This window comes from Terriglobia bacterium, assembly GCA_020072645.1.
In the GTDB taxonomy this organism is placed as follows: Bacteria; Acidobacteriota; Terriglobia; order Terriglobales; family Acidobacteriaceae; genus Angelobacter.
In genome coordinates this window covers 57,672-102,799 of the sequence record JAIQGK010000018.1, presented here as the reverse complement: position 1 = coordinate 102,799, position 45,128 = coordinate 57,672, and the positions used below count along the sequence as shown (strand labels likewise).

Sequence of the window (45,128 nt, the reverse complement as noted above, 5' to 3'; positions counted from 1 at the left end):
CGAGTGTGGCGGACCAGCGGTTCTCCTTCATTGTTGGCTCCCGTCATACGAAAATCGGTGGACTCGGGTGGACCGAATTATAACTGGTTCAATCCGACTCAACAGTACTACCGTTTTCAAACCATTGCAGATGATTCACTGGCCAGCGTGGTGCTGGGCACGGGAAAAATGCTCAGCGACTTTAAACTCTTGAGGAAAATTTCTATCGAGTAACAACATGAGGGCGCGCCCCGGTGGCGCGTCCTCTTCTGGCCCTCCTTAGCGCAGCATCATGGAAAATTTCTTTACTCGGTACAAGAACCCGCTGGCACTGATGGCGGTTCTTTTCATTCAAGTGGTCGCTCTGGCCACCCAGGTGAAGCGTCCGGAAGGCGCAAAGCCAGGAAGTACCGGAAGCGGGACGCGGCTGATCCGCGTGTGGACTGTGACCGCATTTACTCCAGTGGAAAAGATGTTCGTTTCAACCGGACATTTCTTCCGCCACGGCTGGCACAACTATGCCGACCTTCGCGGCGCTCGCCAGCAGAACAAGGAACTGCAGGATGAAGTCGCGCGCTTGCAGATGGAGCAGGTGCGGCTCAAACAGGATGCGGACCAGGCCCGCCGATTGCAGGTCCTGCTGGACTTCAAGGAAAAGTTCATTTCAAAAACAGTGGCAGCCCAGGTAATCGGTTTCAGCGGAACGGAGCAGTCGCGGTTGATCACCATTGATAAAGGCTCACGCGACGGCCTTAGGCCTGACATGCCGGTGATTACCCCGGATGGGATTGTGGGCAAGGTGAAAGACGTTTTCAAACTGAGCTCGCAGGTGCTGCTGATCAACGATCATGACAGCGGAGCCGGCGTGATTCTGGAAAATTCCCGCCTGCAAGGAATCGTTAAAGGCACGCCTCTTGGCGAACTCCAGATCAATGACATCATGTCCGATGAGAAGGTAGAACCCGGCGAGCACTTGATTACCAGCGGCGGTGACCGCATTTATCCCAAAGGGTTTTCCGTTGGCACTGTGATTGCATCCACGCCGGACCATGACAACGATCCCTTTCTTGTCATCAAGATCAAGCCTGCGGCAGACCTCAATCGGCTGGAAGAAGTGCTGGTCATCACTGAGATGGCAGACAATTCGCATTCCGCTTCCGCAGGCCCGGAGCCCATGCGCGCCGCGGACATTCTGTCGCAACGGCTGCCCAGCGTTCCCAAAGTTGATCCAAACGCGCCGAAGACTCCCGGCGGTACACACACAGGAGTCCCACAGACCGGTGTTCCAGCGCCAAAAGCTTCTCCCACCGGAGGTGTTCAAGCAGGTGTTCCAGCGCCAAAAGCTTCTCCAACGCCCGCTATAACCAACAAACCGGCAACCGCAGGCGCTGAGCAGAAGCCGGGGAACGACGTCCACTGGAAACTACCGCCAACAGCGCCCGGAGCCACGCCCCCAGGTTCAACCACAAACAAAGCAGGCGCAGACGCGAAAACGCAGCCGGGCTCGGCCCAGAAGACTGCAACTCCATCTGGTGCAGCGGGAGCCGCCGCAACGGCCACGCCGCCCAAGCCGAAAGCTACTCCGACGAAACCCAAAGTTCCGACAGCCGCTCCCGATTCAAATGAACCAGGTGCTCCTTCCCCAACCCCGGCAAGCACGCCCGAGCCGACGCCGGCAGCACACCAACCAGCAACGCAGCAGAGGTCGCCGCGATGAACTCCAGCGTATCGCTAACCTCTCGCGAGGAAATAGAGGTACATCGGTTTAGCTGGCCGGTTTCCATCGGTATTCCGCTGCTGGCCATCTTTCTCCAGGTCTTTCTGAACCAAAGCCTGATGAAGGTGCTGGATCTGCCGCTGCTGGTGACAATCTTTTTTGCCGTCGCCCGCCGCCGGCCCATTCCCGGCATGATTACCGGGGCGTTGATCGGCACGCTGCAAGATGCCTGGACAGGACATCCGATTGGTCTTTTTGGGATTGCCAAGACCATCATTGGCTATCTGGGATCGTCTCTGGGCGTGAAAGTTGACGTTGATAACCCCGGCTCGCGCTTCCTGATGACGTTTGCTTTTGTCCTGATTCACCGCTTTGTTTATATGGCGATCAGCCTGCAACTGGTTGGCGGAAGTGAAGCCTGGATCTGGAGCCACACGCTGCTTTCAGCCCTGGTCAACGGGCTTGCGGCGGTCGTCCTGTTTGCTGCGCTGGATAAGTTCAAGCTTAGGAATTAACCCTGTCGCCTGGCTCACAAAAAAGGATCGATGAGCTGCGAATTGTGCGCTGAATGAATAGACGATAAACTGGCCGCCCTATGAGGATCGCGCTTCAATTCTTTTTGGCGATGGGACTGGCGATGAACGCGGCGGCAGCAACCACATCCTGCTCTCCCGTACCTGGAGCCGATCATATCTGGTCTAAGCCTGCGGTGCATTGGGTGTTCATCGGCGAGTTGCACGGTTCGAATGAAACTCCCGCTGCTTTTCGCGATCTCGTCTGCAATGCCATGGCGCAGGGAAAGCACGTTACCGTTGCCTTAGAGCGTCCAACGAGCGAGCAGGCCGCTCTGGATGACATTGTCACGGGCAAGGACCTTTCCGCAGCCAGGGAATCGCTGCTCCAACTACACGGCTGGAAAGAGGTTCTGGACGGCCGTGGAAGCGAAGCGATGCTGCGGCTGCTGGTCTCTTTGCGAGAGCTTCGCAGCCTCCATCCCGACTTAAAGGTTGTTGCATTCGATGCGCCCTACTCAGGATCGCCTGCCGGTGGGTCACGCGACGAAGCGCTGGGGCACGCTCTGCTTTCGTTACATCCAACAAAACCCAATGATCTGGTGCTCATCCTCACCGGGAATATTCACGCAATGCAAGCCTCGAAACGCGGCTACGACGTGGCGGCTATGTATCTTCCGCCCAAAGAAATTCTGAGCCTGGAAGTAACAGACTGGGGCGGAGAAACATGGTCCGACGACACACAAGGCGGCTGCGGTCCGTGGAAGGGCGGAGTTGGGGATAAGGGCGCAAAAAAGCCTTACGGGATATTTCTTGACCCAAGCTTGGCGCCTTTTGGAAAGGTCGATGGCGTTCTCTCCCTGGGGGTTCAACTGACAGCTTCCGCGCCTGCGGCCGGCATACCTTCTCCTGCTCCAGCTTGCCGCGTAAAGTTTCTCTCTGAGCACCAGGCCGTACCAAAGGACCAGTGACACTCGCCATCCGACCGGAGTTCCGGTCTAGGCATCGATGGTTATTTGCACAAGTTCTAAGAATCGTGAAGAGAGCCGGAGTTGTCCTTCCGGCAGGCCATGTAATCCTTCCGTAACCGCATCAGGTCTTCGTCTTACAGCATGCGTGGCCGATTTGCGGTACTCTAATTAGGGAACCCAAACAAAGGAAAATGGATCCTGGTTTGTTGCCGGAAAGCGACAAATCGCAACACGTATGCCGGGTCGCGACGAAAAAATTCCGCAGACAAAATTCTCCGTCGTCCAGTACCTCATTCTGGCAGTGTTCATCTTTCTTGCTTATGGGCTGTGGACGCTTCAGGTGCGCAAGAGTGATGAATACGTCACGCGCTCAGAGCAGAACCGGATTCGCCAGGTTCCGATCCTTGCGCCCCGCGGAAAAATTTACGACCGTGATGGGCAGTTGATCGTCGATAACTATCCGTCATTCTCTGCGCTGCTGCTGCGCGACCAGATGCGAGATCTCAACGCCGACGCGCAGAAGATCGCCGACGGTCTTCACCTTCCCGCGCAAGACATCATCGATAAAGTTCGGCGCTATCAACTGGCACGCAAGCCTGCCTTTGAGCCAATCATCATCAAGGACGACATCACACCAGACGAACGCGCGTTCATTGAGGCACATCGCGACGAATTTCCCGAACTGGAAACATTGATGATACATCGACGCCTGTATCCGAAAGATGGATTCATGGCGCACCTGATTGGCTACGTGGGTGAAGTAAGCGAAGACATGCTCAACTCGCCCAAGTTTGAACTGTATGAACGCGGCGATATCGTGGGCCAGTCCGGTGTGGAGCTGCAATACAACGATCTTCTGATGGGCAAAGACGGTTCGCGCCGCGTGCTGGTCAACAGCAAGGGCAAAGAAGTGGGGCGGCCGCCGAATGCGAACATCCCAGCGGTCAACGGGCAAAAGTTAAAACTGACGATAGATCTTGATATCCAGAAGGCAGCCGAGCAGGCGATGGAAGGCAAGAACGGGGCGGTTGTCGCCATGGACCCGCGCAACGGCGAGATTCTTGCCATGGTGAGCCGTCCGGCATTCGATCCCAATGACTTTGCCGTGCGCATCTCGCGCGAAGAATGGCTCAGGCTGGTGGAAGACCCGAATCACCCGCTGTTTAACAAGGCGATTCAGGCACAGTTGGCGCCGGGATCGGTTTTCAAGATCATCATGTCAGTCGCGGGGCTGCAGGAACGCGTGGCGCAAAATCTGCACGTGAACTGCGCCGGCGGCGGAGTATTTTTTGGCCGATACTTCAATTGCTGGGTCAAGGGCGAGCATCGCGTTCACGGTCCGGTGAACATCAGCAAAGGCATATATCAATCCTGCGACGTTTTCTTTTACACGCTGGCGGAGCGTCTGGGCATTGAGAAGATTGCCAAGTGGGCCACAGCCATGGGGCTGAGCAAAAAGACCGGGATCGACCTGCCCAATGAAGTCAGCGGCATCATGCCGTCAGAAGAGTGGAAGATGAAGACCTTCCGGCAGAAGTGGTATGCGGGCGAGGTCATCTCCGTGGGCATCGGCCAGGGCGCGGTCGCGGTGAGCCCGATTCAACTGGCGCGGACGATTGGCGGAATCACTATGGGCGGAACTTTCTATCGTCCACACGTGGTTGATCCTGAGCAGTTGCCGGCGCAATTTAAAAACACAAACGCCTCAACCATGCCGGATGTGGTGCACGTCCCTATCGATCCCCAGAACTGGATCACGATCACCGATGCCATGGCCGGCGTGGTGAATCCTCCTTCCCCGGGCATGCCGGAAGGAGGAACGGCCCCTAGCGCGCACATTCAGGGTGTGGATTTTGCCGGCAAGACGGGCAGCGCCCAGGTGGTTTCCAACGCGTTCCGCAAGAGCAAGGGCGGAGCAGGTAAACAATTCAATGACAACAGCTGGTTCGTGGGCGTAACGCCGCGCAGGAATCCTGAGATCGTCGTCGCCGTGCTATTTGAAGGCGGTGAGCATGGCAAGCTGGCTGCAAGATTGACTGCTCAAGTCGTAAGGGCCTACGTGGAGAAGCAGCGCCGGCTTCGCAATGATCCCATGCTGTTCAGTGACAAAGCTGATCCCGGCTCAGTGCCGATTGCCGGTGTGTGGAACCAGCCCGATTCGATTGGCCACGCCAAGCCTCACGCAGCGGATGAGCACGCCGATGCAGGCCAGGATGCGGCGAATGACAGCGAACTCCATGGCGGCACCGTGCTAATGAAGGTTGGTAAAACGCAAAAAGCCGGGCTTCGGAAGCTGGCGCAGCCTGTATCGATTGGAATAGCGGGGTCGGATTAATGCGGCGGCTGATCTCGTTTCGCGACTTTGACTGGCTCTTGCTTACGTTTGTATTGATCATCTGCTCGCTCGGCGTGCTGGAAATTTACAGCACCACTTACGGAACAAAGTTCGCCGGCGCACATATCCGCCAGGTTTACTGGATCATGGGCGGGCTGTTGGTGATGCTGGCCGTGAGCCTCATCAACTATCAAGTCCTTCTGGAAAATGCCAACTGGTTTTATGTTGCATCGGTGGTCTCGCTGTTGGCCGTCGCCCTGTTTGGCAAAAAATATCTGGGCGCACGCCGCTGGATACAGCTTCCCGGCGGACAACATTTCCAACCGTCAGAATGGGTAAAGATCGTATTGATCTTAATGCTGGCCAAACACTTCAGCGGACAGGGTGGTCAGGGTGAGCGTGAAGATGCGTCACTTTCTGAAATTGTGAAAGCCGGCTTAATTGCCGGAATTCCCATGCTGCTGGTCCTGAAGCAGCCCGATCTGGGGACCGCCCTGACGTATGTTCCTGTGGCGTTGATGGGACTGTTTCTGGGCGGAATCCAATTTCGCCACGCGGCGGCGATTCTGCTGATTGCCGGTGTGCTCATGCCGACGCTTTGGATTTACGGTCCCCGGATGCACCTGATCAAGCAATACCAGAAAGACCGTTTGACCAGTTTTCTGCATCCTGAGGCCGATTCACAGAAGACGGGGTATCAACTTGAGCAATCCAAGATAGCCGTGGGGTCAGGCGGGATTTGGGGCAAAGGTGTGCGAAAAGGCTCGCAAACACAGGGTTCATTCCTTCCTGAACCGCACACGGACTTTATTTTTGCCGCCTGGTCAGAAGAGCACGGCTTTGTGGGCGCAGTGGCCTTACTACTGCTATACTTCATGGTATTAATGCGTTTGATCCATAACGCTCAGACCGCGCCAGATAGCGCGGGCGGCTTTGTGGTGATGGGTGTGGTGGCGGTTTTGCTGTTCCACATCCTGGTAAACGCGGGAATGGTGGTCGGGTTTATGCCCGTCACCGGTATTCCTTTACCGCTGATGAGCTATGGCGGTTCGTCAGTTTTGTTCATGTTTCTGGCGCTGGGTATTGTGATGAATATTCGGATGCGCCGTTTCGTGAACTAAGCAAAGGATTTAGAAACCGCGCCAAGAGGCGCGATCAGTAACAGGATTTTTTCAAGATTGAACGTTACGCCCTGACGTTAAAAGAAAGGGCGCCGGCCGATTGAAGGGAAGCCGGAGAGTATCAGAAAGCATTGCCGGGCAGGGAACGGCCCCGCGGAAAGTACCCAGACAGACGCAAAACTATGGCGCTTGTTCGGGCACCGCAGTGTGGCCACAAACCCGGAGTGCAAAGGTGCACAGATTTTTCAAAAAAGTCATAGGCAGAGTGCAGATGTTGGCCGGCGAGCTTTACTCACCGCAGCCGAATTGTATTTCCTGCATAAGATCAGATTGAATTTCCGGGCACTCAAAGCCAGTCAACCCGCGCGCATGACGCCGGGCTCCTGACCTTTTTTCTGGACCTCCTGCACCCTCTTTCCCGCCGGTATACACCGGAGAAGTTACATGGCGAAAGAACTTTATGTCTCTTCCACCCCGCATGAAACCAAGGTAGCGGTGGTTGAAGAAGACCAACTTTCAGAAATATATTTTGAGCGAGAAAACGAATACACGCTGGCCGGCTCCATCTATAAAGGGCGCGTCACGCGCGTCCTGCCGGGCATGCAGTCCGCCTTTGTAAACATTGGCCTTGAGCGCGATGCGTTCCTCTACGTTTCCGATTTCCTGATGGAAGAAGACGAGGACAGCGACGCCATTGGCGAGGCCGTGGCCAGCTCCCGCAACTCACCGATCATTGAGGTGCGCAGCAGTCAGGGACAAGACGGGCCGATTGAGGCGCAGGAAATCATGCCGCCGATTACGGTCGGTGACGAAGAAGACGCAGACACAGAACAGGAATCTGCCGAGGGCGCGTCCTCTGAAAAAGGCGCTCCGCAAGAGCAGGAGCGTGAAGGCGCGCGCAAATGGCGCGGACGCCGCCGCCGCGGAAGAGGCGGACGCGACCGTTTTGCCGATCGCGGCGCTAACGATCAGGCAGCGGGCGATCGTGGCGAGCAGGATAAGCCGGTAGAAACCGCAACGGAAGAGCATAACGAAGCGCAACCGGAGAGCCGTCCAGAAGTCAGGCACGAGAGGCATGAAAATCGGCCAGAAGGACGGTCTGAGGGACGCCATGAAGGTCGCTCGGACTATCGCCGCGAAAATCGGCGCGACCGTTACGAAAGCAGACCCGAACAAAGCTTCGAGCACGCTGAACCAATCGTGCTGCCCGGGGAGTCGATTTCAAAATATCAGCCGCACGGCTCACAGTCTTCCACGGCAGCAACGCAAGCTCCGATTAAGACGGAGTCAGTGCCACGGCCCCGGCCTTCGACAGAATATTCCATCGATCCTTCGGCTTTTGCCGCGGGCTCCATGGTCCTGCCGGGCGAGACGTTGGCCAAGTACGGAAAAGATAAACAGCAGTCGCGCGGAAGGTCCGAACCGCCCACAGAACATCAGGCCGCAGAACGCGCGCCAGAGCACCAGGAGCGTGGTTTTCTTCAGGACGCTGAGTCCGCCGGTCCAATTCCCGCGAAGTTTGAGCAGGAAGACAGAACCGAAGCGCGCGTGGAAGCGCCCAGAGTTTTTCACCGCAGAGAGTCCGCGCCCGTTATTGAGGAACCTGAAGCCGATGAAACGACTTCAAGGTTTGAAGAGCCTCAGAAACCCGCGACAGAGCCGGAAGAAGAACGGTTTGAAAGGATGAACGTCGCCAGCGTTTTTGGCGGGGGCGCTGCCGAAGTGGAAGAAACCGCGGAGATCGACGAGGAAGAACAAGCCGAGGAAGCCACGCATCTTGACTCATCTCTGGAAGCACCTGAGCAAGAGCAGCAAGTGTGGACTCCAGCCGCCGGTTCTGGCGAAGTTTCTGAGCAGAATCGTGGAATGCAGGCGCGCGGCGTGATTGAGGAAGAAGAAATTGAGGAAGAAGAGAGTGACCTTCCGCGCTTTGAAGAAGATCTCGACATGGGAGAGTTCGAAGAACTGGAGGAAGAAGTTCTGGGCCAGTCCGGCGAGCAGATGGTCCCCATGGGCAAGGAATTGATGGAAGCCGTCCGGGACGCGCACGTGAACGAGCAGGCCACGGGGAAATATGAAGCCGAGGGGCTCGATCCGGACGAACTGGAAGAAGTGGAAGAAGCTTTTGGCCACGGCGAAGAAGACGCCGAGAGCGGTGACGTTGAAATCGAAGAAGCGACGCAGGAGGACCTGGAAGACGGCAGCGCGGAACATGGCGCTCCAGCAGCTTCAGGGTACCAGCAGCGTACTGAGCGCAGACCACAAGACCGTCGCGGCGGGCGCCGCAGGGGGCAAGGAGGCAGACCGATGCGTGGCCGGCCACGGCATCAGTCAGCGCGCCAGATGCCTGCCATCAGTGACCTGCTCAAGGAAGGCCAGGAAATTCTGGTCCAGATTGCCAAAGAGCCCATTGCGAAAAAAGGCGCGCGCATTACCAGCCACATCGCGCTGCCCGGACGCTATCTGGTCTACATGCCGACCGTGCACCACACGGGCGTTTCGCGCAAGATCGCTTCAGAAGAAGAGCGGCATCGCCTGAAGCGGATTGCGCTAAGCGAACGCGGCGAAGCGCAGGGGGGATTCATTGTCCGCACAGCGGCGGCGGGCGCGGAAGAACAAGACCTGCGCAACGATATTCGCTTCCTGATCAATTTATGGAATGAGATCAAGGGCCGCGCAGAAAGCTCGAAAGCACCGGCATTGATCTATCATGATTTGAACCTGGTGGAGCGTATTCTGCGCGATCAGGTGAGCGGCAGCTTTTCCGCCATATGGGCTGATACCGAGCAGGAATACGAGCGGATTCTGCGTTTCGTCAGCCGCTTCCAGCCGTCGCTGGTGAAGCGCGTAAAACTTTACAGCAAAGACACGCCGCTGTTTGAGCAGTTCAACATCACTGAAGAAATCAACAAGGCGCTTAAATCAAAAGTCTGGCTTCGGAGCGGCGGTTACATCGTCATCAACCAGACGGAAGCGCTGGTGGCCATCGACATCAACACGGGCAAATACGTGGGCAAGACCGCGCGTCTGGAAGATACCATCGTCAAGACCAATATTGACGCTATCAAAGAAATTGTTCGGCAGATACGGCTGCGCGATCTCGGCGGCATTATCGTGATCGACTTTATTGACATGGACGAGCGCCGCAATCGCGCCAAGGTAATGCAGGCGCTGGAAGAGGCTTTAAAGGCCGATCGCGCGCCTTCCAAGGTCCTGCAGTTCAACGATTTTGGCTTGGTCGCTATCACACGCAAGCGGGTAAAGCAGTCCCTGGAGCGCACGCTGGGACAGCCTTGCCCCACGTGCTCAGCCACGGGAATGATCAAGTCCGTTACGACCGTGTGCAATGAGATTTACGTGGAGATGCGCAAAATGTCGCGGCACTTTGAGCGCGACGTGATGGTCCGCGTGAATCCGGAAGTGGCCAAGGCGCTCAAGGGCAACAATGGGCGCTGGCTGCAGGAGATGGAAGAACTGGTGAAGCGGACGGTGCTGGTGAAGTCTGACCCGCTGCTGCACCCGGAGCAGTTCGATATTCAGTAAGAATCAGCTCACCGCAAAGGGCGCGAAGGTCGCAAACGAATAAGAGTTGGGCCTTTCGCGCCTTTTGATTCTTTTTCACCGCAGAGTGCGTTTAGAAGTGTAGAAAAAGAGACGTGTGGTTTCTTGTGATTTCCCAGTTTCTCCTTCTGCGCTCTTTGCGTCCTCTGCGGTTAATTCCCTTTGCGTTCTTAGAGCCCTTTGCGGTAAATTTTCCCCTCGACCAGGGTAATATCTTCAATCTCAAGAGACATGCCTAAGAAATTCAAAGGAACACCGACGCAGGAACGCGCTCTCAGTGCTTATGTGAAGCTGGAGCGCGCTGCCGGCGCTGCGTTCGCCTATGCGCGCGTCGGGCTGGAGGAAGAAGGGCTCACGCTTAGCCAGTTTGCCGTACTAGAGGCGCTGTATCACGTGGGCCCGCAGTGCCTGGGTGACCTGGCGCGGCGCATCCTTACCAGCAGCGGAAATCTTACGTTGGTGATCGATAACCTGCAGAAACGCGGTTTGGTGAAAAGAGAGCAGCAGGGCAAAGACAAGCGCTTTGTCCTGGCCTGCATCACGCCCGCCGGCGAAAAACTTATAGCCAAGATTTTTCCTGAGCACGCACGCCGGATCACCGAGGTCATGGGCCGGCTCAAGGCCGACGAGCAGGAGCAATTGGGGCAGCTCTGCCGGAAACTGGGCAAAGGCGAATAAAAGAGATTTGGAAATGAGTAATTTGGTAATTGGGTAATTGAAAAAGTGCCGCTCCTGAGTGCTGCTTAAATTACCAAATTACGGTACTGTCCTATTTCTGGTTGATTTGGGACAGTACCCAAATTACTAAATTACCCAATTACCAATCCCGTCTGTTATCTTTTTCGCTCATGCGTCCACGCGCCATTCTCTATGTTTCTGCCATCTTTTTAAGCAGCAGCCTTCTTTTCCTGGTGGAACCCATGGCAGGCAAGCGCCTGCTGCCACTGTTGGGAGGCTCCTCGGCGGTATGGATTACCTGCCTGGTGTTTTTCCAGACTGCGCTGCTGCTGGGCTATCTTTGCGCACACGCCATCGCCATGCGGTTATCGCGCCGGGCACAGTTGGTGGCATATGGATTCTTGCTTGCGCTAAGCCTGGTACAAGTGTTTGCGAATTTGAATCCGCATCCACATGCTTCTACCGTTCGTCCGGTTTTTAGTGTGTTGTGGGTTCTGGCGATGCTGATTGGGCTGCCGTTCCTCGCCTTATCGGCGACGAACCCGCTGTTGCAGTCCTGGTACGCTCATGGCCGGCCCGACCATGATGCTGCGCCACCTTACCGGCTGTTTGCTCTTTCCAATTTCGGATCATTACTGGCGTTGCTGGCTTATCCGGTTCTGATTGAACCGAATTTCAGCCTGCGAACGCAGACGCTGGCATGGTCGTTGGGATTTCTGGCGTTCGTGGTGGTCTGCGGAGTCATTATCGCCAGCAGAAGAACAGTGCCCGAGATCGGAGAGCCGGAGATACATCCATCGCCTGCCGTGAGCGTATCTGCGTCCGCTGCGCCCCAGGCAGCCGCCGCGGCAGCACCATCACTTTTGCCTGATGTAGTTCCCAGTCCAGGTGAAAGAACGCTGTGGCTGCTCATGGCAGCGTGCGGATCGCTGCTGCTTTCAGCCGTAACCAGCCACTTGAGCCAGAACATTGCCGCCATCCCGCTGCTGTGGATCCTTCCGCTCACGATTTATCTGCTTACGTTTGTGCTGGCCTTCAACGGTGGAAGAATTTATTCGCGAAAGCTAATGATGGGATTGCTTCCATCGGCGCTGGGGGGCGTGGGTTATCTGATCGTGGATACCACGATGGACGTTCCGATCATGATTTCCATACCGCTCTTCTGCCTGACTTTATTTATCGGAGCGTTTTTTTGCCACGGAGAGCTCTACCTGCGACGTCCTTCAGCGCGCTATCTTACGCAGTACTACTTGCTCATTGCGGCGGGCGGCGCGCTAGGATCCATGTTTGTGGGCGTGCTGGCGCCGGTGGTCTTTAGCGGAAGTTATGAGATGGCTTGGAGTTTGGTGTATACGGCTGCACTGGCGGCGGCGCTTATATGGCGACAGTACTGGGCGTGGCGGATCTTTTGGCCTGCGGCCGCAATCGGCCTGCTGGCAGTTGTTGTCTTGCAGGAGCGCGCCGACCGAGAAAACGCAATCGTGCAAGTAAGGAGTTTTTACGGGACTCTGCGGGTAACCGATGAAGAGACAGAAGACGCGGGAAGGTATCGCACGCTCATTCACGGGACCATCCAGCATGGAACGCAGTTCATGGCCAGTGACGAGTTGCGGCGGCTGCCAACTACTTATTACTCGCGGGATTCGGGAGTCGGGCTGGCGCTGGACAATTGTTGCAAAGGCAGGCCGCGCCGGGTGGCCGACATCGGCTTGGGGACGGGGACGCTGGCGGCTTATGGAGAGCCGGGAGACGTTTTTCGTTTTTATGAGATTGACCCGCGCGTGGAGGTCATCGCCAAGAATGTCTTTACTTACCTGCGGGAGTCGCGGGCAAAGATAGAGATCGTGCATGGTGACGCCCGGCTTTCCATGGAGGCGGAGCCGCCCGAGAATTATGACGTGATTGCCGTAGATGCCTTTTCCGGCGACGCAATCCCCGTCCATCTCCTCACTGCCGAGGCGATCAAGCTTTATGAGCGGCACCTGGCTCCGGGTGGGATTATTGCATTCCACATCTCCAACACTTATCTGAGTCTGGCCCCTGTGGTGCAGGAACAAGCTGACCATGCCGGCCTGCATGCTGTGCTGGTATCGACCGAGGACAACGATGACACCGGCGCTTTTAGTTCAGACTGGGTGCTGGTAACGGCCAATGAGAAATTTCTGGCCCTGCCGGAGATTGCCGATGCCAGCGCAAAGATCGATCTGAAACCCGGCCTGCGTCTCTGGACTGACGACTACAGCAGTCTTTTGCCGATCATGAACTTCCGCGCGGCACCCAAGAAGGACCCAACCGAACCAGACAAATGAGGGCCCAGCCACGGCCCTCCGGCAATCCTGAATCTGCTATTATCCCCTTTTGAAACTATTTTGATGTCAAAGCATCTAATGGCAGAAATCAAGTCCTGGATATTCCAGCTAAGGGAGACCGGAGCAGGAGCATAATCCAGAAATTGCGGGGACAATATGATTCAGGTAAGAAAAGCCAAAGACCGCGGCCATGCCGACCATGGCTGGCTGAACACGTACCACACATTTTCATTCAGTGATTATTACGATCCAAAGCACATGGGGTTCCGCAGCCTGCGCGTGATCAATGAAGACTGGGTGCAGCCGGGCTACGGTTTTCCCACGCATCCGCATCGCGATATGGAGATCATTACCGTGGTGCTGGAAGGGTCGCTGGAACACAAGGACAGCATGGGAACGGGCTCAGTGATCCGTCCGGGAGAAGTGCAGAAGATGAGCGCCGGGACCGGAGTTCGCCATAGCGAATTCAACCATTCAAAGACCGAACCCGTCCATCTTTACCAGATATGGATTCTGCCGGAGAAAGAAGGCATTAAGCCGAATTACGAGCAGAAGGGGATTCCTGCGGAAGAGAAGCAGGGCAAGCTCAGGCTGGTGGCATCACCAAGCGGCGGCAATGGAAGCAACGCAGTAAAGCTGTATCAGGATGCCGAGCTGTATACCGTTGCGTTGGGCAAATCGGAATCAGTGAAGCATGAGCTCAGGGAAGGTCGCTATGCATGGATACAGGTGGCACGCGGCGCGGTGACCGTGAATGGACAGGAATTGAAGGCCGGCGATGGAGCGGCGGTGTCGAAAGAAATGAAGCTGGAAATCAACGGGACTGCGGACGGCAGTGAAGTGCTGTTGTTTGATCTGGCGTAACCAGAGCTGCCGGCTACTAGCTGCTGGTGTGGTGTCTCACAAATACCTTTACAAAGAGTTGGCCCGATACTTGCTTTGCCGAAAAGATTATTCCGCGCAGCCGAAGGCGCTGCGGTCCACAATGATTTGTTTATTGCATGCATTGTCGAGTTATTTCAGAGACACCACACTAATTTAGCTGCTGACCAAAGCAAATCAGCCGCGAATTTCTCGAATGACCACGAATCGAGGATGATTCGGATTACTTCGCCTTGTTTCGCGACTAATTTTTCCATGTCGATTTTAGAGTCTGTTGCAATTTGCATGGCGGTATGCAGTTGAAATTTTCGTTCTTCAATCAGGCTTGGAGGCCGTAAATGCGGCCATTGATTGGCGGGCTGGCGGTATGTCGTAATCCTCAGAGTTCGATTTCTTTCAGGAAATTCAGGAATTCCTCTGATTTCCGTCCCATAAGTTCACATTACTTTCGGGGTAATCCCTGAGTCCTGCACTGCTCCCTTAGTAACATTTGAGGTGAAATCGCGAACCGTGTGCATTAATACCACAATAACTTGTGGTGCTATGCCGTTTGTGTCGCAGGATTTAGATGTCTGACCGGATAAAATCTGGTACTAGCCCCAAAGATACCCCCCAAACACCGGAAGAAACCGGAAGTTACCTATTGACCTAGCGTTTTAAGCCGGATATAACTCGCATCGACCTGAAGTTTTCCCCCCCCGAGAAGACCAAGGATTTCTCCACAGGCCTCAACGAAGGCCATCAACTCACTGTGGAAAGGCTACACATTATGGCGGCAGATTCGCGTGAGGTAATGAATATCCGGCAGGCCTCGCAATACCTGGGGGTCAGCCCGGACACGCTGTACAAATATGTGACCGAAGAAAAAATCCCTGCCTTCAAGCTCGGGAACCGCTGGAAGTTCAAGAAGACGATTCTGGACCAATGGATGGAACAGAAGAGCACGATGAACATGAGCGGAGCCAAGAAGAAGCCGAAAGCGGCCAAGGCAGCGGTGCGGTAAGTGCGGGACGCCGGGGAAACGAACAGAAATCAGTAAACAAGGTGGGACGGCATGTTTGGAATAGGATCAGGAAAGTCGATTGTGGGACTGGACATCGGCTCCAGTTGCATTAAGGCGATCGAACTGAAGCGCTCAAAGGGCGAGATTGTGGTTTCGCATCTGGGCGTAGAGCCGCTGGCCAGCGACATTGTGGTGGACTCCATGATCGTCGATTCGGGCAGCGTCTCCAGCGCGATCAGCAAAATGTTTGGCGAGCACGCAATCAAGACCAAATCGGTGGCGACATCGGTCAGCGGGCACTCGGTGATCGTGAAAAAAATCAGCGTTCAACCCATGAGCGAAGGCGAGCTTGCGGAAAGCATCACCACGGAAGCCGCGCAGCATATACCTTTCGATATTGCTGACGTGAACGTGGACTTTGACATCCTGAATCCTGACGATACGGGCCCGCAGATGGATGTGCTGCTGGTGGCGGTAAAGAAAGACAAGATCCTGAACTATACGAACGTGCTCTCACTGGCGGGGAAAACACCCGCGGTGGTGGATATTGATGCGTTCGCTTTGCAGAACTGCTACGAATACAACTATCAACCGCATCATGACACGACGGTGGCCCTGCTGAACCTTGGCGCCAGCGTGATGAACATCAACATCGTGAAAGGCACCACGCCGCTGTTTACCCGCGACGTGAGCGTCGGCGGCAACCAGTACACAGATTCGCTCCAGAAAGAACTGGATTTGAGTTTTGACGATGCCGAGTCACTCAAGCTTGGACGAAAAGTAGGAACGGTCAGCGAGGACGCCAAGCTGCCAATCCTGCAACAAGTAACGGAAATTATCGTGCTCGAAATCCAGAAGACATTTGACTTCTTCCGGGCCACGGCGTCTGGCGAGCACATTGAACGCATTTACCTGGCGGGCGGATCGTCACGCGTGCCCGGCCTGGTGGAAGCGCTGCGGCAGGAATTCTCCTTGCCGGTGGAAGTGCTGAACCCATTCCAGCGCATTGTTCCGCCGGCTGATTCTCTGGAGCACGACATATTGGAACAGAACCCGGGACAGCTCGCGGTTGCGGTGGGTTTGGCCCTGAGGAGCTTTGAAGACCTATGATTCGCATCAACCTGCTTGGAGTTCCGAAGAAAACGACGCGCGGCGGGCGCCGTGCCAGTACGGTGGCAGCCACTGGCGGAGGCGGCGAAGGATCCAGCACCCTCATCCTGGGCCTGATTTTTGCGGGTGCGCTGGCGGTGCTGATCGGTCTGGCCCATGTGTGGGTGCAGCGTGAACATGACGTGCTGGAAAAGAACCTGCAAAAAGCCCAACAGGAGAACATGCGTCTGGCGGACGTGAAAGCTAAATATGAGGCGAGCAAGAAAAAAGCCGACATGTATGAGCGCCGCGTCAAAGTCATCGACGAACTGAAATCGGCCCAATCTGGTCCCGTGGACCTGCTGAATCTGGTGGCCGATACCATCAACAGCACTGACGCGGTCTGGCTTGACACCATGACCAATGACGGCAAGACGCTGAATTTTACCGGAATGGCGTTAAGCCCGAATTCAGTGGCCGACCTGATGGCGAACCTGAGGAAGACCGGCGCATTCAGAACGGTCGAGATCAAAGAAACAGCCCAGGACAGCGCCGTGAAGGAAGTCCAGGCATTCAAGTTTGAACTGATTTGTGAAATGAACCCTGGGTACAAGAAATCCCAGAAGCAGCAGTCGTAACGCAGTAGTTATCCACCGGGGACGGTTTTGTATATGGCTAAATTCGGAGAAATGTCGTTAGGAGCGCGGGCAGGAATCCTGTTCCTTGCCGCGGCCATGGTGGGCGCAGCCTACTACTACATCTATTTCAATCCCATGTATCAGGCGAACCAGCAGCTTGACGCCAGGATCAAGGAAAAGAAGGCGGAGAACGAGACGCTGAAGATGTTCGAGCCCAAGCTGGCTGAAGTGAACCGCAATATGGCGATCCTGCAGCAGCAGCTGGAAATCCAGAAGCGGATCGTTCCAGAAGACAAGGATGCGGACCAGTTCATCAAGTTGTTGCATGACACGGCCGCGACCTCTGGCATTGAGATACGGCGATATACGGCGATGCCGGTGAGCAACAAGGAGTTCTATAGCGAAGTGCCGTTTGCCATCGATATTGACGGACCGTATTACTCAGTGCTGAATTTTTTCCAACGGGTGGCTGAGTTGGAGAGAATCGTCAATGTGGGCAACATGCAGATGGGCAATACCAAGAGCGGCAGCGCGGCCAAGGTAAAGGGTTCTTACACCTATGCTCCGGGAGAAACTGTGCTGGCCAGCTGCACGGCAACAACTTTCTTTAGTCATGAACCGGAAGAGCAACCGGCCCCAGGGCCGCCGAAGCCGGGTCAACCAGCTCCGTCGCCAACGGCGAAGCCGTAAAAGAGTTTCAGAATAATGAAGAGTGCACAAAAGGGAATTGAGATGAAGCTGATACAAATTCTCGCGCTTGCAACAGCCATGGCGACGGTGGCCACGGCGCAGAATTCCAGCGCCAATAGCCAGCCCACACCATCTCCAACTCCGGCGACGGCCGGCAAAACAGGTGCCACAAAAAAGCCGGCCGCAAAGAAAGCAGCCAGCGGCGACCAGAAGAGCGGCGCCAAGAAAGCGCCTGGAACTTCAGCGAAGACGTCGAGCAACAACGCTGCCAGTCCTAAGGCTGATCCGGCGCCAAAGAGCGGAGCATCCCCTGCCGCAAAAGCCAAGCCCGCGGTAAAGACGACCACCGAACCGGTAAAAACCAAGTCTGCTGGAACGCAGGCAAAAGGCGCGCCCACACCGGTGGTGGCAGCCAAGGACGGCGGCAATCATAGTGCTGCTAAAAAGACCGAAACAAAAAAGGCGGAGACCAAGAAAGCGCCTCCCGCAAAAGCACCAGCCGTAGTTGCCGTAAAACCTATTGCGCCAGTCAAGAAAGCCCCGGGAAAACAAACCAAAGCGGCTGCGAAGCCAAGTGTGCAAGTGCCAGTCAAAGCACCGGCTCCTGGGACCGCACAGAAAAATCCTCCGGCACAGACACCAGAAAAGCCGAAGCCTTCAACCAGGGCATTCGGAGCGCACGGACGCCGAGATCCATTCGTGAGCCCCATTGTTTCCAAGGATGGGATCAGCCGACCGGCGCCGAATTGCACCAGCGGCAAACGGTGCCTGGTGATCCCGGAACTGGTACTGCAAGGCACAGTAAAAGATACATCGGGCAAGATGATGGCAGTGGTGGCCAACAGCATCAAGAAGACGTACTTTCTCAGGGAAAACGATCAGGTATTCCAGGGAAGCGTGGAAAAGATCACCAGTGATTCCATCATCTTTCGCGAATATGTGAAAGACGCTTTAGGACGCGAGACCGCACGTGAAGTAGTGAAGAAACTTGTACCGCCTTCGTAAAAGAAGTTGCCTGGAAATAGAAAGAAGTTGAATTGAGAAGTTGAAAGCAGTAAGGGCCGAACCAAAGGAACACACCAGCCGTAGTTTGGGAAATATAGGTTGTAGCGGCTGGAAAGCTTGTCAGGACACGCGTTAAAAACGCTGCGCATGACCGGCGGTGAAGTGCCGCCGGGACGGGGAGACAAAGTGATGAGGCTTAAGCAACTGCTAGGAATCGTTCTGTTGGCCAGCGTGAGCGCCATGGCCGCGAACACCGTTTCGCAACCGAGCGACGTTCAGGTGACGAACCAGAACGGCGCTGCTGCACAAAAACCCGGAGCGACAACGCGTATTGGCAAGATTTCTGTCGCCCGCGGCGGCGACGGCTTGAACATCGAGATCAGCGGCAGCGGCCCGATGACGGCCAAGACCATGAAGCTGACGCACCCCGACCGCGTTGTCGTGGACATCCCGAATTCAGTGCTCCAGGGACGCGCGCGCGAAATTCCAGTCAACAGCGGCGACGTGAAATCGGTGCGCGTGGGGCGCTACCAGGAAGGGACGACCCGCATTGTGGTGGACATGGCGCAAATGCGCGATTTCCAGATTGCTCCGGAAGGGAACAAGCTGGTTGTAAGCATGCGTGACAGCTCGACTTCCAAGCCAGCTCCAATTCCCGCAATGAAACAAGCTGTAGTCACTGCAGATGCCACGCCGCGGACTGCTGCGCCGGAACCGGCCCCTGCCAAAGCAGTGGCAAAAACTGAAGAGAAAGTGGTGGAAGCCACGCGCTCCAGGTCTGAAGTGGCGGCTTCACATTTTGCCGGTCCCGCGCCGGCGCTGCCCAGCATCAACCAGCCTCCATTCGCCACGCATGCCAGCCTGGCTGCCGAACCAGCAGCCATCAATGCGGCATTGCAACAACAGCAGCAGCAGCCCTCTCAGTCAACTCCCGCCGGAACCACAGTTTCAGTTTCCGGACCGACCAGCACCAATTGCACAACCGGCCGCTATACCGGCGAGCCGTTTGGCATGAATTTTAAAGACCTTGACCTGAAAGATTTTTTCCGCCTGATCCACGAGATCAGCGGATTGAACGTTGTGCTGGATCCGTCCGTGAAAGGCTCCGTCACCATCGTTCTGGACGATGTACCGTGGGACCAGGCTCTGGCGATTGTGCTGGATAACAACGGACTGGCCTGCACCCTGCAGGGCAACGTGCTGAGAATCGCCACACTGGAAACGATGAAGACAGAAGCGGAGTCTCGTCGTGCCCAGCAGGATGCGCAAGCCCTGGCCGTTCCCAAGCAAACCATCACGCGCTACCTGAGCTATGGTCACGCCAAAGACGCGGCGACGGTGGTGAAGAAGTTTCTTTCCGCCCGCGGTGACGTTGTGGCCGATGATCGCAGCAACGCGCTGATCATTGAAGACATTCCCTCAGTCCTCCCCAAGGTTGAGGAACTTATCAAGATGCTGGACCGCAAAACTCCTGAGGTGGAGATTGAAGCGCGCGTAGTAGCTTCCACGCGTACGTTTGCCCGCGATATCGGCACCCAGCTGGGAGCCAGCTTTGGCAGCGGCAACAGCGCCGTGGGAGGTGCAACCGGCGCAAGCCCGATTGATATCACCGGCCTGGTTCCGCGATTCATCACTGCACCGGGCGATTCAAAATCCATTCCGCTGTTCTCCAACCTGCCGGCCACTGGGCCGACCAGCGGCATCCAGTTCACGACCGCGACAAACGGTTTCCGTCTTGACTTCATCCTTACGATGGCGGAAAGCCGCGGACTGTTGAAGATTTTGTCGCGTCCGCACATCGTTACCCAGAACAACATTTCCGCGCTGATCAAGCAAGGTTCACGTATCCCCGTGGTGACGCAGGCACAGTTGGGAGGCCCGCCTACGGTCACCTACGTGGAAGCTTTCCTGCGCCTGACCGTGGTGCCGCAGATTACGGCGGACAACACGATCTTCCTGAATGTTGATGTCGAGAACACAGTGCCTGACTTCAGCCGAGTGAGCGGTTCACAATTGAATCCGACACTCAACACGCAACAGGCGACCACGCAGGTGCTGGTCTCTGACGGCGGAACGGTCGTGATTGGCGGCGTAATTCAGACGCAGAATAGCGTCGCTATCGCGCAGGTACCGTTGCTGGGCAGCATTCCGCTCCTTGGCAATCTGTTCAAGCACACCAACGTGAATACCTCAACCGCAGAGCTAATCTTCTTTATCACTCCAAAAATCATTCAAACCTAGTAATCGCATTTGCGTGCCCGGGGGATTTACCCCCGGGCTTTTTTTGTGTCGCAGAACTTACCGGCCAACCGCTTCATACCTACTACGAATTTGTACTGAACCTACTTAGAAATGTGTACTTATTACCGCTAATACTAGTTCCAAAATGGAACCATATAGAGTATTCGCAAGAGGCGGGCGAAAAATATACGGCTGCGATTCTGGTGGAGGGGCAGCTATTCAACAAGAAAACAGGTTTTGCCAAGAATATCCATTTTATGGATAAGGTTTTGCCTCCAACGGGAACTCTGCGCAGTCATTTCCTGACGCTGGGCCGCCAACCTGTCGAAGACAATTTCCCATCGGACGTATCTTTCCGATCGGTGGCTGCGGTTCGCAACATTGATATTGTTTCGGTCACCGTGGTTCCGACTGTGAAATTCCTGCGGAATGGGGCGCTTCAGACCTTGACCTTATCATCCCGGTCATTGCGCTCGGCCGAATCTTTGCTGATCGATTTCAGCGAGGAGCAAAAGATGGGTCCCTCCCGCCGGACTTCACTCAAGGCAGCCTAGATCTTACTCCTACACAGGCCGGGCTAGCATTGTTGCGGAGCTTTTTAACTTCAGTCAAAGTGCGGGTATGTAGTCGGCCCTTCCTTTTCCTCGTATCCAATCCGCTCCAGTTCATCTATCTGGCGCATAGACGGTAGTTTTCAGACCACCATCATGATCGAGAACACAGCCAATGAAGATGATCGCGTTACTTTGCGCCTGTATTCCGAGCGGGGTATCTACGCCAAGACATTTGACGTATCTGCGGGGGAACCATTAAAAATCAATGTCCGAGACCTACAGCAGAATGCCATGCCAGATGATAAAGGCAACCTCCTGTTTGATACTTTAGGTGTACTATCGCTTGTTGGGAGCCACAGTAACCGAAGCAAGCTGTCTTACGGTAAGATTTTTAACTTACAAAACAAAAGAAGCCCCGCATTTTTGCGGGGCTTTGAAGTGTTGCTTGTATTGGAGCGAGCTAATTTAAATTACATTCCCGGATATCCGCCGTGCTCGCCGCCGCCCGCCGGAGCTTTCTTGTCTTCCGGAACGTCGGAGACCAGAGCTTCGGTGGTCAGCATCAGAGCAGCGATGGATGCCGCATTCTGCAGGGCAGTGCGGGTCACCTTGGTGGGATCGATCACGCCGGCCTTAACCAGGTCCTCAAACTTGTCAGTCTGAGCGTTGTAACCGTAATTATTGTCTTTTGAGTCGCGGATCTTGCCCACAACGATTGCACCCTCTTCGCCGGAGTTGGCCACGATCTGGCGCAAAGGCTCTTCCAGGGCGCGACGCACGATTTCCGCACCGGTTTCCTCATCGTCATTCTTGAACTTGAGGTCATCCAGGGCAGACTGGCAACGGACCAGGGCAACGCCGCCGCCCGGAACAATGCCTTCTTCCACGGCAGCGCGGGTCGCGTGCATTGCGTCTTCCACGCGGGCTTTCTTTTCCTTCATTTCGGTTTCGGTCGCGGCGCCCACTTTGATCACGGCAACGCCACCCACCAGCTTCGCCAACCGCTCCTGCAGTTTTTCGCGGTCATAGTCGCTGGTTGCTTTTTCCGACTGCGCGCGGATTTCACGCACGCGGCCTTCAATCTCAGATCCCTTGCCTTTGCCTTCCACGATCGTGCAGTTGTCTTTATCGACCGTGATTTTCTTGGCGCGGCCCAGATCAGTCAGCTCAATGCTTTCCATCTTGATGCCAAGATCTTCCGTGATGGCCTTTCCGCCGGTCAGGATTGCGATGTCCTGCAGCATGGCCTTGCGGCGATCGCCGAAGCCAGGCGCTTTCACGGCGCAAACCTGTAGCGTGCCACGCAGCTTGTTCACCACCAGGGTCGCCAGCGCTTCGCCGTCAACGTCTTCTGCAATAATGAGCAGCGGACGGCCGGCTTTGGCCACCTGTTCCAGAATCGGGAGCAGGTCCTTCATGGTGCTGATTTTCTTTTCATTGATGAGGATGAGCGCGTCATCCAGAATGGCTTCCATGCGCTCGGGGTCGGTCACGAAGTAGGGAGAGAGATAGCCGCGGTCAAACTGCATGCCTTCCACTACTTCCAGGCTCGTTTCCATGGTGCGGGACTCTTCCACGGTGATCACGCCGTCTTTGCCGACTTTCTTCATGGCTTCGGCAATAATGCGTCCAATGGTTTCGTCGTTGTTGGCGGAAATGGTGCCAACCTGGGCAATCATGTCGCCGCTCACGGGCTTGGAGAAGGTGTCCAGGAAGCCCTTGCTGCGCTCGCCCTCTTTGTTCAGGGTGCCGCAGATGGTGTTTACAGCGCGCTCAATGCCGCGCTTCAGCGCCATCGGGTTCGCGCCGGCGGCAACAGTCTTTACGCCATCGCGATAGATGGCCTGGGCCAGGACGGTTGCGGTGGTGGTGCCGTCACCGGCAACGTCGCTGGTTTTACTGGCCACTTCACGCACCATCTGTGCGCCCATATTTTCCAGGTGGTCGCCCAGTTCAATTTCCTTGGCCACGGTCACGCCGTCTTTGGTGATGACGGGGGAACCGAACTTTTTGTTGATCACGACGTTGCGGCCGCGGGGGCCCAGCGTCACTTTCACTGCGTCTGCCAGAACATTCACACCGCGCAGGATCGCCTGGCGGGATTCTTCACCGTGCACAATAATTTTTGACATTGTTTCTCGTCTCCTATCAAGATTCGTTGCGGAATTTCCGCGAAAATGTTTCGATCTAAAATCTTTGTGGTTGGCCTTAAGGCGTCAGCCTTGAATCAACAGGCTAAGAGCCAAAAGCTAATGGCCAATGGCTGCCTTTACCGTCTTGCTGCGCCGGCTTTTTCGGGCTTCTCTGCGCTCTTGGTTGATCCGCTCAGGATTCCGAGGATCTCGTCTTCCTTCATGATGAGCAGCTCTTCGCCGTCAATCTTGATTTCTGATCCGGAATACTTGCCGAACAGAACGCGGTCGCCTTCTTTTACTGCCAACGGAACGGTCTGGCCTTTATCAAACTTGCCGGTTCCAGCAGCGATAACGATGCCTTCCTGCGGTTTCTCTTTTGCGGTGTCGGGGATGATGATGCCACCACGGATCGTCTCTGTTTCCTGAATCCGTTTAATGACAACGCGGTCATGTAGCGGGGTCAACTTCTGTGCCATGCGACTGCTCCTTTCAAAATATGCTCAAAATTGGGATTTAGTATTGCTGGTACTTTGGGGGTGACAGGAGGAGTTGCTAGCACTCATTCCTATCGAGTGCTAATTATAGGAACAAAGCCTTAGGATTGTCAAGAGATAAAGTTGAGTGACTTACGCTCATGCAGTGAGAATTCTGGGCGTACGGGATTTGTAGAGACGTAGCGTACTACGTCTCTACGGAGAGGTGAGATATCCTTGTAAGACTAAGAAAAAGCTGGTGCTTAGGCCCGGGCAGGATCACCCTTGTCTATATTTACACCAAGGTCCGCGAACGCTTTTTGCGCTTTCTTGGGATCAAATTTTCCATCGCGGGCCAGCCGTGAAAGCGCCGCCGTAGCGATGGACGCAGCATTGATCTCAAAGTGCCGGCGCAGGTGTTCACGGTTATCGCTGCGCCCAAAACCATCCGTTCCCAGTGTGACGAGCCGCGTGCCGAGCCAGGGCGCCAGCTGGTCTGGAATAGCCTTCATATAATCTGAAGCGGCGACGATCGGCCCTTCAGCTTTTGCTTTTTCGAGCGTAGAGAGGATGTACGGCTGCTTCGGCTTCTCTGCCGGATGCAGGCGGTTCCAGCGCTCTATGGTCAGAGCTTCACGCCGCAACTCGTTGTAGCTGGTCACGCTCCATACATCGGCCTGCACGCTATATTTTTCTGCGAGAATCTGCTGGGCCTTTAGGGCTTCATTGAAAATTGGACCGCTGCCAAAGAGATGTACGTCAGCCTTCTTGCCTTCAGCGGCTTTGTACTTGTAAATGCCCTTGATAATGCCTTCTTCCACGCCCTTGGGCATTTCCGGCATGGGGTAATCTTCGTTATAGATCATGATGTAGTAGAAGCGGTCTTCGCCTTCCTGGTACATGCGGCGAATTCCGTCCTGCACTATGACGGCGGTTTCATAAACGAACGCCGGATCGTAGATCGCACACGTTGGGACCGTGCTGGCCACCAGCGTGCTGTGTCCATCCTGGTGTTGCAGGCCTTCGCCCAGCAGCGTGGTGCGACCAGCGGTGCCGCCCATCAAAAAGCCTTTGCCACGCGCATCGGCAAATGCCCAGATGAGATCGCCAACGCGCTGGAAGCCGAACATGGAGTAATAAGTGAAGAATGGGATCATCGGCACGCGATAATTGGAATATGCGGTTCCGGCGGCGGTCATAGAGGCCATTGATCCGGCTTCAGTGATGCCTTCTTCCAATATCTGCCCCTCTTTGGCTTCGCGATAATAGAGCAGCATATCGACATCGTGCGGTTTATAAAGCTGGCCCTGGCTGGCATAAATGCCAACCTGCCGGATGATTGACTCCATGCCGAACGTGCGGGCTTCGTCGGGAATAATTGGCACCACCAGCTTACCGACCTTGGGGTCTTTCATCAGGTTGCGCAGCATGCTCACGAAACCCATTGTGGTAGAGACGGCGCGGCCTTTTGATCCTTCCAGCGATTCCTTGAAAGTTTCTAGACTTGGGGCTTCGAATCCGCGCACGCCCTTGCGGGCATCGCGTTTGGGCATGAACCCGCCCAGCTCTTTGCGTCGCTCAAGCAGGTATTGGATCTCCGGGCTGTCTTCCGGTGGCCGGTAGAGCGAGCCTTCCTGGGCGGCCTTATCGGGAATGGGAATTTCAAAGCGCGAGCGAAACGCGGTGAGCGCTTCGTCGGTCATCTTCTTTTCCTGATGCGTGGCGTTGCGGGCCTGCGCCGATCCAAGGCCGTAGCCCTTGATCGTCTTGGCCAGGATCACCGTTGGGCCGCCTTTGTGGTCCATGGCTCGCTTGTAAGCGTTGTAGACCTTTTGCGGATCAAGACCGCCGCGCTGCAGGTGGAAGATCTCGTCATCAGTCCAGTCAGCCACCAGGGCCGCTGTCTCCGGATATTTTCCGAAAAACTCCTTGCGCACATAAGCGCCGTCTTTGGCTTTGAAGGCCTGGTACTCGCCGTCAACGCACTCTTCCATGCGCTTGATCAACATGCCGGAGTGGTCGCGGGCCAGGAGCTCGTCCCAGCCGGAGCCCCAGAGCACCTTGATTACATTCCATCCGGTGCCGCGGAAGGCAGCTTCCAGTTCGTTGATGATCTTTCCGTTGCCGCGAACGGGGCCGTCGAGCCGTTGCAGGTTGCAGTTCACCACAAAGATGAGGTTATCCAGCTTCTCGCGGGCAGCCAGCGTCAGCTGTGAGCCCAGAACTTCAGGCTCGTCGGTTTCACCGTCACCAATGAACGCCCACACTTTGCGCGGGGTCGGCTTGATCAGGCCGCGATTCTCAAGATAGCGCATGAAACGCGCCTGGTAGATAGCGTTCAGCGGGCCTAGTCCCATCGACACAGTAGGGAAGCGCCAGAAACTTGGCATCAGCCACGGGTGCGGGTATGACGACAAGCCCGGCTTGTCGCGCAGCTCATGGCGATAATTTTCAACCTGCTCCTGCGTCAGTCGCCCTTCAAGAAATGCGCGTGCATAAACGCCCGGTGAGGCGTGTCCCTGGAAGTAAACAAAGTCGCCCGGTTCGTCGCCATGGTTGGCATAGAAGAAATGGTTGTAGCCGACTTCAAGCAGCGTAGCCAGAGAAGAATATGTGGAGATGTGACCGCCAATGCCGGGGTCTTTCTTGTTCTGGCGATGGACCATGGCCATCGCGTTCCAGCGGATCAGGCTCTTGATGCGCCGCTCCATGGCACGATCACCGGGATAGGGAACCTCTTCCGAGACAGGAATTGTGTTGACATAAGGGGTATTCAGATGGACGGGAACGTCCACGCCGGACTGTTGGGCGCGCCGCGTAAGGGCTTCCAGCAGGCGGGTACCCTGGCCAGGGCCTTCCTGGTCAATAACTTCATCAAAAGCTTCAATCCACTCGAGGATTTCCTCGTGGTCAGGTTCAAGGGCTGCGGCGGGTTTGGCATTCATCTCTATAGTATGACGCGAACCACGCGCAATTTCCACTTCGGAACTGTGATGACAGCCGCATCAATGCGAAAAGCTGAAGCAGAGGGCTTGATGCTGGCTCATCTATCCGTCAGTCACCGCACGCAATCCTAACCTGCCGCTGGATGATTCGTTGCATCACCGTTCCTCTCAATCGATCGGCCACACAATTCTCCTTTCCTACTGTTGGTTTATGATCCTGGCGAGCGACAAGGCGCGTGGACATCAGTCGTTCACCAAGACGCTGTTGTGGAAAAGCTTTGGTGAGCGAGGGTTCTGGGGGCGGAGGGTAACCAATTTCTGGGCGGAACAATTTCACGATATTGGCCTATCTGTAATATCCGCGGTATTTGTCGGCCATCATGAGCAGCGCTTTCATAAGCGTGCGAAGTGGGCAGGAAGGACTGTGCGTTTCTCAAAAGGGCTAGATGAAAAAAGAACTCAAAAGAACGCTTTTAGACTTGGTTGCGCTCTCCGGCTTTGACCATCCGAAGAATCTCATTCACCTCTTTGTCGGCGGCTCGGAATTGCATGGCGCCAAAGTCGGGCAGACAGATGACACCGATCTTTATGGCGTTTATGTCGAACAACAGGAACAAGCACTTGGCCTTAATCCCAGCGAACACTTCGTTTGGTCCACGGCTGGAGATGAGCGCCGCAACGGGCCTGACGATGTTGACGTAACTCTCTACTCTCTTCGTAAATGGGCGGCCATGGCGGCCAAGGGCAATGCCACGGCTCTGCATTTTCTGTTTGCTGAACCGCAGGAAGTCGCGTCCGAGACATGGAGGAAGATTCAAGCAAACCGCGAACTGTTCCTGTCGCGCAACTCAGCCAAACAATTTCTTGGATTTGCCGACGACCAATTTAAGAGGCTCACGGGCGAAAAGGGAAGCGGTAAAAAAGGACAGAGGCCAGAGTACATCGGCAAGTTCGGCTATGACACTAAGGCCGCCATGCACGGCCTGCGGCTGCTGTACGAATGTCTGGAACTCATGGCGCATAAACGCATCACCCTGCCGCGCCCGGAAAAGGACTTGCTGATTGAAGTGCGTAGTGGAGAGTGGACTCTGGATCGGGTTTTGGCTCACGCAAGAAGTTTAGCCAGGGAAGTGGAAGAGGCAGTCGCTATCTTGCCGCTGCCGGAGAATGTTGATCGAGTCGCGATCTCTAAGCTTGTGGCGCAGGTGCATTTGGAGTTCTGGATTCAACTAAAATGATCATTTTTTGATGATCGCGCCACGCTGCCCCCCACTCCCTTCTTGCTCCTTTGTGTCCTTTGTGGTTCCGAATTATACTTGTCTGCATGTCGATCTTTCGTGTCTTTGGCGACCTGGCTGGCATCGCGAAGGGAATGTCCGTGACCCTGCGGGAGATGTTTGCTCCTACCATTGTTGAGGATTATCCCAACAAAAAGCTGCCGAATGAGGGCGCGGTTTTTCAGGAGCGCTTCCGTGGGCTGCATGAGTTGCAGCGCGATGAAAACGGCCTGGAAAAATGCGTTGCCTGTTTCCTGTGCGCGGCCGCGTGCCCCTCAAACTGCATTTACATTGAAGCCGCCGAAAACACTGAAGAGAACCGCATCAGCGGCGCTGAGCGCTATGCCAAGGTCTATAACATCGATTACAACCGCTGCATCTTCTGCGGATATTGTGTTGAAGCTTGTCCCACAGACGCCATCACGCACGGCCACGGCTTTAAGCTGGCCACGTTCAACGCCAGCAATCTGGTCTATCGCAAAGAAGCTCTGCTGGTTCCCGTGCCCGCCAACGCCGGCAAGCCACTGGCTCCACAAGAGCCGGTGATGGTGCCGGAAAAGCGGATCGGGTGATCGCGCGTAGTTCGGTGATCCGATGATCTGAAAAACATTTCACCGCAAAGGTCGCGAAGGACGCAAAGGATCAAAGATAAAAAGCAAATGAAAGAAAACCAGAAGCTTATGATTGCTGTCTGGTTTTCGGTCACCCGATCACGTGCGATCACCGGATCACCCGATCTCGGTTGCTTCCTTACATCTCCAATTTTCCTTTGCGACCTTCGCGCCCTTTGCGGTGAACTGGTTTTCAGGTTACGGCGATGTCGGCGATCCCCTCACGGCTTTTGCGTCGGTCTTAAAAGCACCTCGCTGATGAACGCCTGCGGTCTCAAGGTAACCAGCATTTCCACCGCATGGGCCACGTCTTCCGCAATCAGCATTTTGTCCGGGCTCTTGCCTTCATGCGCTCCGAACTCCGTCAGCGTCGACCCGGGACAGACGACAGCCACCCGGATTTTGTGTCCGCGCAGTTCCTCTGCCACGGAATACGTCAGTCCGTTCAGCCCCCATTTTGTGGCCGAGTAAGCTGCGCCTTTCGGCACGGCATTTTTTCCGGCCAGCGATGAAATATTCACAATGTCGCCACCGCCGGTGGAGATCATGATTGGCGCAAAGGCCCGAATCATATAAAAGACGCCGCGCAGGTTGGTGTTGAACATGGCGTCCCATTTGTCCGTGGGCATGGTGTGCAGCGGGCCGCCAAATGTGCCGATCCCGGCATTGTTGACCAGCACATCGAGCCGGCCAAACGTCTTTTGCACACGATCCGCCAGCGCGGCCACTGAGTTCCAGTCGGCGACATCGCAGGCCATGGCTTCACCCTGGCCGCCTGCCGCGCGGATCTGGCCTGCCGTGTGTTGCAGGCGGGCCAGCGTGCGTCCGCAGACAATGGTAGTTGCACCCAAGCCCGCCAGTTTAAGAGCGATGGCGGCGCCAATTCCGCGTCCTCCGCCGGTGACCAGCGCAATTTTGCCGTTCAAAATATGGTCCATATGCTTTCCGTCCTTAACTTTAAGAAGCTTACTCCCAATAGCTTTCCTTTTTTGCGGCATTCAGGAACGTTTTATCCAGGCCGGTGTCTAATCTGGCAGGATACCGCGTCCTGCCGTGGATCGCCCAAAATTGATTTTCATTGAACTTTCACGTTTAGAAAGTAGTTGTCGCGATTGCGGGCCGATGTCTGACTTTGACGAAAGAGTGGCTCGGGGCCATAAAAGCTGGAAATACCGATGGGACGGGTGTGCCTAAGGGTAACTATCGCCAGTGACTCTGCATCTGAGCAGTAAAGTGCCATTTTATGTAGAGCTTGCCTAAATGTGGGGTGTGTCTTTTATAATCCGTGCCTCTAAGTTTTTAGCGGAAAAGGACCAGCCGAGCAAGAGATGTTCTTGGAACATTGGGCCACAAATCTGGCAGAGATGTACTGAAGGAGCAAAACTCAATGAAAAGAGTGCTTGTCACGTTTGTGCTTGCGCTAACCACAGCAGCCTGGGGTCAGGGAAGTTCACCATCGCAACAGCCGCCGGCGCAACCACCCGCCGGCCAACCGACCGCCGGTCAACAGCCCGCTGCAGGTGGCGATCAGGCCAATCTTCCCACCAGCCAGAAAGTGATTAAAGATCCGGCGGAATATAACGCCTATATCACCGCGTTAAATACCACGGATCCGGCAGCCAAAGGCGCGGCGATGGAAGCGTTTGTCGCCCAATATCCCAACAGCATCGTCAAGATTGACGCGCTGGAGCAGGCCATGGGGGCCTACCAGCAGGCCAACAACCAGCAAAAAGTTGAGCAGATTGCCAGACAGATTCTTACGATTGAGCCGAACAATGTGCGTGCTTTGGCCATCGTGGTCTTTCTTGAGCGCGGCCAGATTAAAGATGCGGCCACTGGCGCAAAAGCCCGTGGCGATGCCGAGCGCGGCTTGCAGGAACTGCCCAACTGGAAACCCGCGGACGTTTCTGCTGCGGACCAGGAAAAGCTGCGCAACCAGATGACTGATATCTTCGCCGGCACGGCAGCCTTCGGTGCTTTGCAGCAAAAAGATTACGCCGCTGCGCGCAAATATTATGAGCAGGCGCTGAAAGTCGATCCCAACGACCTGGGCAACAACTATCAGATTGCCATCGCGCTCTTGGAATCGAATCCCATGGATCCTCTGGGCTTCTGGTATGGCGCCAAGGCGCTGAGCATTGCGCAAAAGCAAAATCCCCAGGCTTTCCAGGCTTGGTCGCCGTATTTTCTCTCAAGGTACAAGAAGTACCACGGCAACACGGATGACTGGAACCAGCGCATGGCTACCGCCGCCACAGAGACTGCTCCACCGCCGAATTTTGTCGCCAGCATTCCGCTGGCGCCCACGCCGTGCGACCTGGCCGCCCAGGCTGTGCAGCAGAATGATCCCAGCCAGCTTTCGTTTAGCGACTATGAACTCGTGCTTTCCTGCCGTGACAAGACTCCCGCGAACAAAGATGCCGCCGAAAAAGTGTGGGCGTTCATCCAGTCAAAAGAGAAAAATGGCGAAGCCAAGCTGAAGATGCCCGGAGTGAAGGTGATCGCAGCTCCGGATGCCAGCACGCTGGAGGTTGCGCTCAGCGAGGACAACCAGACGGCCAACAAGGCTGACATGCGCGTTACCATGGACAAGCCGATGACCAAGCCACCTGCAGTCGGTTCCAGCGTGGACGTGATCGGAGTGATCTCAGAGTACACGCCTGACCCGTTCATGTTCACCATGATCAAGGGTGAAGTGCCGGGCGCCAAACCTGCAGCCAAAACGCCGGCCAGGAAGGGTCCTGCGAAGAAGGCTACTACGAAAAAGAAAGCCAGCAAGTAAAGAACCACGCGCTTCAACAAAAAAGCAGCCCGCGAATGGGCTGCTTTTTAATCTATTCGCCCAGCATCAGCCGCTGCACGGAATGCGCGCGACCTGTGGTTTCATCGCAACCAATCAGTACCGCGCAAAATCGCGGATCGCCCTTGGCGGCCTCAAACCGGCCCGGCAGCCCAGTCAGGAAGCGCTGTAGAACCTGCTCTTTCTGCACGCCGATCACGCTATCATACGGGCCAGTCATTCCGACATCGGTTTGATACGCTGTGCCCCCCGGTAAGACCCTTGTGTCTGCCGTCGGCACGTGAGTGTGCGTGCCCAGGACAGCCGTCACGCGTCCATCAAGGTACCAGCCCAGTGCGATTTTTTCTGACGTGGCTTCAGCATGGAAATCAACGATCACTACCTTGCTGCTGATCTTTGCCAGCAGTGCATCGGCTTTGCGGAAAGGATCGTCAGTATCTTGCATAAAGACGCGGCCTTGTAAATTGATGACGGCAAATTTCTGCCCCTGCGCGGTGCAGCCCTCGTAGACACCAATGCCGGGCACGCCTTCCGCATAATTTGCGGGACGCAACACTTTCCGCGCTCGTCCGCTGGGATCGCCATTGGCCGAATTGAAGTAATCAACAATCTCGCGCTTGTCCCAGACGTGGTTGCCGGTGGTGAGCACGTGGCATCCGAGATCAAAAAGCTCGTCGGCAATGGCAGGGGTGAGCCCAAATCCGCCTGCGGAGTTTTCCGCGTTCGCGATTACTAAATCAACTTTGTTGGTCTCCACTACATGGCCCAGGTGGTCGCGCACGATCTTGCGCCCTGGACTGCCGAAGATATCGCCAATGAAAAGAATCTGCATGAGTACCTGATACTAACATTCCAGATCGCATCGCTGCAGGCGCTATCTCAGGCCAGTCCAGCAGTTATGCATAAGTTCTGCCCGCTGTTCTGGATTGGATCTAAAAATTTCCTGATGCTCGAATGGAGCATAAGATTTTCCTCAAGTAAATTTCTTCCATGAGAAGTGCTATACTCCACATCCGTCAAAAGAAAGGTTCGGAGCTGATGAAATTGCGATTGGGGATACCTCTTCTTCTGCTTTTGTCTTTTGCCGCCGGTAAGGACAAGATTGAACCAGACTCCATCAACATCTCGAATGGCATCGTGGAATCTCCTTACTTTAAATTTCATTATGAGTTTCCTAAAGGCTGGGCGTTGAAAGACGACGCCTTGCGGATGCAGCAGAATCGTAAAAGCCATGAAGAGGGTGAAAAAAACGCCCAAGCCAAAGCTAAGGCTGATGCCCAAGCCAAGCCAGGGACCACGGTTCTATCAGCCCATGCGCTTTGGATGTATAACCTGTTTGTGGCCGCTCCTGATGCGGTTCCTGCCCAGGACTACCCTCCCCTCCCATACGTACATATATGGGCCCTGGAGCGCAATGGTATACAGGACAAACCCGGAGATAATGCGAAGCTACTCACGCAAATTGGCACAATGAAAGCATTGCGTCCTCTTCAGGAACAAATGATCGGTGGACGAAAATTTATTCGTGCCGACATGGCCGGCGGAAAAGAGAAGGCCTATGTCTCAATGTTTGATACTGCGTCGCGGGGATACTTATTGTTTTTCGAGTTCCGTGCCAATGATGAGCGACAAATGAACGACCTTGCCAAGACTATGGAGTCGCTCAAGTTTGATTAGCGATCAGGCCTTTACTTCGCCAACTCAATCGTCGTCAAAAAGTCGTAGTTTCCCGCCGGATTCACATGCAGATCCCGCACGCGCGCGGAATGCACCACAACATTATCAAAGTACCAGAGGTTGATGTAGGGCAGATCGCGAGCCAATATCTTTTGAACCTGGGCATAGATCTGCTTGCGTTTTTCCTGGTCCGTGGTGCTGCGTCCTGCATCGATCAGGCTGTCCATTTCCGGGTTCACATAATAACCACGGTTGGCATGTTTAGGCGGGAAGCTGGAAGAGTGAAACGCGTAATAGAAAATGTCCGGGTCTTCATTGCCGCCGACCCAGCGCAAGGAGTAAAGCTGGAACGCGCCTTTCATCACGTCGGCGTAGAACGTGGCAAACTCAAAGCTGCGGATATCCAGTGCAATCCCCACCTGCCTGAGCTGCTGTTGCATTACCGCCGCCAGCAGGCGCGTGGTTTCTTCCGTCGAAGTCTTCATGGTCAGGTGAAAACGCACGCCATCTGCGCCCCGCGCGTAGCCTGCCGCGTCCAGAATCGCATTTGCCTTTGCAGGATCATAGGCATAGTGCGCTACGTCTCCGTTGTAAGCCCAGTGCTGCGGTGGAAGCACGCTGTCGGCCAGCCGGCCCTCGTCGCCGAACAAATAATGCAATACGGCGCCGCGATCAATCGCATATGCCAGCGCCTGCCGCACGCGAATATCTTTCAAGATCGGGTCGCGCAGATTGAAGGCCAGATAAGCAAGTATCGTGCCCGATTGCTGCTCGATCTCAAGATTGCGGTAGCGGCGGAGCGTGCCAATCATGTCCGCGCTGAGTGAGCCGCCTGGAGAAATGTCCGCACTGCCTTTACGCAGTTCCAGCGCGCGCGTGGTGGCGTCCGGCACAATGGTTAGTCGGACACGTTCCACTTGGGCACGCTGGCCCCAGTAATTGTCATTCCGCTGCAGAACTACCTCAGTGTCAGGATCCTGAGAGACAAACGTGAATGGCCCTGAGCCAATGGGATGGCGATTGAAGGGCTTGCCGCTGCCATACGGCACAATGCCGAAAACTCCGTCAGACACGTTGTATAGCAGCGTGCCGTCAGGCTCGGAAAGATGGATGATGAGCGTGGAGTCATCGGGCGCGTCAACGCGGTCGATTAGATTGTAAGTTGTGGCTTTCAGCGTTGTCAGCGATCCATCTCGGACGCTGTCCAGCGTCCATTTCACGTCGCGCGACGTTAGTGAACGTCCGTCATGAAAGTGAATCCCCCGGCGTAGATGGAAGACATACGTTTTGGGATCAGGAATCTGCCACTTTTCTGCTACCCATGGCCGCATGTTGAAGTGTTCATCGCGATGCACGAGCGGATCGAAGATCAACTCGTCAATGCGCTCTGACTGCGCATCCGTGCCCACGCGCGGATCAAGATTCGTAGGGCTGCTTTCAATGATCATCACCACGGTGTTTGCGTCCGGACGCTTAGAGCAGGAAAGAAGGCTGGCGCACAGCAGCAGGCAAAAAAGCTTCAACCACAAAGGGCACGAAGTGACACGAAGGTGATCGGCTTTCGACGGAAACAGCCTTCGTGAACCTTCGTGTCCTTTGTGGTTAGAGACGTTAAACATACGAAACTTTTCCCAGTACCGCTGGTTTCTTTGCTCCTGTGGCCGAAGGCACGTTGCCCGGCAGGCCGTTAAATGTCTGGTATGCCAACAGCGCGAAAGCCACTGCTTCCTTGGCCTGGCTGGGAATACCGAAATCGTCAGAATGACGGAGCCACAGTCCCATGCTCTCAGCTTCTTTTCTGAGCATGTCCATCAGGGCGATATTCTTTGTGCCGCCGCCGGAGACCACCCAGTCGCGATAATTACTTTTTTTAAGAATGAAGATCCTCAGCGCATGCGCCATGGACATCGCAGTGAGCGCTGTTGCCGTGGCAATCACATCAGCCTTGGCGGCCCGGCCGCAACGGCGCAAAAAGTCCTTGGCGTATTCGCTGCCGAACTCTTCACGGCCCGCCGTCTTTGGCGGCTTCTGCTTGAAGTAAGGTGCGTTCAACGATTGTTCCAGCACCGGTTGAAGCACCGATCCTTTGCGCGCAACTGCTCCCCTATGATCGTAATCTTTCTTGAACAGCATTTGCATGAGCTGGTCAATCAGCATGTTGCCCGGGCCGGTATCAAACGCTACAAGGTCGTCCGGCGAGCCGCCCGCTGGAATCGCGGTGAGATTGGCGATCCCGCCTATGTTCTGCACGATGCGTCCTTTATGCGGGGAACGAAAGATCGCATAGTCGAGCAACGGTACCAGCGGCGCACCCCTGCCGCCCGCAGCCATGTCTGCCGGTCGAAAATCAGAGACGACCGGCACTCCCAGCCTCGCGGCTATTACAGATCCTTCACCGGTCTGCCAAGTGCACGCGATATTTTTCCCCAGATAGGGAGCTGCCGTTCCCTGATGATAGATGGTCTGTCCGTGGCAGCCCACAAGGTCAAGCGTGGCCTGGCCCGATTTCTTGTGCGCTTTGCGTACGGCTTCAGCATAGAAGTCGCCCAGCCGAAAATTAAGACGTGAGAGTTCAGCCACGCTAATCTGGCGGGCATTCATCGCGGCAAGTACGGCCTTGCGGATTGCCGGTGGATATTCCGAATGGTTGTGCAGTAGCAGGTCAAAGCTGAGATAGGAGCCGCGGCCCTGAATGCTTATAACGGCCACATCGACACCATCGGCGGAAGTCCCGCTCATGACTCCGGCGACGATCAAACGTTGATCTCCCGCGCGGTGTGCAGCCGGTCGTCAATTACTTCACCGCCGACGATTCGCGTGAAATCGGTGACGATCTTCTTTAGGTGGTCCACAACTTTGGCTTTGGGTTCGGCGGAAAAGCCGCGCAACTCAGCGGAACGCTTTTTGAAAGCCATCACCCGCTGCGCGGCCTGCGCCACGTGTGCGGCAAATTTACGGTCGCGCTCAGCGGTGCGTAACACAGCTTCAAAGCCGCGCCACACCAACTCCTGGTTGTGACACACCAGAAACATGTCAGCCCCGGCGCGCAGTGTTTCCACGGCCACGTCTTCAATTTCGCCGGTGGAAAGCACTCCGCCCATCTCCAGATCGTCAGAGATGATGAGGCCTTTATAGCCAATTTTCTTGCGCAGCACGTCCTGCATCCACTTCTTTGAGAGCGACGCAGGCACCTTGTTATTGGTGACCTCCGGATAAGACGCGTGCGCCACCATCACAAGTGGAATCTGTGAACGAAGCTCGCGGTAAGGCAGCAGGTCTTCCGCCCACATGGCTTTCCAGCTCTTCTGAACGACTGGCATCGCATGGTGGCTGTCCAGATTGCCCTCACCCAGGCCAGGGAAGTGCTTGCCGCAACCGAGCACCTTGGAATCCTTTAGGCCGCGCAAAAATGCGCGCGCATACGCAATTGTTTCTTTGGGATCGGCCGATGCAGTTCGGCTGGTCAACACTGAGCGCGAAGCTTCAAAGCCGAGATCGAAGACCGGAGCAAAGTCCGTGTTGAAGCCCAGTGCCCGTGCTTCCAGACCAAGTATCTTTCCGTGCATGCGGAAGAGTTTGCGATTGCCGGTGGCAAATACCTGCTCAACGGACGGCGCAGGCGCAATCACTTTTTTCAGGCGATCAACAGTCCCGCCTTCCAGATCGACACAAAGAAACATTGGGACCGGCGTGGTGGCTTGCGAATCGCGCAGCAAACACCACGTCTGTTTAGGTTCTTCGATATTGCGCGCGAACAGGATCACGCCGCTGGGCTGGAGCGTGCTCAACGTGGTACGCAGCTTGCTATCGACGGCCAGCCCGTCATAGCCCAGGATCAATAACTGGCCAACCTGCTGGCGAAGGTCCTGTGAGGTGGTTTTTGCCATGCCTGTTCGATTATACGAATTTCAGCGACGAGCCAACCGTTGATACTTTGGAGTCTGCCTTAGTCCTCGGCAATCCTGGGCAAACTTTTCCGGTCGAACTGTTTGTAAGCCTCGCGTGGTTGATAACGTTGGAGAATCCTTCCAGTGGGGACCTCAACTCGATACACTTCAAATTTCGACATGTAACGGCAGTCCCCCACATTAGGCACGAGCGCGGAAACCAAAAGCTCTCGCGAACCGTTAAGCCACTGGGCTCCGACAATGTTCGCTTCACAATATTGGGCGTCCAGCCAAAAGTGCTGGTCTATCGTACGGCCAAATTCTTTGGGCATGGGCAAATGCCGCATTCTACGCTCAAAGTCGCTACGGACGTGGTTCTCAAATGCAGTGATCTGTCTTATCCCTGATTTCGTGATCGAGTACAGTTCCGTATGCCACGTTCCGGTGTCTCCACCGCCGGTCCATGTCAGAAAAAAATGCTGCGAATCAGGGGCCCAGCCCAACTCCGCGCTTGTCTTCTCTCCCAGTTTTGTGCGGTAAGTTTTACCGTCTATAACAATGCCAACTCTCTCATTCCTGACTTGAATGGTTTTCTTGCCGTCAGGAGAGGGAATCGTCAGTACTCTGCCGGGGTTGGAATCCAAGCCTCCCCATGTATTAAATAGAGAAACAGTCTGAGCGGACCATTCGCCCCGGTTTACGCTGATGCGCCTATCCTGTGCAGGGGACTGCGCAAATGATGGCATTGACGCAAGTACCAGACTCAACAAAATTCGGAATCGCAAGTAGCAGCCCATGATCGATGTTCGGTGCGCTAGATCTGCTTCTTCAGTTCATGCAGCAGGTTGAGTGCCTCAAGCGGCGTGAGATTATTCAGGTCGGCCTCGCGCAGCCGGTCCACAATTTTCTGCGAGAGCGGCGTGAACATCGTCAACTGTATTTGCGGTTCAGGCTCCCGCGCGCCGGGAGAGAGATGCGCCGTGGTCTCATGCTCGGCGTTTTCATGTTCATGCAGCACTTCGCGGGCGCGCACAACAACTTCAGGCGGCAGGCCCGCCAGCTTGCCAACTTCGATGCCATAGCTGCGATCTGCCGCCCCGGGTTCCACTTTGCGCAGGAAGACAATCCCGCCCGCATTTTCCTTCACTGAAACATGGAAGTTCTTTACGCCTTCAAGGCGTTCAAGCTCCGTCAGTTCGTGATAGTGCGTGGCAAAGAGCGTCTTGGCGCGGCTGGTCGCATGTATGTACTCAACCACGGCCCAGGCGATGGCGAGACCGTCATAAGTGGATGTCCCGCGGCCAATCTCATCGAGCAGAATCAGTGAACGCGGCGTGGCGGTGTTCAGGATGGCAGCCGTCTCGGTCATTTCCACCATGAAGGTGGAGCGGCCACGCGCCAGGTTGTCGCCTGCGCCAATGCGAGTAAAGATTCGGTCAATCACAGGCAGCCGAGCCGAGCGCGCCGGAACAAATCCGCCCATCTGCGCCATCAACACGGCGAGCGCTGTTTGCCTCAGATACGTTGATTTACCGCCCATGTTGGGGCCGGTGATCAGCAGAATGCTGTGGCTGCTGGAGTTGAGATAAAGATCATTCGGTACAAAACGGTCATTGCTGCCGGTTAGCTCAAGCTGTTCCAGCACAGGATGGCGGCCGCCAATGATTTCCAGTTCGTCGGCTTCCGTAGAGGGATTCTCTACGCGCTTTTCTGCGGGCGTGGCTGAAAACTGCGGGCGGCAATAGCCCCGGTTTTGTGCGATGAACGCCATTGATCCCAGCACATCTACCTCAGCCAGCGCCAGTGACGTCTGCCGTATACGCCGCGCCTCGGCGGCAATTGCCGTGCGTAGTTCGATGAATAATCTGCGCTCGATCTCGACAATCTTCTCCTGCGCATCGAGTACCTTGGCTTCGTACTCTTTCAATTCCGGCGTGGTGAAGCGCTCGGCGTTCACCAGCGTCTGTTTGCGCTCATAATCCTGCGGTGTGTGATGCAGGTTGGCCTTGCTGATTTCTATGTAATAACCGAAAACAGAATTAAACTTGACCTTGAGCGAGTTGATGCCGGTCCGTTTGCGCTCACGCTCTTCAATTTGCGCGATGTACTGTTTGGAGTTGCGGCTGAGGTTGCGCAAGTCGTCTAACTCTTTATCGACCTCAGGCTGGATCACGCCGCCATCCGCCAGCGTAAGCGGCGGCTCGGCGACCACAGTTTTTTCAATTCGTTCGCGCAGGTCAGACATTTCGTCCAGCAGATTATTTAATTCTGTCAAGCGAGTCGCGGCCAATCTGTTCAACGCTACCTTGATTCTTGGAATACGATTGAGGCTGGCACAGAGCGCCAGAACGTCGCGCGGGTTGGCCGTCTCAAGCGTCACACGGCTCAGCAACCGCTCGATATCCAGGACGCCTTCCAGCGCACGCCGCAGCTCTTCACGAGCCACGAATTCCTTTACGCCCGCCTCTACGGCGTCGAGGCGGCGATTGATTTCGTTAATGTCAATCGAAGGCCGCAGCATCCATGACCGCAGCAGGCGCTTGCCCATGGGCGTGAGTGTGGCGTCGAGCGCGCGGAACAGAGTTACCTCGCTGCTGGTGTTGGCAAACAGTGGCTCGACTAGCTCGAGATTGCGGACGGTAACGGCGTCGAGCACCAGATATTCCTGGCGATCATAAAAACCGATGCGGTCCACGTGCTCCAGCGTTCCGCGCTGCGTGGAGCGGACATAATGCAGAATTGCTCCCGCCGCCGTGGCCGCCGCCGGACGACCCTGCAAGCCAAAGCCCTCAAGCGACAGCACGCCCAGCTTGTTTTCCAGCAGAGGCACGGCATAATCGGGGCTGAAGACCCAGTCTTCCAGCGGCGTTTCAGTAAAGCGCATGGCGCCGCCGGTCTGTTGCAAAGCCGCGCCTGTGCCGGACTGGTTCGTCTGCGCCTGAGCTGATTGATCTTTAGGCTCGGCCTGAGTTTCCGCGCTGTTCGTTTTCTCGCTGTTCAAGGGCGGCTGGTCAAACAATGGCAGGCCGGAAGGATATAGAACTTCCCGCGGACGCAATTGCTGCAGCTCTTCCACAATCCGGCGCTCTGCGTCAGGGCCGCGAAATTCGGTGGCACGAAATTCGCCGGTGGAAAGATCCAGTGCCGCCAGCCCCACCGCGCCGGATGCCCGCGCCAATGCTGCAAGAAAGTTGTTTTCCTCCGAGCCTACGCTGGAATCGATCGCCGTCCCGGGCGTAAGCACCCTTGTGACCTCGCGACGGACCAGTTTTGTAGCCGCGCTGGGAAGTTCCATCTGCTCACAGATGGCAACCTTAAAGCCCTTGCGCAGCAGCTTGGAAAGATAATTTTCCGCCGCATGATAAGGCACACCGCACATGGGAATGGCGTGGTCTTTTTCTTTATTGCGCGAGGTCAGCGTGATTTGCAGCTCTCGCGCGGCCACTACCGCGTCTTCAAAAAACAGTTCGTAAAAATCTCCCAGACGGAAAAAGAGCAGCGCGTTGGGATGCTGCTTTTTGATAGCGGCATATTGCCGCATCAACGGAGTGGAGGGCTCGGTCATCGGCGTGAGTGCATTATAGAGCGTCTCTAGAACGGAAGAGCAAAATCCACACCGGAGACGCGGAGAGACGTGGGGGCCAAGCAATACGATTTGAGAGCACGTCTTTATAAATTCCTCTTGCAATCCGCTACTCCAATTAGCTAATATAGATTAGCTAATCATTATGAAGACCTTTACCATCCATGAAGCTAAAACCAACCTCTCGAAGTTGATAGAACAAGCGTGCCAGGGGGAAGAGGTTGTGATCGCACGCGGCCCTGAGCCGGTTGTCCGCCTTGTCCCCATAGCCGATGTAAAAGGTCGTCGTCAGCCGGGCGCGTTGCGCGGCAAATTACATGCTGGCCCGGAGTTTTTTGAACCGCTAGCAGACGAAGAACTGGCGCGCTGGGAATAGCTGCGAATGCGCTTGCTCATTGACACGCACGCGCTTCTCTGGTGGCTGACGGATGATCCCGCGCTGCCCGCATCGGCGAGGAAGCACCTTGCACGAGCAGCCAATACTGTCCTTGTAAGCTCCGCTTCGGCCTGGGAGATCGCGACAAAGTTCCGGATCGGAAAGCTACCGGACGCCGGCGATCTGCTGGCGTACTTTGCTGGCTACATGGCCCGGGAACGTTTTGAAGGTCTGCCTATTTCCACCGACCACGCTGTGCGCGCTGGCTTATTGCCGGGGCCGCACAAAGACCCGTTTGATCGTATGCTGATTGCCCAGGCCCAGGCGGAGAACGTTCCGATCCTTAGCAATGACGTGGCGTTTGATTCGTACAGTGTCCGACGAATCTGGTGAAGTAAACCACCGCCTTGTGAGTTCTCCGGCGGTTGTTTAACAACGTCAATTGATGTGCTGGCTTAGCTGACTTCTTCCAGCGTCTTCTGGTCAACGTCAAAATTTGAATAAACGTTCTGAACGTCGTCGGTATCTTCCAGCGTTTCCAGCAGGCGGATCATGGAGTTGGCGGCAGCGCCTTCCAGCTTCATATAAGTCTGCGGAATCATGCCGATTTCTGAATGCACAATCTCAGCGCCGGATTTTTTTACCGCTTCCAGGACGGTTTCAAAGGCATTGGGAGCAGTGGTGATTTCCCAGTTCTCGCCATCGTCGCTCAGGTCATCGCCGCCCTGCTCAAGAACGATGTTCATTAGATCATCTTCCTTGGACTTGGCTTTGGAAACCACGATGGAGCCTTTTTTCTGGAACATCCACGAGACGGAGCCGGCTTCACCCATGTTTCCGCCGCCCTTGGTAAAGGCATGGCGGATTTCGCTTACCGTGCGGTTGCGATTGTCGGTGGTGACTTCCACCAGCAGGGCCACGCCGCCGGGACCATAACCCTCAAAGGTGATTTCTTCATAGCTCACGCCTTCAAGTTCGCCGGTGCCGCGCTGGATGGCCCTCTTGATGTTGTCTGCAGGCATGTTCTCAGCCTTGGCGGCAGCAACCGCCGTGCGCAGGCGCGGATTGCCTTCAACGTCGCCCCCGCCGCTCTTGGCGGCCATGGTGATTTCCTTGATCAGACGGGTAAAGATCTTGCCGCGCTTCGCGTCCAGCGCGCCCTTTTTATGCTTGATTGTGGCCCATTTTGAGTGGCCGGACATGTGGATAACCTCAAAGAATCAAAGATTTACGCAGCCAACAAGGAGAGGCGGCACGCGCCATAAGCGCAGGAAAACAAGGTAGATTATAGCACGAGCTGTTGTATCATTTCGCGCCATGAGCCTCAAGGAATGGGAGCGAGACGTAATCAATCGCCAACGCAACGTGTTTCCTGACACCAACCTGAATGAAGGCAGGTTCTATAGAAATATTGCGTCAGGCAAGGCGGTTTTCAGCGTAGGACAGAAAGTAAGCCTGTTGATGATAGTTGTGTTCTTTGTGATTTTTGAGCGCGGTAGCTTTCGCCAGTTCTTTTGGGAGGTTCGTTAACGAGGATAAGTATGCAGATCGCGCCTTGGACCTGGAACCGTCGGTTATTTCATTGGTATGGCTCCTGTTTTGGTTATTTTTGACTATCAAAGCCCTGTTTCCGCCCGAGCCACCCGCGCCTAAACGCAGACGTGGCTATCGAACATCCAGCCGACGCTGATCCGGCGGAGTTTCAGCTTTCCTGCGAAACGCATAGACCACCGCCAGCAGCGGCGGGGCCAGCAACACTCCCCAGAAGGGAATAATGATCCCCAAAATAATCGGCGCGATCAACGCCGCCCAGAACGGGACTTTGGCGGTGCGCTTCATCAGGTACGGCTGAAGGAACAGACCGTCGGTGACCATGATCACCGCGAACAGAATCAGCACATAGAAAAATCGCATATGATCATGATTCAAAGCTCCCAGCAGCGCCGGCCCGATCAATGAGAGCATCACGCCGAAGTTCGGAATGAACTGAAGCACGCCGCCCAGAATGGCCCACAGCGGTGCCCAGGGAATGCCGATGATCCATAAGCCCACCAGCCATAGAACTGCTACGGCCAGAGAGTCATAGCACTGGGCGATAAACCAGTTCTTGAGCGCCGAGCCGGTGGTGCGTGCGTGGGAGCGCCAATCCATAACCATGTTTACCACAGAGGGCACGGAGGAGCGCAGAGTTGCCATTCAAGGAAGCGCAGCATGAAGGGCCTTTCGAATCTCGTCGCGATAGAGAACTTCGACACACGCTATTTTGGCGCCAACGACATCAAGGATGATCATTCCGTCGGCTGGGCTGAGTTCTACGTTGCGATGATTGGGGCCGTAGGATCCCTGAGGACGTGGTTCAGTGTAAAGCGTCGCGCAAAAATCATCGCCACACCGGCACCGATCAACAATCGTCAGCGTACGTACCTGTGCTGACAAAGCTGGCTCGTTTGCTTCAATGAGCAGTTGCTCGAGTTCGCGAGCCAATGCGGGCAGGGTTTCGAACAGTAAGAGGGACACGGAGTTAGGGGATAACCAGGACCAATCTCATCAAATTCTCTGTGTTTCTCTGTGCCCTCTGTGGTTAAAATAAAACTATGAAATTTGGCGTCATCATCTTTCCCGGCTCCAATTGCGATCAGGATAGCTACAACGCGGCCATTGCCGCCACCGGCCAGCAGGCGACGATGCTCTGGCATGATTCGCACGACCTGGAAAATTGTGACGCCATCATTGTGCCGGGCGGCTTTGCCTATGGCGATTACCTGCGCACCGGAGCGATTGCCAAATTCGCGCCGATCATGGACCAGGTGCGAAAATTTGCCGCATCCGGCGGTTTGGTCATCGGCATCTGCAATGGCTTTCAAATCCTGTGTGAAGCGGGCCTTCTGCCCGGCGCTCTCTTGCGTAATGCGGGACTGAAATATGTCTGCAAGTTTGTCGATCTGCGCGTGGAAAATGCTGAAACGCCGTTCACCAATGCGTGCAAAAAAGGCGAGGTGCTCAGGATTCCCATCGGCCACATGGAAGGGAATTACTATTGCGACGCTCAGACGCTCGAAGCGCTCAAGCGCCAGAACCGCATCGTCTTCCGCTATTCAACTCCGGAAGGAGAGATCACTGCGGAAGCCAATCCCAACGGATCGCTCGATAACATTGCCGGCATTTGCAATGAAGGAAGCAACGTTCTTGGCATGATGCCGCATCCCGACCGCTGCAGTGAATCTCTGCTTGGCTCGGCAGACGGCGCAAAAATTTTCCGCTCGATGATCACCGCGCCGGTCATTACGCGCTGACAGCAGCCCTCCTCTGAGTCACAGCCCGCATCCAAATCAAGAGAACCTCCCCTGGGTTCTAACCGACGACTCAACCGACTAGGAGGCTCTCTGTATGCGCGTGAAAAACTTAATGGCAACTCTTGCCGCATTTCTGCTTTGTGTGGCGATTGGCTGCACATCCAATAAAGCCAACACACCTGACGTGAAAGACCAGGTTTCTAAAGCCCTGGCAAATGCCGGCTACAAAGATGTAAAGGTCGCCACGAACAATGACAAACAACTTGTCACTCTCAGCGGCGACGTGAAGACCCAGGAAGATAAAAACAAGGCTGAAGACGTGGCCAAGAGCGCGGCCAGCGGGTTTGTGGTTTCAAATGAAATCGGCGTTCGTCCGGACGGCGTGGAAGGCGATGCAAAGAAAATCGATTCCAATATAGATTCCGCGATCGAAAAAGACTTCAAGGCTGTGATCATCGCGAACCGACTGGAAAAACAGCACATCCGCTTTGACGCCAAGAATGGCGTGCTCACGTTGAAAGGCGATGTTGATACAGCCGGACAGCGCCAGCAGGTGGAAAAACTTGCCGCCAGCGTTCCTAACGTCCAACAGGTTGTGAATGAGCTGGATGTGAAAGGCGCAAAGCGCAGATCTTCTTAAATTGCGTTAGCCATTTGGATGAGGACGGCAGAAATGCCGTCCTTTAATTTTGTGATGATGAATCGCGTTTTAAATCCCTTCACCGTCCGCGCCCGATCCTGTCCACGCTTCTTTGTTCACCACGTACGGCATCAGCGTTTTGTCGC

General features: G+C 55.4%; 40 protein-coding genes (1 of these 40 only partly in view). 27 read left to right on the top strand and 13 right to left on the bottom strand.

Going from position 1 to position 45,128, the window contains the following annotated elements; genetic code table 11:
• The 17 genes from LAO76_23755 to LAO76_23675 all read left to right on the top strand — a co-directional run.
• Positions 1-213 (top strand): hypothetical protein (locus LAO76_23755; protein MBZ5493948.1); only part of this gene is annotated, 213 nt, incomplete at its 5' end.
• A gap of 58 nt (positions 214-271) precedes the next feature.
• A complete protein-coding gene (gene mreC, locus LAO76_23750) occupies positions 272-1,696 on the top strand; it encodes a rod shape-determining protein MreC (GenBank protein ID MBZ5493947.1) in 1,425 nt (474 codons plus the stop codon).
• A complete protein-coding gene (mreD, locus tag LAO76_23745; GenBank protein ID MBZ5493946.1) occupies positions 1,693-2,211 on the top strand; it encodes a rod shape-determining protein MreD in 519 nt (172 codons plus the stop codon). The genes mreC and mreD overlap by 4 nt, the downstream gene beginning before the upstream one ends.
• An 80-nt stretch (positions 2,212-2,291) precedes the next feature.
• Positions 2,292-3,179 carry a hypothetical protein gene (locus LAO76_23740; GenBank protein MBZ5493945.1) on the top strand — a complete coding sequence of 296 codons (888 nt, stop codon included), beginning with the start codon at positions 2,292-2,294 and terminating at the stop codon, positions 3,177-3,179.
• A gap of 235 nt (positions 3,180-3,414) precedes the next feature.
• Positions 3,415-5,514: a penicillin-binding protein 2 gene (mrdA, locus tag LAO76_23735; protein MBZ5493944.1), complete on the top strand. Its 2,100-nt coding sequence runs from the start codon at positions 3,415-3,417 to the stop codon at positions 5,512-5,514.
• Positions 5,514-6,635, top strand: a complete 1,122-nt coding sequence (rodA, locus tag LAO76_23730; GenBank protein ID MBZ5493943.1) for a rod shape-determining protein RodA — start codon at positions 5,514-5,516, stop codon at positions 6,633-6,635. Before mrdA ends, rodA begins: the two co-directional genes overlap by 1 nt.
• A 444-nt stretch (positions 6,636-7,079) precedes the next feature.
• Positions 7,080-10,178: an Rne/Rng family ribonuclease gene (locus tag LAO76_23725; protein MBZ5493942.1), complete on the top strand. Its 3,099-nt coding sequence runs from the start codon at positions 7,080-7,082 to the stop codon at positions 10,176-10,178.
• 249 nt (positions 10,179-10,427) lie between these two features.
• Positions 10,428-10,874, top strand: a complete 447-nt coding sequence (locus tag LAO76_23720; GenBank protein MBZ5493941.1) for a MarR family transcriptional regulator — start codon at positions 10,428-10,430, stop codon at positions 10,872-10,874.
• A 242-nt stretch (positions 10,875-11,116) separates the two neighbouring features.
• On the top strand, positions 11,117-13,183 hold the full coding sequence (locus LAO76_23715; protein MBZ5493940.1) for a fused MFS/spermidine synthase: 2,067 nt from the start codon (positions 11,117-11,119) through the stop codon (positions 13,181-13,183).
• A gap of 156 nt (positions 13,184-13,339) precedes the next feature.
• Positions 13,340-14,047 (top strand): pirin family protein, encoded by a 708-nt coding sequence (locus tag LAO76_23710; GenBank protein MBZ5493939.1) that lies wholly within the window; start codon positions 13,340-13,342, stop codon positions 14,045-14,047.
• An 811-nt stretch (positions 14,048-14,858) separates the two neighbouring features.
• The gene (locus LAO76_23705; GenBank protein MBZ5493938.1) at positions 14,859-15,068 is read left to right on the top strand and encodes a helix-turn-helix domain-containing protein; all 210 of its coding nucleotides are present in this window, start codon (positions 14,859-14,861) and stop codon (positions 15,066-15,068) included.
• A 51-nt stretch (positions 15,069-15,119) separates the two neighbouring features.
• Entirely contained in the window at positions 15,120-16,178 is a 1,059-nt protein-coding gene (locus LAO76_23700; protein ID MBZ5493937.1) for a pilus assembly protein PilM, read from the top strand.
• Positions 16,175-16,795, top strand: coding sequence for a PilN domain-containing protein (locus LAO76_23695; GenBank protein MBZ5493936.1), 621 nt, complete (start codon positions 16,175-16,177; stop codon positions 16,793-16,795). The genes LAO76_23700 and LAO76_23695 overlap by 4 nt, the downstream gene beginning before the upstream one ends.
• Positions 16,796-16,828: 33 nt before the next feature.
• A complete protein-coding gene (locus tag LAO76_23690; protein ID MBZ5493935.1) occupies positions 16,829-17,485 on the top strand; it encodes a type 4a pilus biogenesis protein PilO in 657 nt (218 codons plus the stop codon).
• A gap of 15 nt (positions 17,486-17,500) precedes the next feature.
• The gene (locus LAO76_23685) at positions 17,501-18,490 is read left to right on the top strand and encodes a hypothetical protein (GenBank protein MBZ5493934.1); all 990 of its coding nucleotides are present in this window, start codon (positions 17,501-17,503) and stop codon (positions 18,488-18,490) included.
• A gap of 117 nt (positions 18,491-18,607) precedes the next feature.
• A complete protein-coding gene (pilQ, locus tag LAO76_23680) occupies positions 18,608-20,731 on the top strand; it encodes a type IV pilus secretin PilQ (GenBank protein ID MBZ5493933.1) in 2,124 nt (707 codons plus the stop codon).
• A 113-nt stretch (positions 20,732-20,844) separates the two neighbouring features.
• The gene (locus LAO76_23675) at positions 20,845-21,285 is read left to right on the top strand and encodes a hypothetical protein (GenBank protein MBZ5493932.1); all 441 of its coding nucleotides are present in this window, start codon (positions 20,845-20,847) and stop codon (positions 21,283-21,285) included.
• Positions 21,286-21,755: 470 nt separating this feature from the next.
• On the opposite strand, the gene groL is transcribed toward LAO76_23675, so the two are convergent.
• From groL to aceE, 3 genes are all read right to left on the bottom strand, one after another.
• Positions 21,756-23,417 carry a chaperonin GroEL gene (gene groL / locus LAO76_23670; GenBank protein MBZ5493931.1) on the bottom strand — a complete coding sequence of 554 codons (1,662 nt, stop codon included), beginning with the start codon at positions 23,415-23,417 and terminating at the stop codon, positions 21,756-21,758.
• 137 nt (positions 23,418-23,554) lie between these two features.
• Positions 23,555-23,896: a co-chaperone GroES gene (locus tag LAO76_23665; protein ID MBZ5493930.1), complete on the bottom strand. Its 342-nt coding sequence runs from the start codon at positions 23,894-23,896 to the stop codon at positions 23,555-23,557.
• 260 nt (positions 23,897-24,156) lie between these two features.
• Positions 24,157-26,838 carry a pyruvate dehydrogenase (acetyl-transferring), homodimeric type gene (gene aceE, locus LAO76_23660; protein MBZ5493929.1) on the bottom strand — a complete coding sequence of 894 codons (2,682 nt, stop codon included), beginning with the start codon at positions 26,836-26,838 and terminating at the stop codon, positions 24,157-24,159.
• A gap of 446 nt (positions 26,839-27,284) precedes the next feature.
• Here aceE and LAO76_23655 point away from each other — a divergent pair, with 446 nt between their 5' ends.
• Entirely contained in the window at positions 27,285-28,076 is a 792-nt protein-coding gene (locus LAO76_23655) for a nucleotidyltransferase domain-containing protein (protein ID MBZ5493928.1), read from the top strand.
• 86 nt (positions 28,077-28,162) lie between these two features.
• A complete protein-coding gene (nuoI, locus tag LAO76_23650; protein MBZ5493927.1) occupies positions 28,163-28,687 on the top strand; it encodes an NADH-quinone oxidoreductase subunit NuoI in 525 nt (174 codons plus the stop codon).
• A gap of 260 nt (positions 28,688-28,947) precedes the next feature.
• Here nuoI and LAO76_23645 read toward each other — a convergent pair whose 3' ends face one another.
• On the bottom strand, positions 28,948-29,664 hold the full coding sequence (locus LAO76_23645) for an SDR family oxidoreductase (protein ID MBZ5493926.1): 717 nt from the start codon (positions 29,662-29,664) through the stop codon (positions 28,948-28,950).
• A 449-nt stretch (positions 29,665-30,113) separates the two neighbouring features.
• Between LAO76_23645 and LAO76_23640 the strand changes: the two genes are divergently transcribed.
• Complete coding sequence (locus LAO76_23640) at positions 30,114-31,508, top strand: tetratricopeptide repeat protein (protein ID MBZ5493925.1); 1,395 nt, start codon at positions 30,114-30,116, stop codon at positions 31,506-31,508.
• Between the two features lie 52 nt (positions 31,509-31,560).
• On the opposite strand, the gene LAO76_23635 is transcribed toward LAO76_23640, so the two are convergent.
• The gene (locus LAO76_23635; protein MBZ5493924.1) at positions 31,561-32,358 is read right to left on the bottom strand and encodes a TIGR00282 family metallophosphoesterase; all 798 of its coding nucleotides are present in this window, start codon (positions 32,356-32,358) and stop codon (positions 31,561-31,563) included.
• A 206-nt stretch (positions 32,359-32,564) separates the two neighbouring features.
• Here LAO76_23635 and LAO76_23630 point away from each other — a divergent pair, with 206 nt between their 5' ends.
• Entirely contained in the window at positions 32,565-33,203 is a 639-nt protein-coding gene (locus tag LAO76_23630) for a hypothetical protein (protein MBZ5493923.1), read from the top strand.
• A gap of 11 nt (positions 33,204-33,214) precedes the next feature.
• Here the strand turns inward: LAO76_23630 and LAO76_23625 are convergent, their stop codons facing one another.
• The 5 genes from LAO76_23625 to mutS form a co-directional block, all read right to left on the bottom strand.
• The gene (locus tag LAO76_23625) at positions 33,215-34,651 is read right to left on the bottom strand and encodes an ABC transporter substrate-binding protein (protein MBZ5493922.1); all 1,437 of its coding nucleotides are present in this window, start codon (positions 34,649-34,651) and stop codon (positions 33,215-33,217) included.
• 163 nt (positions 34,652-34,814) lie between these two features.
• Positions 34,815-35,942: an anhydro-N-acetylmuramic acid kinase gene (locus LAO76_23620; protein ID MBZ5493921.1), complete on the bottom strand. Its 1,128-nt coding sequence runs from the start codon at positions 35,940-35,942 to the stop codon at positions 34,815-34,817.
• A 14-nt stretch (positions 35,943-35,956) separates the two neighbouring features.
• Complete coding sequence (gene nagZ, locus LAO76_23615) at positions 35,957-37,090, bottom strand: beta-N-acetylhexosaminidase (GenBank protein ID MBZ5493920.1); 1,134 nt, start codon at positions 37,088-37,090, stop codon at positions 35,957-35,959.
• Between the two features lie 59 nt (positions 37,091-37,149).
• Positions 37,150-37,734 carry a hypothetical protein gene (locus LAO76_23610; protein MBZ5493919.1) on the bottom strand — a complete coding sequence of 195 codons (585 nt, stop codon included), beginning with the start codon at positions 37,732-37,734 and terminating at the stop codon, positions 37,150-37,152.
• Positions 37,735-37,904: 170 nt separating this feature from the next.
• Positions 37,905-40,655, bottom strand: coding sequence for a DNA mismatch repair protein MutS (gene mutS, locus LAO76_23605; GenBank protein MBZ5493918.1), 2,751 nt, complete (start codon positions 40,653-40,655; stop codon positions 37,905-37,907).
• Positions 40,656-40,818: 163 nt separating this feature from the next.
• Here mutS and LAO76_23600 point away from each other — a divergent pair, with 163 nt between their 5' ends.
• Together LAO76_23600 and LAO76_23595 are read left to right on the top strand one after the other, a co-directional pair.
• The gene (locus LAO76_23600; protein MBZ5493917.1) at positions 40,819-41,049 is read left to right on the top strand and encodes a type II toxin-antitoxin system prevent-host-death family antitoxin; all 231 of its coding nucleotides are present in this window, start codon (positions 40,819-40,821) and stop codon (positions 41,047-41,049) included.
• Positions 41,050-41,055: 6 nt separating this feature from the next.
• Entirely contained in the window at positions 41,056-41,442 is a 387-nt protein-coding gene (locus LAO76_23595) for a type II toxin-antitoxin system VapC family toxin (GenBank protein ID MBZ5493916.1), read from the top strand.
• 62 nt (positions 41,443-41,504) lie between these two features.
• On the opposite strand, the gene LAO76_23590 is transcribed toward LAO76_23595, so the two are convergent.
• The gene (locus tag LAO76_23590; protein MBZ5493915.1) at positions 41,505-42,251 is read right to left on the bottom strand and encodes a YebC/PmpR family DNA-binding transcriptional regulator; all 747 of its coding nucleotides are present in this window, start codon (positions 42,249-42,251) and stop codon (positions 41,505-41,507) included.
• 115 nt (positions 42,252-42,366) lie between these two features.
• On the opposite strand from LAO76_23590, the gene LAO76_23585 reads away from it, so the two are divergent.
• Positions 42,367-42,579, top strand: coding sequence for a hypothetical protein (locus LAO76_23585; protein ID MBZ5493914.1), 213 nt, complete (start codon positions 42,367-42,369; stop codon positions 42,577-42,579).
• A 135-nt stretch (positions 42,580-42,714) separates the two neighbouring features.
• Here LAO76_23585 and LAO76_23580 read toward each other — a convergent pair whose 3' ends face one another.
• On the bottom strand, positions 42,715-43,206 hold the full coding sequence (locus LAO76_23580) for an AI-2E family transporter (protein MBZ5493913.1): 492 nt from the start codon (positions 43,204-43,206) through the stop codon (positions 42,715-42,717).
• 54 nt (positions 43,207-43,260) lie between these two features.
• Between LAO76_23580 and LAO76_23575 the strand changes: the two genes are divergently transcribed.
• The 3 genes from LAO76_23575 (at position 43,261) to LAO76_23565 (ending at position 44,982) form a co-directional block, all read left to right on the top strand.
• Complete coding sequence (locus tag LAO76_23575; GenBank protein ID MBZ5493912.1) at positions 43,261-43,482, top strand: hypothetical protein; 222 nt, start codon at positions 43,261-43,263, stop codon at positions 43,480-43,482.
• Positions 43,483-43,643: 161 nt separating this feature from the next.
• Positions 43,644-44,342, top strand: a complete 699-nt coding sequence (gene purQ / locus LAO76_23570; GenBank protein MBZ5493911.1) for a phosphoribosylformylglycinamidine synthase subunit PurQ — start codon at positions 43,644-43,646, stop codon at positions 44,340-44,342.
• A gap of 94 nt (positions 44,343-44,436) precedes the next feature.
• Positions 44,437-44,982 carry a BON domain-containing protein gene (locus LAO76_23565; protein ID MBZ5493910.1) on the top strand — a complete coding sequence of 182 codons (546 nt, stop codon included), beginning with the start codon at positions 44,437-44,439 and terminating at the stop codon, positions 44,980-44,982.
• 69 nt (positions 44,983-45,051) lie between these two features.
• Here the strand turns inward: LAO76_23565 and LAO76_23560 are convergent, their stop codons facing one another.
• Positions 45,052-45,128 carry the 3' end of a D-glycerate dehydrogenase gene (locus LAO76_23560; GenBank protein ID MBZ5493909.1) on the bottom strand. 1,054 nt of this gene lie beyond the right edge of the window, so only the last 77 of its 1,131 coding nucleotides appear in the window; its start codon lies beyond the right edge, outside the window; the stop codon is at positions 45,052-45,054.

Coding starts and splice junctions, on each gene's coding strand:
- nagZ (MBZ5493920.1), bottom strand. CDS start 37,090: ATGGCAAAAACCACCTCACAGGACCTTCGCCAGCAGGTTGGCCAGTTA.
- mutS (MBZ5493918.1), bottom strand. CDS start 40,655: ATGACCGAGCCCTCCACTCCGTTGATGCGGCAATATGCCGCTATCAAA.
- purQ (MBZ5493911.1), top strand. CDS start 43,644: ATGAAATTTGGCGTCATCATCTTTCCCGGCTCCAATTGCGATCAGGAT.
- LAO76_23645 (MBZ5493926.1), bottom strand. CDS start 29,664: ATGGACCATATTTTGAACGGCAAAATTGCGCTGGTCACCGGCGGAGGA.
- mrdA (MBZ5493944.1), top strand. CDS start 3,415: ATGCCGGGTCGCGACGAAAAAATTCCGCAGACAAAATTCTCCGTCGTC.
- LAO76_23640 (MBZ5493925.1), top strand. CDS start 30,114: ATGAAAAGAGTGCTTGTCACGTTTGTGCTTGCGCTAACCACAGCAGCC.
- LAO76_23620 (MBZ5493921.1), bottom strand. CDS start 35,942: ATGAGCGGGACTTCCGCCGATGGTGTCGATGTGGCCGTTATAAGCATT.
- LAO76_23695 (MBZ5493936.1), top strand. CDS start 16,175: ATGATTCGCATCAACCTGCTTGGAGTTCCGAAGAAAACGACGCGCGGC.
- LAO76_23580 (MBZ5493913.1), bottom strand. CDS start 43,206: ATGGTTATGGATTGGCGCTCCCACGCACGCACCACCGGCTCGGCGCTC.
- LAO76_23740 (MBZ5493945.1), top strand. CDS start 2,292: ATGAGGATCGCGCTTCAATTCTTTTTGGCGATGGGACTGGCGATGAAC.
- LAO76_23655 (MBZ5493928.1), top strand. CDS start 27,285: ATGAAAAAAGAACTCAAAAGAACGCTTTTAGACTTGGTTGCGCTCTCC.
- nuoI (MBZ5493927.1), top strand. CDS start 28,163: ATGTCGATCTTTCGTGTCTTTGGCGACCTGGCTGGCATCGCGAAGGGA.
- LAO76_23690 (MBZ5493935.1), top strand. CDS start 16,829: ATGGCTAAATTCGGAGAAATGTCGTTAGGAGCGCGGGCAGGAATCCTG.
- LAO76_23665 (MBZ5493930.1), bottom strand. CDS start 23,896: ATGGCACAGAAGTTGACCCCGCTACATGACCGCGTTGTCATTAAACGG.
- LAO76_23565 (MBZ5493910.1), top strand. CDS start 44,437: ATGCGCGTGAAAAACTTAATGGCAACTCTTGCCGCATTTCTGCTTTGT.
- LAO76_23635 (MBZ5493924.1), bottom strand. CDS start 32,358: ATGCAGATTCTTTTCATTGGCGATATCTTCGGCAGTCCAGGGCGCAAG.
- rodA (MBZ5493943.1), top strand. CDS start 5,514: ATGCGGCGGCTGATCTCGTTTCGCGACTTTGACTGGCTCTTGCTTACG.
- mreC (MBZ5493947.1), top strand. CDS start 272: ATGGAAAATTTCTTTACTCGGTACAAGAACCCGCTGGCACTGATGGCG.
- groL (MBZ5493931.1), bottom strand. CDS start 23,417: ATGTCAAAAATTATTGTGCACGGTGAAGAATCCCGCCAGGCGATCCTG.
- LAO76_23625 (MBZ5493922.1), bottom strand. CDS start 34,651: ATGATCATTGAAAGCAGCCCTACGAATCTTGATCCGCGCGTGGGCACG.
- LAO76_23575 (MBZ5493912.1), top strand. CDS start 43,261: ATGAAGGGCCTTTCGAATCTCGTCGCGATAGAGAACTTCGACACACGC.
- LAO76_23725 (MBZ5493942.1), top strand. CDS start 7,080: ATGGCGAAAGAACTTTATGTCTCTTCCACCCCGCATGAAACCAAGGTA.
- LAO76_23715 (MBZ5493940.1), top strand. CDS start 11,117: ATGGCAGGCAAGCGCCTGCTGCCACTGTTGGGAGGCTCCTCGGCGGTA.
- mreD (MBZ5493946.1), top strand. CDS start 1,693: ATGAACTCCAGCGTATCGCTAACCTCTCGCGAGGAAATAGAGGTACAT.
- LAO76_23595 (MBZ5493916.1), top strand. CDS start 41,056: ATGCGCTTGCTCATTGACACGCACGCGCTTCTCTGGTGGCTGACGGAT.
- LAO76_23710 (MBZ5493939.1), top strand. CDS start 13,340: ATGATTCAGGTAAGAAAAGCCAAAGACCGCGGCCATGCCGACCATGGC.
- LAO76_23705 (MBZ5493938.1), top strand. CDS start 14,859: ATGAATATCCGGCAGGCCTCGCAATACCTGGGGGTCAGCCCGGACACG.
- LAO76_23590 (MBZ5493915.1), bottom strand. CDS start 42,251: ATGTCCGGCCACTCAAAATGGGCCACAATCAAGCATAAAAAGGGCGCG.
- LAO76_23720 (MBZ5493941.1), top strand. CDS start 10,428: ATGCCTAAGAAATTCAAAGGAACACCGACGCAGGAACGCGCTCTCAGT.
- LAO76_23685 (MBZ5493934.1), top strand. CDS start 17,501: ATGAAGAGTGCACAAAAGGGAATTGAGATGAAGCTGATACAAATTCTC.
- LAO76_23700 (MBZ5493937.1), top strand. CDS start 15,120: ATGTTTGGAATAGGATCAGGAAAGTCGATTGTGGGACTGGACATCGGC.
- LAO76_23600 (MBZ5493917.1), top strand. CDS start 40,819: ATGAAGACCTTTACCATCCATGAAGCTAAAACCAACCTCTCGAAGTTG.
- LAO76_23630 (MBZ5493923.1), top strand. CDS start 32,565: ATGAAATTGCGATTGGGGATACCTCTTCTTCTGCTTTTGTCTTTTGCC.
- LAO76_23585 (MBZ5493914.1), top strand. CDS start 42,367: ATGAGCCTCAAGGAATGGGAGCGAGACGTAATCAATCGCCAACGCAAC.
- aceE (MBZ5493929.1), bottom strand. CDS start 26,838: ATGAATGCCAAACCCGCCGCAGCCCTTGAACCTGACCACGAGGAAATC.